Genomic DNA, 57671 nt, shown 5'->3' on the forward strand with positions numbered 1-57671 from the left:
GGGTGCGGGCGGGCGGCGCGCCCGCGCGCTCGCGCGCTCGCGCCGCCGCGCCGCCCGCCCGCACCCCGCACACGACGACGGGCCCCGCGCTGCTGTGTGCGCGGGGCCCGTCGTGACGGTGTGGCAGCGAACTACCGGACGGAGACCGGGGTCTCGTCGCGCTCCTCGTAGAGGACGTAGCCCTCTTCGCCGTGGACCGCGGTGTCGATGCCGGCGACCTCGTCCTCGGTCTTCACACGGAAGCCCATCGTCTTCTCGATGATCCAGCCGATGACGAAGGCGAGGATGAACGAGTAGAGACCGACCACGCCGGCAGCGGCGGCCTGCTTGCCGAGCTGCGTGAACGAGCCCGAGTAGATCAGGCCGGTGTCGTTGGCGAAGAAGCCGAGGTACAGCGTGCCGACGATGCCGCCGACCAGGTGGACGCCGACGACGTCGAGCGAGTCATCGAAGCCGAGGCGGTACTTCCAGTCGATCGCGAAGCAGCAGATGATGCCCGCGAGGAAGCCGAGCAGGATGCCCCAGCCCGGGGTGAGCGCGGCGCACGCCGGGGTGATGGCGACGAGGCCGGTGACGGCGCCCGACGCGGCACCGATCGAGGTGGCCTTGCCGTCCTTGAGCTTCTCGACGAGCAGCCAACCGAGGATCGCGGCGGCCGGGGCGGCGAGGGTGTTGACCCAGGCGATCGCGGCGATGCCGTCCGCGGCACCCTCGGAACCGGCGTTGAAGCCGAACCAGCCGAACCACAGGATCGCGGCACCGAGGAGCACGAAGGGCGGGTTGTGCGGCTTGTGCGCACCCTTGGCGAAGCCGACGCGCTTGCCGAGGACGATCGCCAGCGCGAGACCCGCGGCACCGGCGTTGATGTGGACCGCGGTGCCACCGGCGAAGTCGATGACGCCCCAGGTCGCTGCCCAGCCGGACGTGAGGTTGAAGACCCACGAGGCGACCGGGAAGTAGACGACCGTGACCCAGACGCCGGCGAAGACCATCCACGCGCCGAACTTGGCACGGTCGGCGATCGCACCGGAGATGAGGGCGACCGTGATGATCGCGAAGGTCGCCTGGAAGCCGACGAACGCCATCGAGGGGTACGCGGCGTTGATCGTCGAGGCCTTGGCCTCCTCGAACGCCTGCCCGAGGCCGATCTGGTTCCAGTCGATGCTGAAGAAGCCGACGACACCGGACACCGCCGTGCCGTCACCGTGGTTCGCGAAGGCGATGGCGTAGCCGTAGACGACCCAGAGGACGCTCACGAGCGCGATCGCCCCGAAGGACATCATCATCATGCTGATGACGGACTTGGCCTTCACCAGACCGCCGTAGAAGAAGGCCAGGCCGGGTGTCATGAACAACACCAGCGCCGCCATGACCAACACGAACGTCGTGTTGCCCTGATCAAGCATCTGTTCACCTCTCGATTGCACCAGCGGCTCTTGGTCCGCGTCGGGTGTCACCGAGTCTGGCGAGGCGAGGTTTCACGAGGGAGCACGAAGTGTTTCGCGGATGTAACGCGACGGCCCGGTGTGTAAACGTCGTGTTTCGTCCGTCGGGCAGTCCCCTGGACGGGGGCCACGAGTTCTCCCGGTCCGTCCGGACGGTGTCCGACAGCCGTCGCGGAACGGGGCCTGGAGGCGCGGCACGGCAGGGAAGCGGCCGCTCGCGGCCGGCAGGCGGCTCAGTCCACGGCGCGGGTCAGCGCCACGACGCGGCTCGCCGCACGCAGGTACTTCTTGCGGTACCCGCCGTCGAGCATCGACTCGGGGTACACCTGGTCGAGCGGGGTGCCCGACGCCACGATCCGCACCTGCGCGTCGTACAGCCGGTCCACCAGCGCGACCCACCGGAGTGCATCGGTCTGGTCGGTGAAGGGCTGCACGTCGGTGAGGCCGACGGCGTCGAGGTCCTCGACCATCGCGACGTACTTCGACGGGTGCACGGACGCGAGGTGCCCGACCACCGCCCGGAAGTCGTCGAGCGTGACGCGTCCGCCGGGGAGTGCCGCGGCGACGTCGGCCACCACGCCCGCCGACTCGTCGACCGCACGCCGGCGGAAGTCGAGCCCGTCGATGCGCATGGTGTCGAACCGGTCGGACATCGCCTGGATCTCGCGCAGGAAGTCCTGGGCCGCGAAGCGCCCCTCGCCGAGGGCACCCGGCGGCGTGTTCGAGGTGGCGGCGAACCGCGTGCCCGTCTCGGTGAGCTCCTTGATGAGGCGCGTCATCACCATCGTGTCACCGGGGTCGTCGAGCTCGAACTCGTCGATGCACACCAACGCCGTCCCGCGCAGCAGGTCGACGGTGCCCTGGAACCCGAGGGCCCCGACGAGCGCCGTGTACTCGATGAAGGTGCCGAACGTCTTCCGACCGGTCGCGGCGTGGTAGGCGGCGGCGAGCAGGTGGGTCTTCCCGACGCCGAACCCGCCGTCGAGGTAGACGCCGGACTTCACGGTCGACTCCGCCACGGGCTTCCGGCGACCGAACAGCCCCCGGCGAGGCTGGTCGGCGGGACCGGCGGCGACGAAGGCCTCCACCGCGTCGCGGACCGCCGCCTGCGACGGGTACTCCGCGTCGGGTCGGTAGGAGGCGAACGACGCGTCCTCGAACTGGGGCGGCGGGACCAGCGACGCAGCCATCTGCTGCGGGGTCACCTGCGGGTCGCGGTCGACGAGGTGTTCAGGCGCGGTGTTCGCTGACAATCGGGGCAGTCCTTCGGGAAGCATGTCGTGGGGTGTCACGTTGCGTCAGGAGCACGGCACGCCCGCGTACCGTTGCCCACAGGCACCGACGACCGATCCTAGTCCGGTGCCGGATGACCACCTGGAGGTAGCCCACCATGACCGCACCGGTCGACACGTCCGAGAAGTTCACCGCCTACGCCCACCCGGAGCGGCTCGTCTCCACCGAGTGGCTGCAGGAGCACCTGGACGCCGGCACCCCGGACCTGGTCGTCGTCGAGTCCGACGAGGACGTCCTGCTCTACGAGACGGGCCACGTCCCCGGTGCCGTGAAGATCGACTGGCACACCGACCTCAACGACCCGGTGCTCCGCGACTACATCGACGGCGAGGCCTTCGCCGAACTGCTCGGCAGCAAGGGCATCGGCCGCGAGACCACCGTCGTGATCTACGGCGACAAGAACAACTGGTGGGCCGCCTACGCCCTCTGGGTCTTCTCGCTGTTCGGCCACGAGGACGTCCGTCTCCTCGACGGCGGCCGGGCGAAGTGGATCGCCGAGGACCGCGCGCTCACCACCGACCAGACCGTGGTCACGCCGGTCGAGTACCCCGTCGTCGACCGGATCGACACCGAGATCCGCGCCTACAAGGACGACGTGCTCGCCCACCTCGGCAAGCCGCTGATCGACGTCCGCAGCGCCCCGGAGTACGCCGGCGACCGCACCACCGCGCCGGACTACCCGGAGGAGGGCGCCCTCCGCGCCGGCCACGTCCCCACCGCCGTGAACATCCCGTGGGCCACCGCCGCGGCACCGGACGGCACCTTCAAGACCCGCGAGGAGCTCGACGCGATCTACCGCGACGGCGCCGGCATCGGCGACGCGGACGAGGTCATCGCCTACTGCCGCATCGGCGAGCGGTCGAGCCACACCTGGTTCGTCCTGCAGCACCTGCTCGGGTACGACAACGTCCGCAACTACGACGGCTCGTGGACCGAGTGGGGCAGCGCGGTCCGCGTCCCGATCGCCGTCGGCACCGAACCGGGTACGATCACCGACCGATGACCGACGCACTCCCCCAGTCCCTCGCCGAGATCCGCGACGACTTCCTCGAACTCTCCCAGCAGGACCGCCTGCAGCTGCTCCTCGAGTTCTCGAACGAGCTCCCGGCGCTTCCCGAGCGCCTGCAGGGGCACGAGGACGAGCTCGAACGCGTCGAGGAGTGCCAGTCCCCCGTCTTCATCACGGTCACCGTGGGTGCGGACGGCGACGCGCCCGGCATCGTCCGGATGCACGCCACGGCGCCGCGCGAGGCACCGACCACGCGGGGCTTCGCGTCGATCCTCGCGCAGGGGCTGTCCGGCCTGACCGCCGAGCAGGTGCTCGCCGTGCCGGCGGACTACCCGCTGACGATCGGGCTGAGCGAGGCGGTCAGCCCGCTGCGGATCCGGGGCATGGTCGGGATGCTGGGCCGGGTGCAGCGGCAGGTGCAGGCGCAGGCCGCGGTCGCGTAGACCCGCAACGACGTCGGACGGGAGGCGCGGTGCCAGCTGGCACCGCGCCTCCCGTCCGTCTGCCGGTCGCGTCTACTGCTGGTGGGTCGCGCTGGTGGGCTGGACCACCTCGGTCAGCCACGCGAGGATGCGGGCGTCGAACCAGTCGGCGTCGTGGTTCCAGAGCTTGGTGTGCCGGGCGGTCGTCTGCACCTCGAGCCGCACGATGTCGGGCCGGGCCTCGGCGAGGGCGTGCGACGCAGAGGACGGGACGAACCCGTCGTCGTCGCTGTGCATGAGCAGGATCGGCACGTGCAGCTCGTCGGCCCGCGCGACCATGTCGAGCTGCCGCAGGTCGACCGGCTGCCGCAGGCCCGTGAGCCGGTGCAGGACCGGGGTGCGGAGAAGACGCTGCGCGACCTTCCGGACCGGCCGCGGCAGGCGGAGCAGCTGGCTCTGCGACTTGAGCACCGCGTGCCAGTCGACCACGGGCGACTCGAGCACGACACCGTCCACGAGGTCCGCGAACGCCGACCGGAGCAGGGTCTGCAGCACGACCGCGCCGCCCATCGACCAGCCCATCAGGACGACGCTCGACGCGCCCTGCCCGGCGAGCCAGCGGAGGACCGCGTCGATGTCCTCCCACTCGGTGCTGCCGAGGCCGTAGCGGCCGTCGACGCTCCGCGGGGCGACGCCGTCGTTGCGCCAGCTCGCCAGCACCACGGAGTACCCCGCCGCCCGGAAGACCGGCACCGCGCGGATCGTCTCGGCGCGGGTCACGCCACGACCGTGCACGAGGACGGCCCACGGCGCGTCCGGGTCGTCGGCGCGGACCACCCAGGCGGGTGCGGGGCCGTTCGAGGTGGGGACGTCGATGTCCTCGACCGGGACGTCCAGCTCGCCCGGGGTCAGGTAGAACCACCCGCCCCACCGACCCCGGCGGGCCGCGGTGGGGTCGCCGGCGTCGATCGCGATGATGCGGCGGGTGACGGTCGTGTCGGTGGTGCCGAGGACCTCGCCGACGCGCATGTGCCCGGTCCCGCCGCCGAACCAGAGGCTGTAGCGGCCCTGCAGTTCGGTGTCCGCGGTGCGCTCGAGCGTCACCGTCCGCCGCACGGGGTCGACGGCGTGGATCGGGACGCGTTCGGTGCGTTTGCGGTCGGGGGTGACCACCGCTCGGGCCACCGCCGCGACGAACCCGCCGATCACCGCGGTGGTGACGGCGGCCGCTGCGATGCCCGCTCCCAGGGCGACGAACCCGGCCGATCGTGCGGTCTCCTGGACGACGTCCTCGGCGGGTCGCGCGGATCGGGACATGGTCCGGAGCCTAGTCTGCATTCGTGTCCGAAACCCGAGAGCCCGACGCCTTCGCGCGGCTCCGTGCGTTCGTGGCGTCCGGCGGCGCGCGCGCCGAGACGACCGTCACCGAGATCCCCTCGCCGTCGCGCATCGCCCCGTTCTCGATCGCCCTGGCGGCGGACGTCTCGGGTGCGGCGCACGGCATCGACTCCGACCTCGGGACGGGCCGGTTCATCGCCCTGCACGACCCGGACGAACCCGAGGGCTGGGGCGGGTCGTTCCGCATCGTGACCTTCGCCCAGGCACCGCTCGAACCCGAGATCGGTGTCGACGAGTTCGTCGCCGACGTGACGTGGAGCTGGCTCGTCGACGCGCTCGCCGCGCACGGTGCGACCTACGACCACGCCTCAGGCACGGCGACCAAGATCATCTCCCGCGGCTACGGCGACCTCGCGGCGCAGGGCGACGGGGCGCAGCTCGAACTGCGCGCCTCGTGGACCCCGCGCGGGGACGACCTCACCGCACACGTCGAGGCGTGGGAGGAGATCGTGGCGATGCTCGCCGGTCTCCCGCCCGCGTCGGACGGCGTGACCCTGTTGGCCCCGAGGAGGCTCGCACGTGACTGACCCCGCATCTCCGGCCGGGGCGTCGCCCGCTGTCCCGTCGTCGGCTGCTCCGTCGGCGTCGCCGGCCGTTCCGTCGTCGGCTGCTCCGTCCGCGGCGTCGCCGGCGTTCGAGGCGTCGCACGACGCGGTCCACGTGATCGCCTCGCGCGAGGAGTACCTCGACGCCGTCGCCGCCATCGCGGCGGGCCACGGCCCGGTCGCCGTCGACGCCGAGCGCGCGAGCGGCTACCGGTACTCGCAGCGGGCGTACCTCATCCAGGTGTTCCGCCGCGGTGCCGGCGCGTTCCTCTTCGACCCGATCCCGATCGGCGACTTCTCCGAGCTCCAGGACGCGATCGTCGACGAGGAATGGCTCTTCCACGCCGCGTCGCAGGACCTCCCCTGCCTGCAGGAGGTCGGCCTCGTCCCGACCCGCATCTTCGACACCGAGCTCGGTGCCCGCATCGCCGGGTTCCCCCGGGTCGGCCTCGGTGCCGTCGTGGAGCAGCTGCTCGGGATCACGCTCGCGAAGGCCCACTCGGCCGCGGACTGGTCGACCCGGCCGCTCCCGCAGTCGTGGTTGGTGTACGCGGCACTCGACGTCGAGCTGCTCCCTGACCTCCGTGACGCGCTCGCGGCGAAGCTCGACGAGGCGGGCAAGTCCCGCATCGCCGAAGAGGAGTTCGCCGCGGTGCTGACACGGGCACCGAAGCCGCCGAAGGCCGAGCCGTGGCGCCGCCTGTCCGGCATGCACGCACTCCGTGGCTCCAGGGCACTCGCGATCGCCCGGTCGCTCTGGACGGCACGCGACGCCTACGCCCGCGAAGCCGACATCGCGCCGGGTCGCACCATCCCGGACTCGGCGATCGTCGCGGCCGCGGCGGCGAACCCGGCCTCGAAGGGCGAGCTGAGCGGGGTGAAGGCCTTCACGGGTCGTGCCAGCCGGTCCGAGCTCGACCGCTGGTGGGCCGCCGTCGACGAGGGCCGCACGACCGAGGACCTCCCCCGGCTCCGCGGCACCGGCGAGGCCACGCTGCCGCCGCCCCGGGCCTGGGCCGACCGCAACCCGGCAGCCGACCGCCGGTACAAGGCCGCGCGGGCCGCCGTGGTGCAGCGCGCCGAGGAGCTCGACCTGCCCGTCGAGAACCTGCTCACGCCGGACACCCTCCGCACGGTGTCGTGGGAGCCGCCGACGCCGATCGCCACCGAGACCGTCGGTGCCGTGCTCGCCGCGCACGACGCCCGCCCCTGGCAGGTCGAGGAGACGGCGTCGATCATCGCGCACGCCTTTGTCGCTGCTGCACAGGAGCCTGCTGCCGAGAGCAACACCGAGTCGTAGGAACGCCCCAACGGGCATGCGTCCGCACAGGCTCGGGGCATAGCGTCGCTGGTGCACGCCGGGTCGGACCCGGCCGGGCGGGGCGGGACGCGCCCAGCCTGATCAACGAGGATCTGGAGGCCCAGATTGCCAAAGGCAGCAGACGTCGTCTTCGTCGACGGAGTTCGGACACCGTTCGGACGAGCCGGGGAGAAGGGGGTGTTCTGGAAGACCCGCGCGGATGACCTCGCGGTGCACGCGATGCGCGGACTCCTCGACCGGAACGCCTCGTTGGACGGGGCCGCGGTGGACGACGTCGCCGTGGCGGCCACCACGCAGCAGGGCGACCAGGGGCTCACCCTCGGCCGGACGGTCGGCATGCTCGCCGGACTCCCGAAGACCGTCCCCGGGTACGCGATCGACCGCATGTGCGCCGGTGCGATGACGAGCGTGACCACCCTCGCCGGCGCCATCGCGTTCGGCGCGGCCGACGTCGCCATCGCCGGCGGTGTCGAGCACATGGGGCGCCACCCGATGGGCTTCAACTCCGACCCGAACCCGCGCTTCATCGCCGAGCGCATGGTCAACGGCGACGCGCTCGTGATGGGCAAGACCGCCGAGCGCCTGCACGACCGCTTCCCCGCGATCACCAAGGACCGCACGGACGCCTACGCCGTCCAGTCCCAGCAGCGCTACGCCGCCGCGTGGGCCGCCGGCAAGCTCCAGCCGGACCTGGTGCCGGTCGAGGTCAACACCGGCGAGGGCTGGGACATCGTCTCCAGTGACGAGCCGCCCCGCCCCGGCACCACGCTCGAGGCACTGGCAGCGCTGAAGACGCCGTTCCGCTCGCACGGACGCATCACCGCCGGCAACGCGGCAGGCCTGAACGACGGCGCCACCATGAGCCTGCTCGCCTCCGCCGACGCGGCGAAGCAGCACGGGCTGCCGACGAAGATGCGCATGGTCTCGTTCGCCTTCGCGGGCGTCGACCCCGAGGTGATGGGCATCGGACCGGTGCCCGCGACCGACAAGGCGCTGGCGAAGGCCGGGCTGTCGATCGACGACATCGGGCTGTTCGAGATCAACGAGGCGTTCGCCGTCCAGGTGCTCGCCTTCCTCGACAACTACGGGATCGCCCAGGACTCGACGAACGTGAACGCCTGGGGCGGCGCGATCGCCGTCGGGCACCCGCTCGCCTCGAGCGGCGTCCGCCTGATGACCCAGCTCGCTGCCCAGTTCGCCGAGCGCCCGGACGTCCGGTACGGCATCACGACGATGTGCATCGGGCTCGGCCAGGGCGGCACCGTCATCTGGGAGAACCCGAACTTCAGCAAGTCCGCGGCACGGAAGGCGGCGTGACCATGACCATCGTCGACAACGACCAGCTCCTCGCCCTCAGCGAGGACGAGGTGGTCACCCACTCGTACCTGAAGCACGTCGCGCTGCCGTCCGGTGGCACGCTCGCGCTCATCACGCTCGACAACGGCAAGGACTACAAGCGACCGTCGACCCTCGGGCCGCGCACGCTGCACGAGCTCTCCGGGGTCCTCGACACCCTGCGGACCGAAGCGTCCGCCGGGACGATCCAGGCCGTGGCGATCACCGGCAAGGAGTACTGCTTCGCCGCCGGTGCCGACCTCTCCCAGGCTGCCTCGGTGCCGTCGCGGGAAGTCGCCCACGACCTGGCCGCCCTCGGACACGCGACGCTCCGGAAGCTCTCCGACCTCGGGGTCCCCTCCTTCGCGCTCATCAACGGGATCGCGCTCGGCGGTGGCCTCGAGATCGGGCTGCACTGCACGTACCGGGCGTTCTCGTCGGCCGCGCAGGGCATCGGGCTCCCCGAGGTCTTCCTCGGCATCATCCCCGGGTGGGGCGGCGCGACGCTGCTCCCCCGCCTGATCGGCCCCGAGAAGGCGCTCCGCGTCATCGTCGAGAACCCGCTCAAGAACAACCGCCTGATGGACGGTCCGGCCGCGGTCGAGCTCGGCATCGGCGACGCGCTCATCCCCTCGGTCACCTTCCTGCCGTCCGCGGTGGCGTGGATCGACGGCGTCGTGTCCGGTCGCACCAAGGTCGTGCGGAAGAACGAGCCCGGCATGATCGAGAAGGCCGCGTGGGGCACCGTCGTCAAGGTCGCCCGCAGCCAGGTCGCGTCGAAGATCGGCACGGTCCCGAAGTCACCGTTCCGGGCGCTCGACCTCGTCGCCGCGGCGAAGTCCGGCTCGCTCGACGAACGGTTCGCCGACGAGGACGACGCCCTGGCCGACCTCATCTCGGGCGACCAGTTCGCCGCCTCGATGTACGCGTTCGACCTCGTGCAGAAGCGTGCGAAGAAGCCGGTGGGCGCCCCCGCGGACGTCTCACCGCGCCCCGTCACGAAGGTCGGCGTCCTGGGCGCCGGCCTGATGGCGTCCCAGTTCGCGCTGCTCTTCGCCCGACGCCTCGGCGTGCCGGTCGTCATCACCGACGTCGACCAGTCGCGCGTCGACGCCGGCGTGGAGCGGATCCGCGGCGAGGTGGACAAGCTCCTCGACAAGGGCCGGGTCTCCCCCGACGACGCGAACCGCATCAAGGCGCTCGTGTCCGGGTCGGTGTCCTACGACGCGTTCGCGGACGCCGACTGGGTCATCGAGGCCGTCTTCGAGGAGATGAGCGTCAAGCAGGAGGTCTTCCGGAAGATCGAGCAGGTCATCGCTCCGGACGCGATCCTCGCCACGAACACCTCGTCGCTGTCGGTGTCCGAGATGGGCTCCGTCCTCTCCGACCCGTCGCGACTCGTCGGGTTCCACTTCTTCAACCCCGTCGCCGTGATGCCGCTGCTCGAGGTCGTGCGCACCGCCTCGACCTCCGACGAGACCCTCGCCACGGCCCTCGCCGTCGCGAAGACGCTCAAGAAGACCGCGATCATCACGGCCGACCAGCCGGGCTTCGTCGTGAACCGGGTGCTCGCCCGGGTCCTCGGCGAGGCGATGCGCGGCGTCGAGGAGGGCACGTCGTTCGAGGTCGTCGCCCAGGGCGCTGCGCCGCTCGGCCTGCCGATGTCGCCGTTCGAGCTGCTCGAGCTCGTCGGCCTGCCGGTCGGTGCGCACGTGCTCGACTCGCACCACGCCGCCTGGCCGGAGCGCTTCTACCCGGGTGACGGCCTGAAGAAGATCGCCGAGTTCGGGCACATCCTGACCCGCGACAAGAAGGGCACCGCGACCGGGTACGACCCCGCTGCCGTGAAACTCGTCGCACCGTCGAAGAAGGACGCGAAGCCGGTCGACGCTGCCGAGATGCAGCGCCGCTTCGAGGACGCCCTCGCCGACGAGCTGCACCGCATGCTCGAGGACGAGGTCGTCCAGCACGTCGAGGAGATCGACCTCGGGCTCATCCTCGGCGCGGGCTACCCGTTCCAGGCCGGTGGCATCAGCCCGTACCTCGACCGTTCCGGTGCGTCCGAGCGGGTCTTCGGCGGGGCGTTCCACGAGCCGCTGATCGTCGGGCCGGCCTCGCGCTGACTGCGGCCGGTCGGCTCCGCACAACCGAAGTCACCCCGAACCACGGCGATCCGTGGTTCGGGGTGACTTTCGTTGTGCGGCGTACGGTCGAACCATGGCACAGGAGTGGTGGGCACCGAGGACGACCGGGCACCCCAGCGTCGTCGTGCCCGTGCCGCTCGACGAGGTCCCGGAGCTGCTCGACCGCGTCGTGCACGCCGTCCCGGGTGCCGCGGCGATGGAGATCCGTCCGGACGGAGCCGTCATCGGCCGCCGGGCCTCGTTCGCCCTCCGCGCCGAGAACATCGTCATGACGTTCTCGCGCGAGGGGCCGACGTGCTCGCGCGTGGAGATCATCCGCGAGGGCCGCGACGGCCTGTCGTACGGCCAGGTCCTCTGGGTGACGCCGATGGCCCGCGCGATCCTGCGCGAGCTCGTGTCCGCGGCCGCCGGGCCGCCCGCGCCGCACTGACCCCGCGCGCCCGTGCCGCGCCCGCACAACGAAAGTCACGCCGAACCACGGCGATCCGCGGTTCGGCGTGACTTGCGTTGTGCGGCGGCCGACCGAACCGCGCCGCCGGGCCGCGCCGCCGCGCCGGGCCACGACCCGCGCGCCGCGCCCGCGCCGCTCAGCGGTCGGCGGACTCCCGGGAGCGCGACGCCGCCCGCGCCGGCTTCGCCTGCGGCAGCTTCGTCCCGACGACCTGGTCGATGACGTCCCGGGCGATCGCCTGCGCGGTCAGCCCCACGTCCTCGAGGATCTGGGACCGCGACGCGTGGTCGATGAACGCATCGGGCAGCCCGAGCTCGTTCACCCCGGTGTCGACACCCGCAGCGCGCAGGTCCTGCCGGAGCCGTGTCCCGACGCCACCGACCCGCACCCCGTCCTCGAGCGTGATCACGAGCCGGTGGTCACGCGACAGGTCGATGAGCGACGCGGGGATCGGCACCACCCACCGCGGGTCGACGACCGTCACGCCGATGCCCTGGGACTCGAGTAGCGCCGCCGCGTCGAGCGCCACCGGCACCATCGAGCCCACGGCGACGAACAGGACGTCGGGCTCCTGGTCGGACGACGGCGACCGCAGCACGTCCACCCCGTCCGGGAGTCGACGCTCCGCGACGATGTCCGGCCCGACCTGTCCCTTCGACCAGCGCAGCACGGTGGGTGCGTCGTCGACGGCGACGGCCTCGCGGAACTCCTCGCGCAGGGTCGCGGCGTCACGCGGTGCGGCGATCCGGATCCCGGGCACGACCTGCAGCAATGCGAGGTCCCACATGCCGTGGTGCGACGGCCCGTCCGGCCCGGTGATGCCCGCGCGGTCGAGCACGAAGGTGACGCCGGCCCTGTGCAGCGCGACGTCCATGAGCACCTGGTCGAACGCGCGGTTCAGGAACGTCGCGTACAGCGCCACGACGGGGTGCAGGCCGCCGAACGCGAGTCCGGCCGCGGTCGTCACGGCGTGCTGCTCGGCGATCCCGACGTCGATCACGCGCGAGGGGTGCTGTTCCTGGAAGAGGTGCAGCCCGGTCGGGCGGAGCATCGCCGCGGTGATCGCCACGATCTTCTCGTCCGACGCACCGACCTCGGCCAGCGTCGAGGCGAACACCGAGGTCCACGACGGCCCCGACGACACGTCGAGCGACTCCCCGGTCTCCGGGTCGATGTGCCCGACCGCGTGGAACTGGTCGGCCTGGTCGCGCAGCGCGGGCTCGAACCCGTGCCCCTTCTCGGTGATGGCGTGCACGATCGTCGGCGCGCCGTAGGCCTTCGCCTGGCGGAGTGCGGCCTCCATCGCCCGCTGGTCGTGCCCGTTCACCGGCCCGATGTACTTGATGTCGAGGTTCGAGTAGAGCGCCTCGTTGTTCGTGAACCGCGAGAGGAACCCGTGCAGCCCGCCGCGCATCCCGCGGTAGAGCGCCCGCCCGGGTGCACCGAACCGCGCCGCCGCGGCCTGGGACTTCTCGAACAGCGCCCGGTACTCGCGGCGCGTGCGCACCGAGCTGAGGAACCGCGCCATGCCACCGATGGTCGGCGCGTAGGAGCGCCCGTTGTCGTTGACGACGATGACGAGTCGACGGTCGTTGCCGTCGGAGATGTTGTTGAGGGCCTCCCACGTCATCCCGCCGGTGAGCGCACCGTCGCCGACGACCGCGACCACGGTCCGGTCGGCCTGGCCGGTCTGCACGAAGGCGCGCGAGATGCCGTCCGCCCAGGACAGCGACGAGGACGCGTGCGAGGACTCCACGATGTCGTGCTCCGACTCGCTCCGCTGCGGGTACCCGGCGAGGCCGCCCCGCTCGCGCAGCCGCGAGAAGTCCTGCCGCCCGGTGACGAGCTTGTGCACGTACGACTGGTGCCCGGTGTCGAAGACGAACGGGTCGTGCGGCGAGTCGAACACCCGGTGCATCGCCAGCGTGAGCTCGACGACGCCGAGGTTCGGGCCGAGGTGGCCGCCGGTCTTCGCGACCTCGGCGACGAGGAAGCGTCGGATCTCGGCGGCGAGGTCCGTCATCTGCGCGTCGGAGAGACGCTTCAGGTCGCGCGGCGACGTGATGCTCGAGAGCAGACTCACGGGCGCTCCTTTCGTGGGGCTGTCGGCCCACTCTATGCGCGTGACCCGACAACGGACGGGAGGCGCGGTGCCAGCTGGCACCGCGCCTCCTGTCCGTCGGACGGGTGCGTCAGACGAGCGACCGCAGCACGTACTGCAGGATGCCGCCGTTGCGGTAGTAGTCCGCCTCACCCGGGGTGTCGATGCGGACGACCGCGTCGAACTCGATCGTCTCCTTGCCGGCCGGCGAGTGCTCGCTCGGCGCGGCCGTGACGTGCACCGTCTTGGGCGTACGGCCCTCGTTCAGCTCGGTCAGGCCGGAGATCGAGACGACCTCGGTGCCGTCGAGCCCGAGGGACTCGACCGACTCGCCGGCGGGGAACTGCAGCGGCACGACGCCCATGCCGATGAGGTTCGAGCGGTGGATGCGCTCGAAGCTCTCGGTGATGACCGCGCGGACGCCGAGCAGGTTCGTGCCCTTCGCCGCCCAGTCGCGGGACGAACCGGAGCCGTACTCCTTGCCGCCGAAGATGACGAGCGGGATGCCCTGCTCCTGGTAGTGCTGCGAGGCGTCGTAGATGAAGGACTGCGCACCGTCCGGCGTCGTGAAGTCGCGGGTGTAGCCGCCCTCCACGCCGTCGAGGAGCTGGTTGCGGAGGCGGATGTTCGCGAACGTGCCGCGGATCATGACCTCGTGGTTGCCGCGACGCGAGCCGTAGGAGTTGAAGTCCTTGCGGTCGACGCCGTGCTCGGCGAGGTACTTGCCCGCCGGGCTGTCGGCCTTGATCGACCCGGCCGGCGAGATGTGGTCGGTCGTGACCGAGTCGCCGAGCTTCGCGAGCACCCGGGCGCCGGAGATGTCCGACACCGCGTCGGGCTGCATGGTCATGCCCTCGAAGTACGGGGGCTTCCGCACGTAGGTCGACTCGGTGTCCCACTCGAACGTGTCGCCCGTCGGGGTCGGCAGGTTCTTCCAGCGGTCGTCGCCCTCGAACACGGAGCCGTACTCGTGGGTGAACATCTCGGTGTCGATCGACGCGTCGATGACCTGCTGGACCTCGACCGCGTCGGGCCAGATGTCCTGCAGGAAGACGTCCTTGCCGTCCTGGTCCTGCCCGAGGGCGTCCTTGTCGAAGTCGAAGTGCATCGACCCGGCGAGGGCGTACGCGATGACCAGCGGCGGGGACGCCAGGTAGTTCATCTTCACGTCGGGGTTGATGCGCCCCTCGAAGTTGCGGTTGCCCGAGAGCACCGCGGTGACGGCGAGGTCGTTGTCCTGCACGGCCTGCGAGATCTCCTCCGGCAGCGGGCCCGAGTTGCCGATGCAGGTGGTGCAGCCGTAGCCGACCGTGTAGAAGCCGAGCTGCTCGAGGTAGGTCGTGAGACCGGCCTTCTCGTAGTAGTCCGTGACGACCTTCGACCCCGGCGCGAGCGTCGTCTTGACCCACGGCTTCGCGGTGAGGCCCTTCTTCGCGGCGTTCCGGGCGAGGATGCCGGCGGCCATCATGACCGACGGGTTCGACGTGTTCGTGCACGACGTGATCGCGGCGATCGCGACGGCACCGTGGTCGATCGTGAACGGGTCGGCCCCGTCCATCGCGACCTTCGTCGGCTGCGAGGCCGTCGACGGGGCGCTCGAGACGTACACGTGCTCGTGCAGCGCGGTGTCCTCGTTCGTGGAACCGGCGGCGATCGGGTCGGAGGCCGGGAAGGTCTCCTCCACCGCGTCGTCGAGGTCGGTCTGCTCGCTCGGCGTCGTGTAGTTGCCGAGATCGACCTCGAACTGGGTCTTCGCCTTCGAGAGCTCGATGCGGTCCTGGGGGCGCTTCGGGCCGGAGATCGAGGGGACGACCGTCGAGAGGTCGAGCTCCATGTACTCGGAGTAGTTCGGCTCGACCGCCGCGTCGTGCCAGAGGCCCTGGGTCTTGGCGTAGGCCTCGACGAGCGCGATCTGGTCCTCGGAGCGGCCGGTGAGGCGGAGGTAGTCGAGCGTCACGTCGTCGACCGGGAACATGGCCGCCGTGGAGCCGAACTCCGGCGACATGTTGCCGATGGTGGCGCGGTTCGCGAGCGGGACCTCGCCGACGCCCTCGCCGTAGAACTCGACGAACTTGCCGACGACGCCGTGCTTGCGGAGCTCCTGCGTGATGGTGAGCACCACGTCGGTCGCGGTCACGCCGGCCGGGATCGACCCGGACAGCTTGAAGCCGACGACCTTCGGGATGAGCATCGACACCGGCTGGCCGAGCATCGCCGCCTCGGCCTCGATGCCCCCGACGCCCCAGCCGAGCACGCCGAGCCCGTTCACCATCGTGGTGTGCGAGTCGGTGCCGACGAGGGTGTCCGGGTAGGCGTAGGTCTCGCCGTCGAAGTCACGCGTGTAGGTGACCTTCGCCAGGTACTCGATGTTGACCTGGTGCACGATGCCGGTTCCGGGCGGGACGACCTTGAAGTCCTCGAACGCGGTCTGGCCCCAGCGGAGGAACTGGTAGCGCTCGCCATTCCGCTCGTACTCGAGGTCGGTGTTGCGCTGGAGTGCGTCCTCGCGACCGAAGAGGTCGGCGATGACGGAGTGGTCGATGACCATCTCGGCCGGCGACAGCGGGTTGATCTTGTTCGGGTCGCCGCCGATCTCGGCCATCGCCTCGCGCATGGTGGCGAGGTCGACGATGCACGGGACGCCGGTGAAGTCCTGCATGACCACGCGGGCCGGCGAGAACTGGATCTCGGTGTCCGGCTCGGCGTCGGGCTGCCACGACCCGAGGGCGCGGATCTGGTCCTCGGTGACGTTCTTGCCGTCCTCGGTGCGGAGGAGGTTCTCGAGCAGCACCTTCAGGCTGTACGGGAGCTTCTCGTGCCCGGGCACCGTGTCGATCCGGTGGATCGCGTAGTCGACACCCCCAACCGACAGCGTGTCCTTCGAGCCGAAGCTGTTGACTGCAGCCACTGTGCCGCCTCCCTGGTTGATCGGTGTGCCCCCATCCAAGCGGGGCGCGAGGCGTCCCACCAGCAAGGCAAACCTAAACCCGCCAGCCCGGGAAGGGCTGCGGGGAATTATCTCGATGTCGAGACAACTCTACACCCGGGTGGCGTCACCCTCGCGCTTGAACACCGTCCGGACGAGCAGCCAGGTCACCCAGAGCAGGGCGGCGTAGAGCGGGACGCCCGTGATGAGCTTGATGCCGGCGAGCAGTTCCACCTGGGCGGTCAGGTACAGCGGCACCTCGATGAGGAGCCGGATCGCGAAGAGTCCGACCCAGAGCCAGGTGGCAACGGTCAGCACACGGCGCTTCGCCGGGTCGCGACGCCAGTCCTGCGGGGTGCCGTCCTCGTTCGGCGGGAGCAGGAACCCGACGACCAGGCCGATGAGCGGCTGCCGGATGGCCAGCGTCACGAGCAGCCCGACGAGCCACACGGCGTTGATGACGATCCCGGGGATGAAGTTGCTCTCGGCCCGCCCGGTGATGAGCGCGAGGCCTGCGGAGATCGCCACGCCGAGGATCCCCGCGAGGCTCATCACGAGCGACTGGCGCTGCAGCAGGCGGAGCACCACGAACACGACACCGATCGCGACCGGGATCAGGACGCTCGGGACGACCTCCTTCGTGATCGCGTAGACCACCAGGAACGCGAGCCCGGGCAGGACGGACTCGACGAGGCCGCGCACGCCGCCGATGGCCGCGACGAGGGCATGCCCCGACGGTGCCTCGCCGGGCGCGACCTTGCCGAGCCCGGTGTTGGCGACGGCGGCACGCATCTGGTCGCTGAACGAGGTCAGCGCGTCGGGCGCGTCCGCGTCGGGACGGGTGGTGTCGTCGTGGTCCGGCACCGTGCCTCCTGGTTCGGGTCGCCGGTCAGATCGCCGACTGCGTCGACTTCGGCATGTGCAGCGGGATGAGGTCGCGCGGCGGCATCGGGGTGGTCCCGCGGACCACGACGACGCTGCGGAACAGGTCCTCGATCTCGGCCGCGTCGTCGGGCTGCTCGGCGGCCTTGCCGGCGATCACACCGCGCAGGAACCAGCGCGGGCCGTCGACGCCGATGAACCGCGCGGGGCGGGCCCCGTCGGTGACGCCCGTGCCGTCGGAGACGACCGGGACCTGGGCGCGGAGCTCGGGGCCGAACGGACCGTCGACCTCGGACACGATGCCGCCCTGGCGCTCGATCTGCTCGGCGATCTGGGCGCGGATCTCGTGCCAGAGCCCGGTGGAGCGCGGTGCGGCGAACGGCTGCACCTGCAGCGTGGACTCATCGTAGTCGAGCCCGACCGCGACGACGCGCTGCGAGCCCTCCTCCACCTCGAGCCGCAGGTGGAGCCCCTCGCGCGGGAGGACCTTCACACCGCCGAGGTCGACGTACGGACGGACCAGGTTCGCCTCGGTCTCGTCGTGCGGGCCGCTCTCGGCACGGTCCTCGGGCGCGGACTTGTCGGTCGGCGCGACGGCGTCCACCTCGTCGAGGTCGGCGTCGGCGTCGATCGCGATGTCGACCTCCGGCGTCGTCTCGGCCACCTCGACCTCGTCGGCGACGGCGTCCGCCACCTCGACCTCGTCACGCTTGCGTCGGCCGAACTTCATGCGCGCGTTCCTTCCTGAGCGTTGTCCGCGGCGCCGCTGACGGCACCGCTCCGGTCACCGTAGCCCGACGAGCCGAACCCGCCCTGGCCGCGGACGCTGTCGGGCAGCTCGTCGACGCGGGTGAACGACACGCGCGGGACCGGCATGACGATCATCTGGGCGATGCGGTCGCCGACGTGCACCTCGTGCGCGGCGGCCTGGTCGGTGTTGAGCAGCGCGACCTTGATCTCGCCGCGGTACCCGGCGTCCACGGTGCCGGGCGCGTTCACGATCGTGATGCCGTGCTTCGCGGCGAGACCGCTGCGCGGGACCACGAACGCAGCGTACCCGTCGGGCAGCGCGATCTTCAGGCCCGTGCCCACGAGCCGACGCTCGCCGGGCTGCAGGACGAACGCCTCGGTCGAGACGAGGTCCGCACCGGCGTCACCGGGGTGGGCGTATCCGGGAGCGTTCTCCCCGGTCCAGAGCACGTCGACTGGTTCGGTCACGTGTCGAGGGTAGTGCAGACCGTGACCGTTCCGTGACCTGCCCGGAGTCGTGGTCGAATGGTGTCGTGACCCTGTACCGCGAACGACTGTGGGCTCCGCCCGTCCTCTACCTGGCGACGGCGCTCGTCATCCCCGCCAGCCTCCTCGTGTTCCTGCCGATCAGCGTGCTCGCCGGCGTCCTCGTGGCGGTCGGCATGTACCTCGGCGTGCTCGTGCTGCTCTGGGCGCTGGCTCCGACCATCGAGGTCACGGAGACCGAGTTCCGCGCCGGTCGGGCGCACCTCCCGCGGACGCTCGTGGGCGAGGTCGAGGGCTACGAGGGCGCCGAGGCCACCACGCAGCGCGGGCCGAAGCTCGACGCCCGCGCCTGGACGCTCTTCCGCGGCTACGTGCGCGGGGTCGTCAAGGTCGAGGTGCAGGACCCCGCGGACCCGACGCCCTACTGGCTGGTCAGCGTCCGCAACCCGTCGGCCGTCGTCGCCGCCCTGCGGTCCTGAGTCCCCACCTGCGAGCCAGGAGGCGCGGTGCGGGCCCGACCCGCGCCTCCTGTCCGGCACGGTATACGTTCGGACGCCCAGCGCACGCAGAACGGCCCGTCACCTCGCGGTGACGGGCCGTTCTGGTTTCGTGCGTTCCCTAGAGCGCCGCGCACTCCGCGCAGACCGGGCCGAGCTTCGACTCGTGGTCGAGCTGCGAGCGGTGCTTCACGAGGAAGCACTCGACGCAGGTGAACTCGTCGACCTGGGGCGGGAGCACGACGACGTCGAGGTCGACGTCGCTGAGGTCCTGTCCGGCGAGCTCGAAGCTGCCGGGGTTGTCGGAATCATCGTCGACGACCCCCGACATCTTGTCGGGAACGCGCTCCTTGAGGGCCTCGATCGACTCCGAGTCGGAGTTGTCGTCGGTCTTCCGGGGGGCGTCGTAATCGGTGGCCATGCCCATCCATTTCTCGTATCGAGAGGTCGTCGCCGGTGATCGGCGGCGACAGTTTGCACCACGTCTCGCCAGAGCGCAAACCGAAGTCTCCGGCGGGTCGTTCTGGCGCTGCAACCCGTGTGCCCGCCCGTCCATTCCCGCTGTCCGGAAACGCTCGCACGGGAGTCCACGGCACGCCCGTGCGCCTCCGCGGGATCGGGTCCGGACGGCTGCATACTCACGGGGTACGAGGCACGACCGTACGCGACGCTCGGAAGGCGGAACCATGCAAGACGTGAGAGTCATCGGGGTGGAGTCCGGGGCACTCCTGCTCGCGACCGACGGCGGGACCGAGTTCCGACTGCCCGTCACCTCGTCGCTGCCCGGTCAGGTCCGGCAGGCGAACCCCGAGTCCGGTCCGCACAAGCGCGTGTCCCCGAAGGACGTGCAGGCGCGGATCCGCGGCGGTGCCGACGCCGCCGAGGTCGCCCTGGCGCTCGACGTCGACGTCGAGTACGTGCGGCGCTTCGAGGGCCCCGTCCTCGCCGAGCGTGCCTTCATCCTCGACGCCGCGCACCGCGTGCCGGTCACCCCGGTCGACGACGAGTCGCCCGACACCTTCGGCGAGGCGATCACCGCCAAGCTCGAGGCGGGCGAGGCCAGCGGGATCGCCTGGGCGTCGTGGAAGCACGTCGAGAGCGGCTGGCAGGTCCGCGTGCACTACACCGCCGCCGAGGTCGAGCACGACGCCCAGTGGCGCTTCGACCCGAAGACGTCGACGCTGACGCCGGACAACGGCGACGCGCACCGGCTCTCGCACACCGAGGACGAGGGCATCGCGCCGCGCCTCCGTGCGGTCGAGAACGACCACCAGGACACCGACGGGACGCGGTTCGACTCCGGCGCGTTCCGGGTCGACGAACCCGACGAGGACGTCACGAACCCCGAGGTGCAGGAGCGTCCGCTCCGCGCGCCGCTCCCCCGCATCGGAGCCGCCGTCGAGGAACGCGCCCCCGGCAACGAGACGGCCGACCTGCTCGAGGCGCTCCGCCGCCGTCGTGGCGAGCGCGAGGCCGCGGCCTTCGGCGAACAGCCGCAGGACGACGGACGACGGGCCTCGATCAGCGTCGTCGACATCCCGCTGCAGGGGTTCGAGGACTCGTCGGACACCGCGCCGCAGCCGGACGCCCGACCCACCTCCGCCCCCGAGGCCGAGGCCGGGCGGCAGGACCGCAAGAAGCGGAACCGACGGTCGATGCCGAGCTGGGACGAGATCGTCTTCGGGACCCGGCCGGACGACGACCCGGCCTGATCCCCGGGCGCCGTCGGGCTCGTGCTACTGCGCGAACGCCCCGGCGAGGCGCAGCGGCACCATGGTCTCCTCGTCGGTCATCGCACCGTGCTGGCCGATCATCCGCTTCGGTGACTCGCCGTCGCGCAGGGCCCGGTCGTCGTTGAACGCCCAGGAGCCCCGTGCCACGAGCACGACGTCCCCGATGCGCGGGACGACCTCGTCCGACACGGCGCCGAACCAGCCGGCGGCGATCGCCTCGTCACGGCTCGCGACGTACGCCTTCTTGCCGTAGCGCGCCCGGAACTGCCCGACGAGGGAGCGGACGTCGGTGCCCGGTGCGACCGTGAACTGCCGGCAGCGCGGGTCGCCGGCGACCCCGACGACGTCGGTCAGCAGGAGCGGGTCGAGCGCGATGTTCGCGTGGTCGGGGACGTCGAGCACGCCGTGGTCGGCCGTCACGACGATCCCGACGTCGGCGGCCGCACGGCCCTCGAGCCGAGCGAGTTCGCCGTCGAGGAGTTCGAGCGCCGCGGTCCACCGGTCGGACTGCCAGCCGTGCTTGTGCCCGATCGAGTCGAGCTCCGGGACGTAGAGGTACACGAGCGAGCGACCCGTCGCGGTCTCGGCGAGGGCCGCATCGACGCGCTGCGGGATCGAGTCGGCCGGGACGTAGCGCGCCCCGCCGAGGACGTTGGCGGTCATCCCCGAGGAGCGGTACCGGGCGGGTCCGACCACCACGGGGTCGACGCCGAGCGCCGGCGCCTCGGTGAACAGCGTGCGGGCGAGGAACCAGTCGGCCGGGACCTCGTCGTCCCAGCCGCTCAGCAGGTTCATCACCCGGCCGGTGTCGGGGTTCCAGCCGCTGTACCCGACCACGCCGTGGGTGCCGGGCGACCGACCGGTCGTCAGCGTGCTCAGTGCGGCCGCCGTCGTCGTCGGGAAGCCGCTGCGCAGTCGCTTCTTGCCCGCGGCGAGCCAGCGGGCGTGTCCGGCGCGCGCTGCCAGCGCGCCGGCACCGAGGCCGTCGACCAGCACGACGATCGCGGAACGGGCGGGGCGGAGGGTGATCCGCGCCTCCAGTCCGGTGGAACGCAACCATGCGTCGTCCGCAGCGCCGAGCGCGACGAGGCAACTCGGGAAGACGTCGGCGAGGTTCGCGGTGGCGTCGGGGGCCGTCGGTACGCTTGTTCCCATCTCCCCCAGTCTCGCAGAAGGGTGCCATGGCACGCACGGAAGCAGTCGGCCTGCCCGACGGTGAACGCATCGAGGACGTCGACGTCTCCGAGGAGATGCAGGGCTCCTTCCTCGAGTACGCGTACTCCGTCATCTACTCACGGGCACTCCCCGACGCACGCGACGGCCTGAAGCCCGTGCAGCGGCGCATCCTCTACCAGATGGCCGAGATGGGGCTCCGGCCCGACCGCGGCCACGTGAAGAGCGCCCGCGTCACCGGCGAGGTGATGGGCAAGCTGCACCCGCACGGCGACGGCGCGATCTACGACGCCCTCGTGCGCATGGCGCAGCCGTTCACGATGCGCGTGCCGCTCGTCGACGGACACGGCAACTTCGGCTCGCTCGACGACGGACCCGCGGCCGCCCGCTACACCGAGGCCCGCCTCGCCGAACCGTCGATGGCCATGACCGAGGGCCTGGGCGAGGACGTCGTCGACTTCGTCCCGAACTACGACAACCAGATCATGCAGCCGGGCGTGCTGCCCGCGGCGTTCCCGAACCTGCTCGTCAACGGCGCGTCGGGCATCGCGGTCGGCATGGCGACGAACATGGCGCCGCACAACCTCGGCGAGGTGGTCGAGGCGGCGAAGCACCTGCTCATGAACCCGCAGGCGACGCTCGACGAGCTGATGGAGTTCGTGCCGGGCCCCGACCTGCCCTCCGGCGGCACCATCGTCGGGCTCTCCGGCGTGCGCGACGCCTACGCCAGCGGCCGCGGCTCGTTCCGGACGCGCGCGAAGGTGAGCGTCGAGAACCTCACCCCGCGCAAGGTCGGCCTCGTGGTCACCGAGCTGCCGTACCTGGTCGGCCCGGAGCGCGTGATCGAGAAGATCAAGGACGGCGTCCAGTCGAAGAAGCTCGTCGGCATCTCCGACGTGAACGACCTGACCGACCGCAACCACGGGCTCCGACTCGTCATCGGCATCAAGAGCGGCTTCAACCCGACCGCCGTGCTCGAGCAGCTCTACAAGCACACCCCGCTCGAGGACGGCTTCGGCATCAACAACGTCGCGCTGGTCGGCGGATCACCCAAGACCCTCGGGCTGCGCGAGCTGCTCGACGTCTACGTGCAGCACCGGCTCTCGGTCGTCACACGTCGGTCGCAGTACCGCCTCGCGCGCAAGAAGGAGCGACTGCACCTGGTCGAGGGGCTGCTCATCGCGATCCTCGACATCGACGAGGTCATCGAGGTCATCCGCTCCTCGGACGACTCCGAGGCCGCGCGCTCCCGCCTGCAGACGGTGTTCGACCTGTCCGAGGTGCAGGCCGAGTACATCCTCGAACTGCGGCTGCGCCGTCTGACGAAGTTCTCACGCCTCGAGCTCGAGGGCGAGCGCGACCAGCTGCTCGCCGACATCGCCGCGCTCGAGGAACTGCTCGCGTCCGACGAGCGGCTCCGTGCCCAGGTCGCGCTCGAGCTCACCGAGGTGTCCGACCGGTTCGCGACGCCGCGCCGGACCCTGCTCACCGAGGCCGACGCCCCGGTCAAGGGTGGTCGCAAGGCCGCGGTCGACCCGGAGTCCCTGCAGATCGCCGACTCGCCGTGCCGCGTGCTGCTCTCGACCACCGGGCGGCTCATCCGCGTCGACATCCCGACGTCCGAGCTCGGCATCGTCCGGGTGCCGAAGCGGTCCAAGCACGACGCCGTCCGCTCGTCGATCGTCAGTTCGGTCCGCGGGCAGGTCGGGGCGCTCACCTCGACCGGGCGCGTGATCCGGCTCTCCCCCGTCGACGTCCCCGCCGTGCCGCCAGCCGCGGTCCGGCTCGACGCCGGCGTCCGCGTGACGGACTTCCTCGGCATCGCCCGCGGCGAGACCGTGGTCGCCCTCGTCGACCTCTCCGGCGCCTCGTCGGACTCGCTCGCCATCGGCACCGTGCAGGGCGTCGTGAAGCGCGTCGTGCCCGGAGCCTGGCCGGACAAGCCCGAGTTCCCCGCCATCGGGCTGAAGCCCGGCGACGCGGTCGTCGGTGCCGCCCAGGCGCCCGAGTCGGACGACCTCGTGTTCATCACCTCGAACGCGCAGCTGCTGCGGTTCCCCGCGTCCGGCGTCCGTGCGCAGGGCCTTCCCGCCGGTGGGGTCGCCGGCGTGGCCCTCGCCGCGGGTGCCTCGGCGATCTGGTTCGGATCCGTCGCCCGCTCCGACGACGCCGTGGTCGCGACCGTCTCGGCGTCGTCCTCGGCCCTGCCCGGCACCGACACCGGCCGCGCCAAGGTCTCGGCCCTGTCGGAGTTCCCGGCGAAGGGCCGTGCGACCCAGGGTGTGCGGGCGCACGCGTTCCTCAAGGGCGAGGACGGCCTGACGGTGGCGTGGGCGGGCATCGCTCCCCCGCACGCGGTCGGGTCGGACGGCGCTGCCCGGACGCTGCCGGACTGGCTGTCGAAGCGCGACGGGTCGGGGGCGCCGCTCGACGCCGTGATCGACTCGATCGGTGGGAGTGCGGCGGCGCTCGACGGCACCGCCGGCGAGGCGTAGGCGCGCGGCGCGCGGCGACTTTTCGCGCTGGGCGACAGTTCACGGGGCCCTCGCCCCGTGAACTGTCGCCCAGCGCGTGAGCACGCGGCCGCGCCGCGGCGGACGTCGAGACTCGACCCCGCGGACAGTCCTCGCGCCGCCGCGGCGCGAAACCGTCCGCCCAGCCGAGACTCGCCCTCGCGCGGCCCGGTCTCCCGGCTTTTCGCGTCAGGCGACAGTTCACGGGGCCCTCGCCGCGTGAACTGTCGCCCACCGCGTGAGCACGCGGACGGGAGGCGCGGGACGGCCCCGCACCGCGCCTCCCGTCCGCACGCGGGGACGACCACCGCCCCGACCACCGGACCGCGCTGCGACCTCACGCGGCTGGCGACACGTCACGGCGCCAGCGCCGCGTGACGTGTCGCCAGCGCGTGAGGTCGCGCCGCACGGCGGCGCCGAGACTCGGCCTCGCGGACAGAACTCGCGCAGCCGCGGCGCGAAACTGTCCGCTGAGGCGAGACTCGGCGGCGCCGCGCGCCGCGCGCAGCGCGCCGCGCCGGCTACGCGTCGATACGGTCGCGGTCGAGGCCCTCGCCGGCGAGGATGAACTCCTTGCGCGGCGCCACGTCGTTGCCCATGAGCAGCTCGAAGACCTTCGCAGCACCCTCGGCATCGGTGATGTTCACCCGGCGCAGCGTCCGGTGCGTGCGGTCCATCGTGGTCTCCGCCAGCTGGTCGGCGTCCATCTCGCCGAGACCCTTGTACCGCTGGATCGGCTCCTGGTACTTCTTGCCCTGCTTCTCGAGCTTCTTCAGCACGGCCTGCAGCTCGGCCTCGGAGTAGGTGTACAGCGTGTCGTTCGGCTTGCCACGGTTCACCACGACGACCCGGTGCAGCGGCGGAACAGCAGCGAACACCCGACCCTGCTCGATCATCGGCCGCATGTACCGGAAGAACAGCGTGAGCAGGAGCGTCCGGATGTGGGCGCCGTCGACGTCGGCGTCGGACATGATGATGACCTTGCCGTAGCGGGCCTGGTCGATCTCGAACGTCCGGCCGGAGCCGGCGCCGATGACCTGGATGATCGAGGCGCACTCGGCGTTCGAGAGCATGTCCGAGACGGACGCCTTCTGCACGTTGAGGATCTTGCCGCGGATCGGCAGCAGCGCCTGGTACTCGCTGTTCCGCGCGAGCTTGGCGGTGCCGAGCGCGGAGTCGCCCTCGACGATGAAGAGCTCGGTGCCCTCGGCGTCCTGCTTGCGGCAGTCGGCGAGCTTCGTCGGCAGCGAGGAGTTCTCGAGCGCGTTCTTCCGGCGCTGGGTCTCCTTGTGCGCCCGGGCCGAGATGCGCGTCTTCATCTCGGCGACGACCTTCTCGAGCAGGGTCGCTGCCTGGGCCTTCTCGGTGCGCTGCGTCGACGTGAGGATCTCGGTGAGGCGCTTCGACACGACCTGGTCGACGATCTTACGGACCGCCGGGGTGCCGAGGACCTCCTTCGTCTGGCCTTCGAACTGCGGCTCCGGCAGGCGGACGGTGAGCACCGCGGTCATACCGGCGAGCACGTCGTCCTTCTCGAGCTTGTCCTGCCCGACCTTGAGCTTGCGGGCGTTCGCCTCGACCTGGGCGCGCACGGCCTTGACCACGCCGGACTCGAAGCCGGCCTGGTGCGTGCCGCCCTTCGGAGTCGCGATGATGTTGACGAAGCTGCGGAACACCGTCTCGTAGCCGCTGCCCCATCGCAGCGCGAGGTCGACCTCGCATTCACGCGACACCGAGGTCGACACCATGTGGCCCTTGTCGTCGAGCATCGGCACGGTCTCGGTGAAGGTGCCGGTCCCCTGGATGCGCCAGACGTCGGTGACGGCGGAGTCGAGGGCGAGGTGCTCGACGAACTCACCGATCCCGCCCTCGTACCGGAAGCGCTCGACGACGGGACCGGGCTCGACAGGAGTACCCGTGGCCTCCGCCCGCGCGGCCGCTGCCTCGATCGAGGCGGGCCGCGCATCCGTGATGGTGATGCCGAGCCCTGGCACGAGGAAGGCCGTCTGGCGCGCTCGGCTGACGAGGTCGCTGGTGCTGAACTTCGCGTCGGAGGTGAAGATCTGCCGGTCCGCCCAGTACCGCACGCGGGACCCGGTCACGCCCTTCTTCACCTTGCCGGCGACGCGCAACTCGCTGCCGGAGGTGAAGGGGGTGAACGGCGCGTCCGGCCCGTCGCCGGCGAACGTGCCCGGCTCGCCGCGGTGGAACGACATCGCGTAGGTCTTGCCGCCGCGGTCGACCTCGACGTCGAGGCGCTCCGACAGCGCGTTCACGACCGAGGCACCGACACCGTGCAGCCCGCCGGACGCGGCGTACGACCCGGAGCCGAACTTGCCACCGGCGTGGAGCTTCGTGAACACCACCTCGACCCCGGTCAGACCGGTCTTCGGCTCGACGTCGACGGGGATGCCACGAGCGGTGTCGCGGACCTCGACCGAACCGTCGGGGTGCAGCAGCACGCCGATCTCGTCACCGTGCCCGGCGAGGGCTTCGTCGACGGAGTTGTCGATGATCTCCCACAGGCAGTGCATGAGCCCGCGGGAGTCCGTCGACCCGATGTACATGCCCGGACGCTTGCGGACCGCCTCGAGCCCTTCGAGGACGGAGAGATGGCGTGCAGAGTAGTCGGAGCTCACCTTCCGATGCTAGCGATCCGCACCGACACCACCGCGCGGACACTCGGACTTGGGACAGCCGATCCGCGCTGAGCGAAACGGGCGATCACAATGCGCCACTCTCAGGCATCACGTGTTGAAATAGGTGGACCAAGCCGCACCACCTGCGATCCGTGAGGAGCACAGCAATGACCCAGACCGTGCAGGACCTCTCCATCGACGAAGTCAGCAGCCACCAGCTCACCGCTGCCGACCGTTGCGACAGCTGCGGCGCGCAGGCGTACATCCGGGCCACCATGGCCAGCGGTGAGCTGTACTTCTGTGCGCACCACGGCGCCGAGTTCAAGGACAAGCTCGCGGCGACCGCCATCGAGTGGCACGACGAGAGCAGCCGACTCTACGAGTCGAAGTAGCGCGCACAGACGCGAGCGCTGAACAGACAGGAGGCGCGGTGCCAGCTGGCACCGCGCCTCTTGTTTGTCTGCGGTCGCGTCAAGCGATCCGCTTGAACGCCTTGTCGACGTAGCGGTCGACGGTTGCCCGCGCTTCGCGCGCGTAGCGGTCGATCGACGCGGTGCGCTCCGGGTCCGGTGCGTACTCGCGGCCGAGCCGAGCGGTGGCCGCGGCGAGGACGCCGTCGGTCAGCTGCGGGTTGAGCGGCAGGATCGGCCCCTGCGTGTGCGTGCCGAAGGAGTTGCCGACGATCGCGCCCTCGACCGGGGCGCCCGCCTGGTTGCCGCCGCCGGAGACGACGTCGGCGAACGGCCGGACACCGGCACCGAGCTCGATGCGCGTCGCGTGGTCCTCGAAGCCGGCGAGGCGCATCGGGGCTCCGGGGAGCAGCGGGTACGCGGTCTCGAGCACGAAGTAGTTCACCCGACGCTCGGCGCCGCGGACGGCACGCGCGTCGAAGACCCCGAAGCCGGTCACGGGAGCACCGTCCGTCGGGACGACCTCGGTCGTGGCGAGGTCGAACCCGCCGCCGACGGCCACGACGGGCACCCCGGCAGCGGCGAACTCGCGGAGCGGCGCACCGATGCGTGCGATGTCGTCGCCGAGCGACCGCATCGCGCTGAGCGGTCCGTTGCCGATCACGACGACGTCGGCCGCGGTGGGGAGCTCGTCACCCGGCGCGTACTCGAGCACCTCGGTGGCGATGTCCGCGGCTGCGGCACGACGGACCAGGGCCGCCACGTTGCCGCGGTCGCCCGAGACGCCCATCTGGCGGGGGTAGACGTGCAGGATGGTCAGCCGGTCGGCCGTCATGCGGTCTTCTCCATGTCCGGGTGGCCGAGGGCCTTGCGGGCGATCATCATGATCTCGTAGTTGACGATGAAGTTCTTCGTCCCGGAGGTCGTCGAACCGAGCTGCTCCATCTGCTTGATCGCAGCCTCGACGTCGGGCTCGACCCGGCCGATGCGGACACCGGCGTGCTCGAGGGCGATCGCGATCTGCCAGGCCTTGTCGCCGGAGACGACGTCGACGTGGTCGAGCTTCGAGAAGTCGATGTCGTAGATCCACGAGATGTCCGGCGTGCCCTCGTCGATCGCCATGAGCACCTGTTCCGGGTGGTCCGGCAGGGCGTCGAGGTTGAGCTGGAGGCTCGCGGCGTTCTTGAACATCGTGAACTCGGCGGACTCGCCCGCGATGGGGAGTCGCTCACCACGTCCGTACGCCGGCTTCATCGTGCCGAAGGCCGTCGTCACGGCGTCGGCGCGGAACTGCGCACCGAGTGCGGCACTCGCCGTCGCGGTGGCCGCTGCCGCGTCGACGGCGTAGTGCAGCCCACGAGCCGGCAGGCGGACCGGGATCTCGGCACCGTCGAAGCGGATGGTCGCACCGTCGCCGGTGTTCACCACGACCTCGGCGTCGGCCACGTTCGGCACGGCGTCCTGCCGGTCGAAGTCGTCGGCGTTCTGCAGGCCGTTCGGTGCGGCGGCCACGACCTCGGCGCTGGCACCGAAGCGCAGCACGCGCTGGCCGTCGGTGCCGACGTACGCGTCGAGGAACTGGTCGTCACGGTTGGTGATGACGTTCGCGGTCGAGAGGGCCGCGGTGTCGAGCATCATCGTCGCGACGCGTTCGGTCTCGAAGAACCGGTAGAGCTGGTCGACCTGGACGTTGAGCATCGTCACGGTGGACGGCGACAGGATCCCGGCGAGCTCGACCGCGAAGGCCTCGTCCACCTCGAGGATGCCGATGTCCGCCTTGAGCTTGCCGGTCAGCGACACCTCGGACAGCAGCGCCGAGGCGATGCCCTGCGGCAGGTTCGCCCCGGACGGGTTCGTGAAGACCCGCAGCCCGTGCGCCCGCACGATGTCGGAGATCATGTGGGTCGTCGTCGACTTGCCGTTCGAACCGAGCACGAAGACGACGCCGTTCGGGAACTGCGCGGTGACGTGCTGGAGGAAGTTCGGCACCAGCTTGAGCACGATGTACCCGGGGTAGGCGGACCCCCCGCCCCGCGCACGTGCGAGGGCGCGGAGGATCCGCCCGACGAGGATCGGAATGACGAAGCGCATCGGCCTACTCGAGGTAGTCGCGCAGCGACTGCGACCGCGACGGGTGGCGGAGCTTCGCCATCGTCTTGGACTCGATCTGACGGATGCGCTCACGCGTCACGCCGAAGGTGTCACCGATCTGGTCGAGCGTCTTCGGCTGGCCGTCCCCGAGACCGAAGCGCATGCGGATGACGCCCGCCTCACGCTCGGAGAGGGAGTCGAGCAGGCTCTCGAGCTGCTTCTGCAGCATCGTGAACCCGACGGCGTCGGCCGGGACGACCGCCTCGGTGTCCTCGATCAGGTCGCCGAACTCCGAGTCGCCGTCCTCACCCAGCGGGGTGTGGAGCGAGATGGGCTCGCGGCCGTACTTCTGCACCTCGACGACCTTCTCCGGGGTCATGTCGAGCTCGCGGGCGAGCTCTTCCGGAGTGGGTTCGCGACCGAGGTCCTGCAGCATCTGGCGCTGGACGCGGGCCAGCTTGTTGATGACCTCGACCATGTGGACCGGGATGCGGATCGTGCGGGCCTGGTCGGCCATGGCACGGGTGATCGCCTGACGGATCCACCAGGTGGCGTAGGTCGAGAACTTGAAGCCCTTGGTGTAGTCGAACTTCTCGACCGCACGGATCAGGCCCAGGTTGCCTTCCTGGATGAGGTCGAGGAACTGCATGCCGCGGCCGGTGTAGCGCTTGGCGAGCGACACGACCAGGCGGAGGTTCGCGCCGAGCAGGTGCGACTTCGCGCGCTGACCGTCACGGGCGACCCAGCGCAGCTCGCGCTCTTCCGGCTTCGAGAGCCCGGTCGAGTGCTGCAGCTTGTCCTCGGCGAACAGGCCGGCCTCGATGCGCATCGCGAGCTCGACCTCCTGCTCGGCGTTGAGGAGGGCGACCTTGCCGATCTGCTTGAGGTAGTCCTTCACCGGGTCGGCGGTGGCACCGGTGATCGTCGTGGAGTAGACCGGCGCCTCGTCGTCGTCGGACTGCGAGATGACGAGCGCACCCGCGGCGACCGCTGCTGCGGCGTCCGGCTTGGTGTCCTTCTCGTCGGTCTCGGTGTCGGCGTCGTCGGTCGCGTCGGCCTCGGCGACCGGGGTCTCCTCGTCGATGTCCTCGTCGTCGTCGGCCTTCTTCTTCGCCTTCGGGGCGGCCTTCTTCGGGGCGGCCTTCTTGGCGGTGGTCTTGGTGGCGCGCTTCTTCGGCGCGGCCGTCCCCTCGGCTTCCGCAGCGCTCTCTGCTGCGGTGCCCTCGGGCTCGGTGTCCTTCGTGGGATCGATCGTCGTGCTCCGGGCAGCCATGCGATCACCTCTCTCGTCGTGCCACGTTCGTGGGGTCGTGGCCTCCCTCGCCGCCCAGGGCCTGCGCCGCGGTCTCCCGCGTCATCAGGTCCTACCGTTCCGGGCAGCACTAGGACCCATGTCAAGTCCCCCGGTTTCTGCGGCGCACTGGAGTGCTCCGAGACACAGGAGGCCCGAACGGGTCCGCGTTCATTATTGCACGCTCCGCTTCCGCAGGCGCGCAACGAGTGCAACCCAGAGCGGCCCCACCCGTATTCCGTCCTGGGCGTGCAGCACCCGGCGCGTGCGACGACGGGCGTGCAACAGCATCACGACGCCGATCCCGACCACGACGTACTGCACGGTGAGGGCCAGCCGGAAGTTCGTCCACGCGAACACGGTCTGCCCCGACGCCGACGACGCGAGGTCGAGGATCGTGCCGATCAGGAACATCATCACGAACGCGGCGAGGAACCCGCCGACGTTGACCACGCCGTTCGCCGACCCGAGGGAGCCGACGGGGTTGAAGGACCGCGCGAAGTCGAACCCGATGAGCGAGCCCGGACCGCCGATCCCCATCACGACGACGAGCACGACGAGCAACCACGTGGGCGGCTGCCCGGGCCACACGAGCACGGCGGTCCACACCACCGCGAGGGCGACGACGATCCCGAGCACCAGGTTCGACCGCCGCAGCGGGAACCGGGCGCAGAGCACGCCGAGCACCGGCCCGACGACGAACCCGGTGACGACGATCACGGTGAGGAAGCCGGCCGCCTCGGACGGGGAGTACCCCAGCCCGCGCAGCATCGGGACGCCCCAGAGCAGCGAGAAGACCGTTCCGGAGGACTGCGTGACGTAGTGGGACCAGAAGCCGAGCTGGGTACCGGGACGCCGCAGCGCGTGCCCGAAGGTGTGGAACGCGCCCCGCCAGGTGTGCGGCAGTGGGATCGTGTCGGTGCGCACCGGCACGGGGCCGTTCCGGACGAAGACGAACGCCAGCACGAGCCCGACGGCACTCGCGGCCGCGGCGACGCCGAACGCCGGCGACCACCCCGCGGTGTGCAGCAGCACGGCGAACGGGAACGCCGACAGGATCTGCCCGACCTGGCCGAGGTTGCCGGTCCACTGCGAGATCTGCGGCAGGATCGGCCCGCTGAACCACATCGGCACGAGGCGGATCACGGAGATGAAGGTCATCGCGTCCCCGGCGCCGACGAGGACACGCCCCGCGATCGCCGGCCCGATGGTGGGCGACACCGCAACCACGGCCTGGCCGGCGACGAGCAGCGCGGCCCCCAGCAGCACGAGTCGGCGCGGCCCGACGCGGTCGAGGGCGATCCCCACCGGGATCTGGAGTCCGGCGTAGACGGCGATCTGCACCACCGCGAGCGTCGACAGCACCGCCGCCGACACCGCGAAGCGGTCCTGCGCGTCGACGCCGGAGACCCCGAGCGAGGACCGCTGCACGACCGCGAGGACGTACGCCAGCACCGCGACGCCCCACACGAGGAAGGCGCGGCGGGAGTTCACGTGACCAGGCTAGCGGGGGCGGCACCGCCGCCGGGACGGGCTGTGGAGAACGTGACGAGCGGGGCGGACGGGTGTCGCGCCTCCCGTCCGACGGTCCAGGAGGCGCGACCCGCCTCCGCCACGTCGGTGCGGCCGCTCGCCGCTTGCGTCGCCGTCGGTGCGGCCGATGGGTGCGGCTAGTCGCCGCTCGCGTCGCCGTCGGTGCGGCGGTCCGCCAGGAAGCGTTCCAGCTCCGCGGCGATCGCGTCTGCAGTGGGGACCTGCCCGTCGACGCCGGTGAGCGGCGACGCGATCGGGTTGCCCTCCATGTAGGTGTCGTGCCGTTCCTCGAGCACCCCGACCAGACGCTGCAGCTCCTCGTTGCCGGCGACCTGCTCGTCGACGCGGGTGCGGAACTCGCGTCCTTCTTCGCGCAGCTCGTCGGAGGGGAAGATGAGGCCGGTGGCGGCGGAGATGCCGGAGAGCGCCGCGACGGCGGCGTCCGGGAACTCGGTGTCGGACAGGTAGTGCGGGACGAGCAGGACGAGTCCGGTGACCTGTTCGCCGAGCTCGGACAGCCGGTGCTCGACGAGGTGCAGGACGTTCGCGGGCGCCTGGGTCTCGGGCTTCCAGACGCTCATCTGCTCGACGAGGTCGGCGCGCGTGCCGGAGACGGTGAGGCTGATCGGGCGCGTGTGCGGGACGGGCATCGGGATCGACTGGACCCAGGTGGTGTCGGCGACCCGGAGCTGGGCGGCGAGGTCGGTGACCGCGCGGACGAACCGGTTCCACTGGAAGTCGGGCTCGTACCCGGAGAGGAAGAGGAACGGCTGGCCGATCTCGTCGCGCACGAGGTGCAGCCGGAGCCGCGGGGGCTCGACGGCGGCGATGTGGTCGTGCTCGAAGGTGATCACCGGGCGGCGTGCACGCCAGTCGAGCAGGACGTCCGGGTCGAACTCGGCGACGAGCTCCGTCTCGAGGTCGTCCAGGACGGCGGTCGTCACCTGCGCCACGGCCGAGCCGGCGTCGGCGAACCCGGTGAGTCCGGCGACCAGGTGCAGCCCCTCGGGGACGGACGGCGCGTCCTCGGCGAAGGTGTAGAGCTCCTCGGGGTGGTTCACCGTCCCCATGCTAGGCGGGGAGCCGGTGTCCCCCGGTGCCGGGCGACCACGCCGACAGCGAACACCTGCTGGATAGGGTTGGGGCATGGTCCGACCGACGCTCTCCACTGACTCCTCCGCTCCCGCCTCGATCTCCGCCGACGTCCTCGTGCTCGGCGTCCGGCCCGGGTCCGACGGCGCTCCCGCGACCATCGCGACGCCCGCCACGACGCCGTTCTCCGCGCTCGACGGCATCGACCTCGCCGCCATCGGTGCGACCGGTGCGAAGGACCAGCTCGTGCGCATCCCCGCCGTCGGTGTCGACGCGCAGGGCATCGCGCTCATCGGGCTCGGCTCCGGCACCGACGCAGCGGCACTCCGCTCGGCCGCCGGCAGCGCGGTCCGCCAGCTCCCCTTCGTGTCGTCGATCGTCCTCGCGCTGCCGACCGACACCACCGAGCTCGTCGATGCCGCGCTCGAGGGCGCCGCGCTCGGTGCCTACTCGTTCACCCGGCACAAGGGCGCCGGCACGACCGGTCCCGCCCGCGGGGACCAGCAGGTGACCGTGCTGGCACCCTCCGCCGCGGCCGACGCCACCGTCCGCCCGGCGATCGTCGGCGACGCCGCCACGCTCGTGCGCGACCTCGTCAACACCGCTGCCGGTGACCTCGGCCCGGCGGACGTCGCCGACGTCGCCCGTGCGCAGGCCGAGGGGCTCCCCCTCACCGTCGAGGTCCTCGACGAGACCGCGCTCGAGGAGCAGGGCTTCGGCGGCATCCTCGGTGTCGGTCGCGGCTCGGAGCGCCCGCCGCGGCTCGTCGTCGTCCGGTACGCGCCGGAGTCCGCGACGAAGCACCTCGCACTCGTCGGCAAGGGCATCACGTTCGACTCGGGTGGCCTCTCGCTCAAGCCGGCCGCCTCCATGCTCGGCATGAAGACCGACATGACGGGTGCCGCCACCGTCCTCGCCGCGACCGTCGCCGCCGCGCGTCTCGGACTCGACGTCCGCGTCACGGCGTGGCTGTGCCTGGCGGAGAACATGCCCTCCGGCTCGGCGACGCGCCCCGGCGACGTCCTCACGCTGAAGAACGGCAAGACCGTCGAGGTCACGAACACCGACGCCGAGGGCCGACTCGTGCTGGGTGACGGCATGGCCGCCGCGTCGCTCGAGCAGCCCGACGCCATCGTCGACGTCGCGACGCTGACCGGGGCGCAGGTCGTCGCGCTCGGCGACCGCACCACCGGGCTCATGGGCAGCGACGACCTCGTCGCGCAGGTCCGCGCGGTCGCCGGGGCCGTGGCGGAGCCGATCTGGCCGATGCCGCTCCCCGAGGAGCTCGACGCCCGACTCGCGAGCGAGGTCGCCGACATGGTCAACGCCACCGTCGGCAACCCGGCGGGCGGCATGCTGCTCGCGGGCAAGTTCCTCGAGCGCTTCGTCGGCGAGGGCATCCCGTGGGCGCACCTCGACATCGCCGGTCCGTCGGAGAACAAGGGCGGCGGCTACGGGTGGCTCGGCAAGGGCGCGACCGGCGCCATGGTCCGGACGCTCATCTCGCTCGCAGAAGAGCTCCAGGCCAAGTAGTAGGTTTGACTCCGGCGGGACGGCGCGCTCGACGCGCCCCCGCCGGAAACCAACGGGACGGGACCGGAACCATGCGGTCCGACCGTAGGACGCCGCCGCCGCGGTGTCCAGTGGGGCCCGATCGGTCCCGACACGCACGAGGGAGTTGCACCAGGTGACGGAACAGACTTACGACGTCGTGGTCCTCGGTGGCGGCAGTGGTGGCTACGCCGCTGCGCTCCGGGCCGCCGAGCTCGGCATGAGCGTCGCGCTCATCGAGGGAGACAAGCTCGGGGGGACGTGTCTGCACCGCGGCTGCATCCCGACGAAGGCGCTGCTGCACGCGGCCGAGGTCGCCGACGCGACGCGCGACGCCGAGAAGTACGGCGTCATCGCCGAGTTCGCCGGTGTCGAGGTCCCGAAGGTCATCGAGTACCAGCAGGGCGTCATCTCGTCGAAGTACAAGGGCCTCCAGGGGCTCATCAAGGCACGCGGGATCACCGTCGTCGAGGGCTGGGGCCGCCTCACCTCGCAGAACACCGTGCAGGTCGGCGACCAGACCGTGACCGGCAAGAACATCGTGCTCGCGACCGGCTCCTACTCGAAGTCGCTCCCCGGCCTCGAGATCGGTGGTCGCGTGATCACCTCCGAGACCGCCCTGCGCATGGACTACGTGCCGAACAAGGTCGTCATCCTCGGTGGTGGCGTCATCGGCGTCGAGTTCGCCAGCGTCTGGAAGTCCTTCGGTGCCGAGGTGACGATCGTCGAGGCGCTCCCCCACCTCGTCCCGGCCGAGGACGAGTCGATGTCGAAGCAGCTCGAGCGCGCGTTCCGCAAGCGCGGCATCGAGTTCTCGCTCGGTGTCCGGTTCCAGGGCGTCGAGCAGCACGAGAACGGCGTGGTCGTCACGCTCGAGGACGGCAAGACCTTCGACGGCGACATCCTGCTCGTCGCGGTCGGCCGTGGCCCCGTGACGCAGAACGTCGGCTACGACGAGGTCGGCGTCGCGATGGACCGCGGGTTCGTCACCACGAACGAGCGCCTCGCCACGAACATCCCGAACGTGTACGCCGTCGGCGACATCGTTCCGGGCCTGCAGCTCGCGCACCGCGGCTTCCAGCAGGGCATCTTCGTCGCCGAGGAGATCGCCGGGCTCAACCCGGTCATCATCGAGGACAAGAACATCCCGAAGATCACGTACTCCGACCCCGAGGTCGCATCGGTCGGTCTCTCGCAGGCCAAGGCCGAAGAGCAGTACGGCGCCGACAAGGTGGACTCGTACGAGTACAACCTCGCCGGCAACGGCAAGAGCCACATCATCGGCACGTCCGGTTCGGTCAAGGTCGTCCGCGTGGTCGACGGCCCCGTCGTCGGCGTCAGCATGATCGGCGCCCGGGTCGGCGAGCTCATCGGCGAGGCACAGCTCGCCGTGAACTGGGAGGCCTACCCCGAGGACGTCGCGCCGCTCGTCCACGCGCACCCGACGCAGAACGAGGCACTCGGCGAGGCGTTCCTGCACCTCGCGGGCAAGCCGCTGCACGCACTGTGAACACCATGACCACCACCACGAACCACCCCTGCGAAGAGGAGTCCACCCGATGAGCGAATCCGTCAACCTCCCGGCGCTCGGCGAGAGCGTCACCGAGGGCACGGTGACCCGATGGCTGAAGAACGTCGGTGACCGGGTCGAGGTCGACGAGCCGCTGCTCGAGGTCTCGACCGACAAGGTCGACACCGAGATCCCGTCGCCGATCGCCGGCGTCGTGGAGGAGATCCTCGTGCAGGAGGACGAGACCGTCGAGGTCGGCACCGCGCTGGTGAAGATCGGCGACGGGTCGTCCGACGGTGGTTCCTCCGACGGTGGCTCCACCGAGTCGGACGAGTCCTCGAACGAGGCCGCTGCCGACGCAGAGGAGCCCGAGGCAGCGCCGAGCACCGAGCAGGAGTCCGAGACCCCTGCCCCGGAGTCGACCGAGCCCGAGCCGGCCCCCGCCGGTCAGACGCAGCCCGCTGCGCCGCAGGCCCCGGCAGCACCGCCCGCCGCCGCCCCGGTGCCGCAGGCCGCTCCGGTCCCGCCGCCCGCCGCTGCCCCGCCGGCAGCGGTCCCGGCTCCGGCTGCCGCTCCGGCTCCGGCTGCCGCCTCGGGTGGCTCGGCCGCCAGCGCCTCGGTGCCGAACCCGACGCAGGACGCCTCGGCCTCCGGCTACGTCACCCCGCTCGTGCGCAAGCTCGCGAACGAGCAGGGTGTCGACCTCTCGACCGTCACCGGCTCCGGCGTCGGCGGACGAATCCGCAAGGAAGACGTCCTCGCCGCTGCCGAAGCCGCTGCGAAGGCCCCGGCTGCCGGTGGTTCCGCCGCTGCGGCCCCGGCCGGTCCGTTCGTCGCCGAGGTCTCGCCGCTGCGTGGCACCCGCGAGAAGATGACCCGCCTCCGCAAGGTCGTCGCAGAGCGCGCTGTGCAGTCGATGACCTCGACCGCGCAGCTCACCAGCGTCGTCGAGGTGGACGTGACGAAGGTCGCGCAGTTCCGTGACGCGCACAAGGCAGAGTTCCTCGAGAAGACCGGTTCGAAGCTCTCCTTCATGCCGTTCTTCGCCCTCGCGGCGTCCGAGGCGCTCAAGGCGCACCCGAAGATCAACTCGACCGTCGAGGGCGAGGAGATCGTCTACCCGGAGACCGAGAACGTCTCGATCGCGGTGGACACCGAGCGCGGCCTGCTCACCCCGGTGATCAAGGACGCGGCGTCGCTGAACCTGGCGCAGTTCTCGCAGTCGATCGCGGACCTCGCCGAGCGCACCCGCAACAACCAGCTCAAGCCGGACGAGCTCGCGGGTGGCACGTTCACGCTGACGAACACCGGTTCGCGTGGCGCGCTGTTCGACACCCCCGTGGTGTTCCTGCCGCAGTCGGCGATCCTCGGCACGGGCATCGTGACGAAGCGTCCGGCGGTCGTGAAGGTCGACGGGCAAGAGGCCATCGCGATCCGTTCGTTCGTCTACCTCGCGCTGTCGTACGACCACCGGATCATCGACGGCGCCGACGCGTCGCGCTACCTCGTCGCGGTGAAGAACCGCCTCGAGGAGGGCAACTTCGGCCCGAACCTCGGGTACTGAGCCCAGCGCTCGTCGTACTCCGGACGGCCCCGATCCCACCGTGGATCGGGGCCGTTCCCCGTTGCTGGCGTGTTCAGCCGATCGTGAAGACCGCCGCCGCGGTCAGCCCCGCGGCGACCACGACCCCCATGAGCGCGCGTCGGAGCGGCAGCCGTCTCCCACCGCCGATCGGGAGGCCGTGCTCGACGACCCCGCGCAGCGCCGTCTCGAGGGAACCAGCCGACCCCGGTGGCATCGACGTGCGCTCGGGCAACCCGACGAGCAGGTCGTCCGACGGCCGTTCCCAGCGGATCGGGCGCGGCGCCGCGGCGGCCCGGACCACCGCCAACGCCGCACGCACCGCCGTCGTGTCGCCGTCGATGGCCTCGGCGAGGGCACCATCGACGGCCGGACGGTCCGGCGCGCGTGCGTCGGTCCGCTCCCACACCAGCCGGGCCGCGAGGACCAGGACCCTCGCGCCGCTCTGGTCGGACCGACGGACGCCGTCCGACCCGGGTGGCCGGTCGCACAGCACGACCGCACCGGCATCGTCCACCAGGACGTCGTCGAGCCCCGCGGAGCCGATCTGCACCGCGCCGGACCGTTCGGTCACCGCGAGCTCGAGCATCGGCACGGTGAGCGTCACGGCGACACCGGTGGTCGGCGTGCCGAGGGTGTCGAGTGCCGCGGACAGCACCGTCCCCGCGGGACGGAGGACATCGACGGCGAGCCGTCCGTCCGCCAGTCGGCCGATGTCGACGACCGGGACGAGGTGCCGTGCCGAGGGCTCCGGGGCGACGGCGGCGCGGTCGGCGACCCAGGCGAGCAACGGCTGCTCGTCGTCCACCGCGTGCCACCGGACGTGATCGGGGAGCGTCTGCATCCGGACAGCCTGGCCGGGCCCGCCCAGCCTCCGGCGGACGGGACGCCGTCCTGTGGAGAACGCTGTTCGCCCACAGCCAGAGCATCGACGGTCCTCGGAAGTCGGGACAGGCCGTATCCTGGTCGCATGGCACGCAGCAGTTCTCAAGGTACGACGGCGAAGGAGCCGGGTCGTCTCAAGCAGATGTACCAGGTCTTCACGATGACCCGTCGGGCGGACCCGAGCTCCGTCTGGTGGTTCGCCCTGGCGTTCGTCGTCCCGGTGGTGCTGGGCGTCCTGCTCGCCCTGCTGCTGCCCGGGCAGAACTGGCTCGCGATCATCCTCTGGATCGTGGCCGGCGTGCTGCTGGGTGTGCTGCTCTTCCTGATCGTCCTCGGTCGCCTGGCCGAACGTGCCGCCTACTCGCAGATCGAGGGGCAGCCCGGTGCCGTGGGTGCCGTGCTGTCGAACTCGCTCCGCCGTCAGTGGCGCTCGAGCGAGATGCCGGTCGCGGTGCACGGTCGTTCGCAGGCCGCTGTCTACCGGGCCGTCGGCACCCCGGGCGTCGTGCTCATCACCGAGGGCCAGCGTGGCAACCTCAACCGCCAGGTCGACGAGGAGCGCCGCAAGGTCCAGCGCATCGTCCCGAACGTCCCGGTGCACGTCGTGCACGTGGCCAGCGGCAAGGACGGCGACGGTGACGACTCCGTGACGCTGCACAAGCTCCCCCGTGCCATGAACAAGTTCAAGAAGGCGCTCAACCGCAACGAGGTCCTCGCGGTCGCGAACCGGCTCGACTCCCTCACGCAGAGCCCGGCCGCGGCGATCCCGAAGGGGATGGACCCGATGCGGGCCCGCGCGGGACGTCCGCGCTGACGGACTCCCCCACAGACGACGAACGCCCCCGACCGTGCCAGGTCGGGGGCGTTCTGCGTCCGCGCGGCGGGGGCGCAGGTGCGGGGTGCACGTCGCACCGTGCGAGGTCCGCGCTGCAGCGTGCGAGGTTCCGCGCACCGTGGGACGGCCGGTGGCTGCCACCGAGAACGGAACCTCGCACCGATCAACACCGAGCGACACCGAGCGACACCGAGCGGCACCGCGCAGCCGGGAGCGGCCTCGCGAAGCCGCGGCCCCGGCCCCGCGCCCGGCCCCGGCCGCAGCCCCCTCAGCGCCGCACCAACACCGTCCCCGCGATCCGGTCGTGCGCCCCACGGCTGTCGCGGTCGATGATCAGCGCCGGCACGACCAGGCACAGCAGCACCGTCCGCACCACCGGCCGCCAGACCCCGACGTACCCGCCGCGCATCGGCACCACTCGGAGTCCGACGCACACGTGCCCGAACGACCCCGACAGCAGGCAGATGAACAGGATCTGCAACACGGCGAAGATCGCGATCTGGATCCACGAGTGCGCGATGTCCCCCGAGCCGTTCACGGGCGACCACACACCGGTGACGTACGCCACGAGGTCGGCCAGCGCACCGTCGATCAGCAGGGCCACGATCCGGCGGCCGATCCGCCCGACGCTGCGGGGCCCCTCTTCCGGCAGACCGAGGTCCTTGCCCGGCCAGCCGTCGGGATGCCCCGATCCCCCGGAGGACGACGCGGACGACGAACTGGTGCTGCGGGCCATGGTCCCAGCGTAGGCGAACGGGTCGACGTAACACGCACGAAACAATCCAGTCATGTCCGGGAAACTCGGTGTCAATAGCCTCGTCGGAGGGTGCCGAGATGGACCCTCCGACATCACCCAACCCATTGGAGATCGGCCCACATGTTCAGCGATTCCTCCGAGGTCCTGGCCTTCATCAAGGACACCGACGTCAAGTTCCTCGACATCCGGTTCACGGACCTGCCGGGTGTGCAGCAGCACTTCAACATCCCGGCCTCCACCGTCGACGAGGACTTCTTCTCGGTCGGCCAGCTCTTCGACGGCTCCTCGATCCGCGGCTTCGCGTCGATCCACGAGTCCGACATGCAGCTCATCCCCGACGTGACGACGGCGTACATCGACCAGTTCCGCGCCGAGCGCACGCTGATCATGATCTTCGACATCTACAACCCGCGGAACGGCGAGATCTACGGCCGTGACCCGCGTCAGGTCGCCAAGAAGGCGGAGAAGTACCTCGCGTCGACGGGCATCGCGGACACCGCGTTCTTCGCCCCCGAGGCCGAGTTCTACATCTTCGACGACGTCCGCTACTCGGTCACCCAGAACAAGTCGTTCTACTCGGTCGACTCCGAAGAGGGCGCCTGGAACACCGGTCGTGAGGAAGAGGGCGGCAACCTCGCCAACAAGACCCCCTACAAGGGCGGCTACTTCCCCGTGTCGCCGGTCGACAAGACGGCCGACCTCCGCGACGACATCACCCTCAAGCTGATCGAGGCGGGCTTCGAGCTCGAGCGCTCGCACCACGAGGTGGGCACCGGCGGTCAGCAGGAGATCAACTACAAGTTCGACACGATGGTCCACGCTGCGGACGACATCCTGAAGTTCAAGTACATCGTCAAGAACACCGCCGACCAGTGGGGCAAGGTCGCCACGTTCATGCCGAAGCCGCTCTTCGGTGACAACGGTTCGGGCATGCACACCCACCAGTCCCTCTGGAGCGACGGCAAGCCGCTGTTCTACGACGAGAACGGCTACGGCGGCCTGTCCGACCTCGCCCGCTGGTACATCGGCGGCATCCTCAAGCACGCACCGGCGCTGCTCGCCTTCACGAACCCGTCGATCAACTCGTACCACCGTCTGGTGAAGGGCTTCGAGGCCCCGGTCAACCTGGTCTACTCGGCCGGTAACCGCTCCGCCGCGATCCGCATCCCGATCACGGGCACGAACCCCAAGGCCAAGCGCATCGAGTTCCGCGCGCCGGACGCCTCGGGCAACCCGTACCTCGCGTTCGCCGCGCAGCTGATGGCGGGCCTCGACGGCATCCAGAACCGCATCGAGCCGCACGAGCCGGTCGACAAGGACCTCTACGAGCTCCCGCCGGAAGAGGCGAAGGGCATCCCCCAGGTCCCCGGCTCCCTCGACGAGGCGCTCGACGCGCTCGAGGCGGACCACGAGTTCCTCACGAAGGGCAACGTCTTCACCGAGGACCTCATCCAGACCTGGATCGACTACAAGCGCGAGAACGAGATCCTCCCGCTCGCGCAGCGCCCGCACCCGTTCGAGTACGAGCTCTACTTCGGCGTCTGACGCACACCGCACCACGAACGCCCCCGCACCGGTCTCCGGTGCGGGGGCGTTCCGCTGTGCCGACACTCGCCTGCGGGCCCGGCCACCGGGTGGGAACGTGCCTGCCTGGAGGCGCGGCGCACGCCCGGCGGGCCGGCACCGCGCCTCCAGGCGGTCGCCTCGCACGTTCCTTCCCACGACACGCGCGCTGCCATGACGAATCGGGCGTACCTGGTCGGAAGTTCCGACCAGGTACGCCCGTTTCGACCAGGTGCGCCCGAACGCGCCGGGCACACGAGAACGGGGCCCGTGCCGCCCCGGCACAGACCCCGCTTCGCGTCCGGGTGACTACCGCGCGGTGGCCACCGCGTCGTTCGTCCCCGCAGCGACGCTCACGGGTGCACCCGTGACCGGAGTGGGCCGTCCCAGGGAACGGACGGTCCAACCCGCCTTGACCCAGTCGGCGACCGGGAGGCAGTTGCGGGCGTCGATCACCGTGCGACGCCCCACGATCGAGGCGAGCGCCGCGGGGTCGGCAGCGATGACCTCGTCCCACTCGGTGAGGACGAGCACGACATCGGCGTCCTCGATCGCACCCTCCATCGACGACGAGTAGGTGAGCGTCGGGAAGGAGCGGCGGGCGGTCTCCATCGCCTCCGGGTCCCACAGGGTGACCTGGGCGCCGCGGAGGTGCAGCGCAGCGGCGACGTTGAGCGCCGGCGAGTCGCGGACGTCGTCGGTGAGGGGCTTGAACGCCGCCCCGACCACGGCCACGCGACGGTTCAGCACGGAGCCGCCGAGCGCGTCGATCGTCATGTCGATGACGCGCTCGCGCTGCCCCATGTTGATCTCGTCGACCTGCTGCATGAGGCCGACGACACGACCGGCACCGAGCTCGTTCGCGCGGTGCATGAGCGCCCGGATGTCCTTCGGCAGGCAGCCACCGCCGAAGCCGAGGCCGGCGTTCAGGAACTTCCGGCCGATGCGGGCGTCGTGCCCGAGGGCGTCCGCCAGGGTCGACACGTCCGCACCGGTGATCGCGCACATCTCGGAGATCGCGTTGATGAACGAGATCTTCGTGGCGAGGAACGCGTTCGCGCTGACCTTGACGAGCTCCGCCGTGGCGAGGTCGGTCGTGATGACCGGGGTGCCCTCGGCGATGGGTGCGGCGTAGACCTCGCGGATCACGGCGTCGGCCGATGCGGAGGCACCGCCCCAGACGAGCCGGTCCGGGTGCAGCGTGTCGTCGACGGCCTTGCCCTCGCGCAGGAACTCGGGGTTCCAGATGAGCTCGGCGTCGATGCCCGACGGGGTGAACTCGCGGACGATGCCGCGGAGCCGCTCGGCCGTGCCCACCGGGACCGTCGACTTGCCGACGATGAGGCCGGGGTGCGTCAGGTTCTCGGCGACACCGCGGGTGGCGTTCTCGACGTAGGTGAGGTTCGCGGCGTGCGACCCGGCGCGCTGCGGCGTCCCGACGCAGACGAAGTGGACGTCGGCCGCGGCCACGGCCTCGGGTAGCGACGCCGTGAAGCGGAGCTTGCCGCTGGCGACGTGCTTCGTGATGAGCTCCGGCAGTCCGGGCTCGTAGAACGGGACCTCACCGGCAGACAGGGCTGCGAGCTTGGCGGGATCGACGTCCACGCCGATGGTCTCGAAGCCCATCTCGGCCATGGCGGCCGCGTGGGTGGCACCGAGGTAGCCGGTGCCGATGACGCTGATGACGGGTGCCGGACGGGAGTCTGCGGTCTTCTTCTGAGCGGTCACTGCTTGACCTCCTGCAGGTCGTAGTCGGTGTCGGTGCGCGAGATGCCGGCCACGAAGGCCTGGAGGCTGTCGGCGCGGGAGTTGAGTCGCCAGTCGTTCGTGGTGCGGACGCCGTCCACGACCGTGGTCGCGGTCTCGCTGAAGTACGAGAAGCCGATGACGTCGTCGTTGGCCGGTTCCGCGAGGCCGTCGAAGAGCGAGGTGATCCACTTCGCCTTCTGCCCGTTGGTCACGCTCGTCCCGGTCTCGGTCGCACCGATCTCACTGAGGAGGATCTTCTTGTCCGGTGCGATCTGGCGGAGCTGGGCGAGGGTCTTGCCGAACGTGTTGTCGAAGGTCGGCGACTCGGAGGCGGTGCGGTAGTACCCGCTCATCCCGACCCAGTCGACGTACTTCGACTCCGGGTAGTACTCACGCAGGTAGTCGAGCTGCATGTACTTGTCGTTGCCGAGCTTGTCGATGCGGCTCGGTGCCCAGTTCCAGATGACGTACTTGTTCGCGCCGCTGGCCTGGAAGACGTCGTGCACGTGCTGCCACGTCGCCACGTAGGACCCAGCCGCGTTCTGCTGTGCCGTCCCCTCGGACCAGTTGTACCAAGAGCCGTTCATCTCGTGGTCGAGCCGGATGACCATCGGCTGCCCGTTCGCCGCGAGGGCCTTCGCGTACTTCGTGAGGTACGCGTCGAACTTGCCCGAGACGATGTCCTCGTTCGTGTACCCGGGGACGTACTTCGCGTCGTTGCCCGTCTTGGCGGGTGCGGACTCCCAGGTCATGAGCGGCAAGCGGCCATTCGCCCACGCGCGCTGGACGGCGGTGGCGTTGAAGTCCTGGTCGAAGCCCTGGAAGAAGCCGACCATGTTCGTGGCCTTGCCGACCTGCTGCGAGACCTCGTCGTACTCCGCCCAGTTGAAGGGCGACTGCGCGGTGTAGAGGCCGTACCAACGAGCCGGCTGTGCCATGATCTGCGCCTTGGTCGGGACGGAGATCGGGGTCGTGCCGGGGTCCTTCGAGGGGCCGCCGTTCGGGTTCGTGACGCCGTGGTTGCCGGAGCCGGAACCGTTGCCGGAGCCGCCGGAGCCACTGCCCGAACCGGAGCCACCGGAGCCACTGCCGGAACCGGAGCCACCGGAGCCACTGGAACCGCTGCCGGAACCGTCGCCCGACCCTCCCGAACCCGACGCGCCGTCACCAGACCGTGCCCCGGCGGCCTTGGCGGCCCCGAGGTCCGACTGCAGCGACGCGATCTGCGCCTTGAGCTCGGTGATCTGGTCGGCACGCGAGCCGGACTGCGCGGTCGAGGAGTCAAGCTTGCCCTCCAGCGCCCAGATCTTCTCCTGGGCGGCCGTGAGCTTCGTCTGGAGCTCGGCCGCCGAGATCTTCTTCTTCGGCGGCGTCACACCGAGCGCCTGGTGGACCGCGGTGGACACCGAGCCCGCCGGGGACACCCAGACGTTCCAGGTGATGAGTCCGAGGACGAGGACGATGGCGGTGGTCCCGACCGCGGTGAGTCGTGCGTGCTTGCTGGACTGGGCCCACCAGGCACCTGAGGAGCGGATGAGGTCAGACAATGAGGAAGGCCTCCAGGGCGAAGATCGCGAAGCCGATGCAGTACGGGATCGCGGCGTACGGGTTGTACCGACGGACGCGTGCCGGGGCGGGGGCCGCCGCGGTCGCCGACTGCGACTGCGCTGCAGTGGCTGCCGAGCGGCGGGTCGCGAGCACCGTCGCGGTGGAGTTGGTGGTGGCGTCCGGGCCGAACAGGTCGTCGAACGCCCGGTCCACGGCGCGCTGGTCGTCGCCGTAGCCGGCTCCACCGGCCGGGGCCGGGGCCGCCGCGTCGATCGGGCTCACCGGGGTCTGGGTGGCGACGGCCGAGGGCTGCACCGCGTCCGCGGGGTCCTCCTCCATCGGTCCACCGGCGTACGCACCGGCACGGGTCCCCCAGCCGGACGCGTGCGCCAGGCGGAAGAAGCCGATGAGCCGGATCGGCATGAGGAAGAACGTCGACACGATGATGAACATCGGCAGGCGGAAGAAGTCGCTCGGCTTCTCGGCGAGGTGCCGCATCTGCCGGATCGCCATGCTGAGCACCGACGAGACGACCATGAGGGCGGCGACGTAGACGAAGCCGGTCGAGAAGCCGTACTGCTGCAGGATCCCCTGGTAGAGGTTCTCGCCCTGCCCGGTGAAGGCGCGGTAGATCCAGCCGGCGATCACGCCGAAGAGCATGAACGGCAGGATGATGTCGGTGAGGAAGAACACCGCGAGGATCGGCGCGTGGCCGAGCATCCACGGGAGCATCCGGAGCGTGTTGTACTGCGAACCACGGGCCCAGCGGAGCTGCTGCTTGAACAGCTTCTTCACCTGCAGCGGAGCGTCCGTGTAGACCAGCGACGTGTACTGGTAGACGGTCCGGTACCCCTCCTTGAGCGTGAGGTTCGTCAGCGTCCGGTCGTCGGACACCTCGAGGAACACGCCCATGAACTTCTCGTGCATGAAGCGGTCCATGACGCGCACGAGGATGTCGCGGCGGAAGGCGATCGTGCGCCCGGGCAGGCAGCCGATCTGGCCGAGGACGCTCTGCGCAGGCATCGAGTACAGCGCGCGGGAGTTCTCCAGCCAGTCCGCCCAGCGGGTGATCCAGCTGCGGGTCGGCTCGAGGATGCGCTGGCGCGTCGTCACGCCACCGACCGAGGCGTCCGCGAACGGCTTGAGCAGCTCGTCGAGGGTGCCGGGCGTCCACACCGTGTCCGAGTCGACGAGCACGGTGATGTCGCCGTTGGACATCTCGGTGCCGACCTTGACGGCGTTGCGCTTGCCCGGGATGGGCGTGTGCGTCCAGCGGACGAGTGGGGCGAACTCGTCACAGACCGCTTCGAGGGCCTCGTTGCGGGCGCCGTTGATGACGACGATGATCTCGCCGGGACGCTGCTCGACCATGCGGCCGATCACGTCGCGGAAGAGGTCGAGCGGTTCGTCCACGACGGGGACGACGACGCTCGTGGTGCCGGTGTAGGTGCCGGTGTAGGGGCGGTAGCGGGCGGACAGGATGACCTTGAGCAGCCAGAGCAACCAGATCACCGCGGAGTACACGGCGAACAGGTAGAACTCGGGGTGCCCTTCGACCATCTGCCTGATCTGCAGAATGAAGGTGAACATCGATCCCTGCTTCAACGTTCGAGGTGGAGATTCCGCGTCGTTGGGGAATCAGGGCCGGTTCGGGTGACCCCATTGATGCAGAACCGTGACCCGGTGCGCAACGCGACCCCCGACCGGGGGCGTTACGGGCACGTTACGGGGTACACCACGGTCCCCCTCCGCGTGTGGTCATCGTGTCCGCACTGGTGCTGACAGCACTCCGGTGGACCGCGTTCACCCTGCCACTCACCCTGTACGGGTGGTGGACGGCCCAGGAGGCGCGGCTCGACCCCCAGCGAAAGCCCTGTTCAGGTGATGGTCGCCGGGCGCGCCGCGAGCAGCTCCGGCCGTCGCCTCGCGTCGACGTGGCCAGCAGGATCACGTCCCGGTAACGGACGCCGGAGTTCGACCGGCCGGGGTACAGGCAGATGTCGAACGGGGGACGCTGCACGTTACGGAGAATTCACTTCCGAGGACGTGTCAACTCGCTGCGAAACACGTCGGTCCGGGCGTGTCGCGACGGGCGTCAGGCGCCGTAGAACTCGCGCTCGAAGACCTGACGTGCCCGGCGGGTGACCCCGAGGTAGTCCTCCTCGAGTTCCGAGGCGGACCCCGGCGGGTACTCCATCAGGCGTGCGATGCCCTCGAGCTGCACGCGGTCGACGGGCAGCACGTCGGTGGTCTTGCCCGACCAGAGCACGAGCGCGCTCCGGGTCCGCGAGGCGAAGCGCCAGGCGGCACCGAGACGCTCGGCGTCGTCGGGGGCGACGAGTCCGGCGTCGCGGGCGGCGTCGAGCGCCTCGAGCGTGGACGTCGTCCGGAGGCCGGGGATCGTCAGCGCGTGCTGCAGCTGGAGGAGCTGGACGAACCACTCCACGTCGCTCAGGGAACCGCGGCCGAGCTTGAGGTGCCGGGCGGGGTCCGCACCGCGCGGGAGGCGTTCGGACTCGACGCGGGCCTTGATGCGTCGGACCTCGCGCACCTGCTGGTCGTCGATGTGCTCCGGGTAGCGCGTGCGGTCGGCGAGGTGCTCGAAGTCACGCAGGAGCTGCGCGTCCCCGACCGCCCCACGGGCCCGGAGCAGCGCCTGGGCCTCCCACGTGAGCGACCAGCGGGCGTAGTACGCGCCGTAGGAGTCGAGCGTGCGCACCACGGGGCCGTTCTTGCCCTCGGGGCGGAGGTCGATGTCGAGGTCGAACGGGTGGATCGCGTCGTCGGTCAACCGGGCGAGCTCCCGCACGATGGTCTGCGCCGCTCGCGAAGCCTGTTCGGACGGGACGTCCTCGGTCGCCCGGTACACGTAGAGGACGTCGGCGTCCGAGCCGAAGCCGAGCTCACGGCCGCCGTACCGCCCCATCGCGATGACGCCGAACTCCAGGCCTGCCGGGGCGTCCCGTCGCGCGAGCGTGAGGGCACCGGCCAGGGTCGACTCGGTGACGTCGCTCAACGCCGGGCCGAGGGCATCGACGTCGAGGTGTCCGAGGACGGCGGCCATGCCGAGCCGGAGCGTCTCACGCCGGCGGGCGGACCGGACCAGAGCGGCCGCGCCGTCCACGTCGTCCCCGTGCCGTGCCGTCGTCGCCGTGACCTCGGCGAGCAGCGACTCGATCGGCCGGGGGCGCAGCAGCGCCTCCGGTTCGTCGAGCCATGCCACCGCCTCGGGGAAGCGTTCGAGCAGCCCGGACAGGAACGCCGACTCCGAGAGCACGGTGGTGAGCGAGTGCGCCGCGCCGGAGGAGTCCCGGAGCATGCGGAGGAACCAGCTCGACTCCCCCAGGGTGTCGCTCAGCCGGCGGAAGGCCAGGAGCGCTCGGTCCGGTGCCGGTCCCTCGGCCATCCATCGCAGGAGTACCGGCAGGAGGTTCCGCTGGATCGCCGCCCGGCGGCTCGTGCCCTGCGTCAGTGCCCGGATGTGACCGAGTGCCCCGGCGGGGTCCGCGAAGCCGATCGCGCCGAGCCGGTCGACCGCCTGGTCGCTGGTGAGCACGATGTCGCCGTCGCTCGCGGCCACCGCGGACAGGAGCGGTCGGTAGAACAGGCGCTCGTGCAGGCCGCGGACCTCGAGCTTCACGGCACGCCACCGTGTCTCGAGCGCCGCAGCGGACCGCGCGAGACCGCTCGACCGCGCGAGCACCCGGAGCTCGTCCTCGTCGGAGGGCATCAGGTGGGTGCGCTGCAGGCGTCGGAGCTGGATGCGGTGTTCGAGCAAGCGGAGCAGGGCGTAGTCCGGCCCGAAGCGGGCGGCCTCGGCACGGCCGACGTAGCCGGCGTCGGTGAGCGCGTCCATCGCCTCGAGCGTGGACCGGACCCGCACGGTCTCGTCGTCGCGGCCGTGCACGAGCTGCAGGAGCTGCACGGTGAACTCGACGTCGCGCAGACCGCCCGGCCCGAGCTTGAGCTGCCGGTCGACCTCGTCGTCGGGGATGTTGTCGGTGACCCGCTGCCGCATGCGCTGCACGGACTCGACGAACCCCGGTCGCTGCGCGGACGTCCACACGAAGCCGGCGACCGCGGTGGCGTAGCGCTCCCCCAGGTCGACCGAACCCGCGATCGGCCGCGCCTTGAGCAGGGCCTGGAACTCCCACTCCTTCGCCCAGCGCTCGTAGTACGCCACGTGCGAGTCGAGCGTCCGGACGAGTGCGCCGTCCTTGCCCTCCGGCCGGAGGTTCGCGTCGACCTCCCACAGCGCCGGTTCGGCCGCGAGGTCGGTGATGGCGTGCGTGGCCGCGATCGCCAGCCGCGTGGCGATGAGCACGGCACGGTCGGTCCCCACGCCCGTACCGGCCTCGTCGACGCGGGTCGGCTCGGTCACGAAGATGACGTCGACGTCGCTGACGTAGTTGAGTTCGCGGGCCCCGGCCTTGCCCATCGCGATGACGGCGAGCGGTGTCGCCTCGACGTCGGCCGCGGGGAACGGGACCTCGCGCCGGGCGACGTCCACCGCGGCCTCGAGCGCGGCCCCGGCGAGGTCGGCCAGCCCGGCCGCGACGGCTGGGAAGGCCTCGGTCGGCGCGGCGTTCAGGACGTCGAACAGCGCGATCTGGGCGAGGTGCCGACGGTAGCGCACCCGGAGCCGGAGTCGGGCGTCCTCGCCCGTGGCACCGTCGATCGCGGCGACCAACGAGTCGGTGTACTCCTGCTGCGACCACGGCGCCGTCACGGGCGCCAGGAGCAGGTCGATCTCCGCCGGACGGCGGTGCAGGAACTCACCGAGCCCGACCGACGCCCCGAGGAGTCGCACGAGCCGTTCGGTGGCGGCGTCGTCCGCGAGGACCGGACGCAGTTCGTCCGGCGCGCGCTCGAGCAGCCGCTCGAGCGCGCGGAGTGCGCCGTCCGGATCGGCCGTGGACTCCCACAGTGCCGGGGACCCGCTCACCGGCACCTGCAGGTCGGGGCCGAACCGCGCCTCCAGGTCGGCGATGCGTTCCAGGCTCTCCGACAGCTCCGCGAAGCCCAGGCGGGCCAACTCGGAACGCGACGTCGTCGTCCGACCGGTCATGTGGTGCGTGCCCCCGGTGCCGTCAGAGCGCGCCGAGGTTCGTGTCGAGCTCGAACGGCGTGACCTGGTCGCGGTAGGCCTTCCACTCCTGGCGCTTGTTCAGCAGCACGAAGTTGAAGACCTGCTCGCCGAGCGTCTCCGCCACGAGTTCCGAGTCCTCCATGAGGCTCAGCGCGTGGTCGAGGCTCGCCGGCAGCTGGCTGTAGCCGAGGGCACGGCGCTCGGAGTCGGACAGGCTCCAGACGTTGTCCTCGGCCTCTGGTGGGAGCTCGTAGCCTTCGTCGATGCCCTTGAGCCCCGCGGCCAGCAGCAGCGAGTACGCGAGGTACGGGTTCGCCGCCGAGTCGATGCCGCGGTACTCGATGCGGGCGGACTGGCCCTTGTTCGGCTTGTACAGCGGGACGCGCACGAGGGCCGAGCGGTTGTTGTGGCCCCAGGTCACGAACGACGGGGCCTCGTCACCGCCCCAGAGGCGCTTGTACGAGTTCACGAACTGGTTCGTGACGGCGGTGATCTCCGGCGCGTGCTTGAGGACGCCGGCGATGAAGTGCTTCGCGGTGTCGGACAGCTGGTACTGACCGCCCGCCTCGTAGAAGGCGTTCTGGTCGCCCTCGAACAGCGACACGTGCGTGTGCATGCCCGAGCCCGGCTGGCCGGAGATCGGCTTCGGCATGAACGTCGCGTAGACGCCCTGCTCGATCGCGACCTCCTTCACGACGGTGCGGAACGTCATGATGTTGTCCGCCATCGTCAGTGCGTCGGCGTAGCGGAGGTCGATCTCGTTCTGGCCGGGGCCGGCCTCGTGGTGGGAGAACTCCACCGAGATGCCGAGGTCCTCGAGCATCCGGACGGACCGGCGACGGAAGTCGTGCGCGCTGCCGCCGGGGACGTTGTCGAAGTAGCCGGCACGGTCGACGGGCTGCGGACCGCCGTCCTTCCAGTCGCGGCTCTTCAGCAGGTAGAACTCGATCTCGGGGTGTGTGTAGAACGTGAAGCCGCGCTCGCTCGCCTTCGCCAGCGTGCGCTTGAGCACGTTGCGCGGGTCGGCGACGGCGGGCTGACCGTCCGGCGTCGTGATGTCGCAGAACATCCGCGCGGTCGGGTCGATCTCGCCGCGCCACGGGAGGATCTGGAACGTCGACGGGTCCGGGTGGGCCAGGACGTCCGCCTCGTACGAGCGAGTGAGGCCCTCGATCGCGGAGCCGTCGAACCCGATGCCCTCGGCGAACGCGCCCTCGACCTCGGCCGGGGCGATCGCCACGGACTTCAGGGTCCCGATGACGTCCGTGAACCAGAGTCGGATGAACTTGATGCCCCGCTCCTCGATGGTGCGGAGCACGAAGTCCGTCTGCTTGTCCATTGACGCCCTTTCCGTGGTGCAGCTGGTCCAGCTGGGAGTCTCAGCCTATTGGTCTTCGTCGTCCCAACGCTCGTTGTTCGCCTTGATCCGGTCCAGGGCGTGTTGCGCTTCCTCACGCGAGGCGAACGGGCCGATCCGGTCGCGCTGCGGCGACTGCGGGCCCTGCTCGACGGCGTGCGTCTTCTCGTTGAACCACCACTGGGACTCGATGCGTTCGTCACTCATGCCGCCACCGTACCCAGGTGGGGCGGCGGCGGTGCGGGCGGGCCGCGCCCCGCGCGCTGGGTGACCGCCTGGAGGCGCGGCTGGCGTCCGTCGGGCCGGCACCGCGCCTCCAGGCGGTCGCGTCCGCGCGACACGCGGCCCCGGCTAGAGTGGTCCGCATGCCCCGGGACGAACACGGACACCTGACCGCCGGCCGCATCTCCCCGCAGCGGTCCGTCCCGAAGGAGATCGAGCGTCCGGAGTACGTCGGCAAGGCCGAGCCGCACGAGCACGGACTCGGCGACACGTACACCCCGGACGAGGTCGAGCGGATCCGGACCGCCGGGCGCATCGCCTCCCAGGCCATCGACGCCGTCGGCGCAGCGATCCGCCCCGGTGTCACGACGGACGAGCTCGACCGGATCGGCCACGAGTTCGTCGTCGCGCACGGCGCCTACCCCTCGACGCTCGGCTACCGCGGCTACCCGAAGTCCCTCTGCTCGAGCCTCAACGAGGTCATCTGCCACGGCATCCCCGACGACACCGTCCTACAGGAGGGCGACCTCGTCAACATCGACATCACCGCCTACAAGGACGGGATGCACGGCGACACGAACCGCACCTTCGTCGTCGGGCAGGCGTCGCAGGAGGTCGAGGACCTCGTGACCCGCACGCGACTCGCCCTCGAGCGCGGGATCAAGGCCGTCGCCCCGGGCCGGCAGGTGAACGTCATCGGCCGCGCCATCGAGGCGTACGCGAAGCGCTTCGGCTACGGCGTCGTCCGCGACTACACCGGCCACGGCGTCGGACGGGCGTTCCACTCCGGGCTGATCATCCCCCACTACGACGCACCGCGCTTCGACGACGTCATGGAGCCCGGCATGGTCTTCACGATCGAGCCGATGCTCACGCTCGGCGGCATCGACGCCGACATCTGGGCCGACGACTGGACCGTCTCCACCCGGGACAAGTCGTGGACCGCACAGTTCGAACACACCCTCGTCGTCACCGAGCGCGGCGCGGAACTCCTCACGGTCTCCTGACCTCCACATCGAAAGGCTCCTCATGACCTCCCTCGCAGTCGGCGTCGACATCGGCGGTACGGGCATCAAGGGCGCGATCGTCGACGTCTCCACCGGCGAACTCACCACCGACCGGATCAAGAAGGCCACGCCGGAGGGCGGGAAGCCGCACGACATCGTCGCCGTGGCCGCGTCCATCCTCGACGAGCTCGCTCCGGCGTCGGACGTGCCCGTCGGGGTCTGCTTCCCGGCGATCGTCCGCGACGGCAAGACCATGTCCGCGGCGAACGTCTCGAAGAAGTGGATCGGTTTCGAGGCCGAGGCGCTCTTCGAGAAGGAGCTCGGCCGCTCCATCCACTTCGTCAACGACGCCGACGCCGCCGGGTTCGCCGAGCAGCAGTTCGGTGCGGCGAAGGGCAAGGACGGCCTGGTCGTCGTCACGACGCTCGGCACCGGCATCGGCACGGCGCTCATCAACGACGGCGTGCTCATCGTGAACTCGGAGCTCGGGCACCTCGAGATCGACGGGCACGACGCCGAGTCCCGCGCCTCGTTCGCCGCGAAGGAGCGCGACGACCTGTCGTGGAAGCACTGGGCGAAGCGGCTGCAGAAGTACTACTCCACGCTCGAGGCCCTGCTCTCCCCGGAGCTCTTCGTCGTCGGCGGCGGGGTCTCGAAGCAGTACGAGGAGTTCCTGCCGCTGCTCGACCTGCAGGCGGACATCATCCCGGCGACGCTCCGGAACAACGCGGGCATCATCGGCGCCGCGACCCTGGCCGCGCGGAGCGCCTGACGCGCCGGAGCGCCGGACGCGGCTCGCCCGGACGCCGAGGTCGCACGACACGCCGCGCGCGTCCTGCCGAGGTCGCACAAGGTGCCGCCCGCGTCTCGTCCGGACGGCACTTCGCGCGACCTCGGCGTCCGTGCCCGGTAGACTCGTGCTCGCGAATGGGTCGGTGAGACGGTCGCGTCACTCCCCCGGGAGTGCCGAGGAACGTCCGGGCTCCACAGAGCAGGGCGGTGGGTAACACCCACCCGGAGCAATCCGCGAGACAGTGCCACAGAAAGCAGACCGCCGGCGGCGACGTCGGTAAGGGTGAAACGGTGGTGTAAGAGACCACCAGGGGTCCGGGTGACCGGATCCGCTCGGTAAACCTCGCCCGGAGCAAGGTCAGACAGAGGACGCTGAGGCTGCTCGCCGAGTCCTCGGGTAGACCGCTGGAGGCCGACGGCAACGTCGGTCCGAGAGAGATGGCCGTCACCGCCGCGCGAGCGGCGAGACAGAACCCGGCGTACGGCCGGCCCATTCGCACCCCACGCTCGGCGTGCAAGCGCGGGTCGCGCGCCGACCGCGGCACTGTGCGAGGTTCCGTGCTGCGTGCGACGCCAGCGCCCTCGCACGCAGCGCGAGACCTCGCACACTGCGCCCACGTGCGACGTGACGCGACCAGCGCACGCACGCGACGGACGGGAGGCGCGGTGCCAGCCGGCACCGCGCCTCCCGTCCGTCGTCAGGTCGCGACTAGAGCCCGGACTCCGCCGTCCGCACCAGGATCGCGTCGCTGTCGGGGCAGAGCACGACGTCGTCGGGCGCAGCCCGCCGGATCGTCTGCAGGTCGGAGTTCGTGAGCGTCACGCCGGACGCCGTGGACACCCCGCCCTGCAGCAGCGAGGCACCGAACCCGTACCGCGCCCGCTGCCGGTCGTACAGCGCGAGGAGGTCCGCCGGCACCTTCGCGGCGACGGCGGCACGGCTCTGCGTGGCCGATTCGCGGTCGGACTCGAGCCGGGCGATCTCGGCGTCGCGTTCGGCCACGAGTCCGGCACGTGCGGCCTCGACGTCGGCGAGCTGCGCTTCGATGTCACCGACGCGGGCACGGAAGCCGTCGAGGTTCTCCATGACCTCGAGTTCGGCCGTCTCGAGGTCCCCGATGCGGCGCTGCAGCGACTCGAGCTCGCTCTGGAGACCAGCGGCGTCCTTCGCGCTGGAGACGTTCTGGAGCATCGTGGTGTCACGCTCCACACGGGCCTGCGCCGTGGCGGTGTCGGACTCGAGGCGGGCGAGTTCGCGCTCGGCGTCCTCGACCTCGCCGGTGGCCGCCGCGAGCTGGGCGCGCAGCCCCGCCGCCGTGGTGCTGAGCTCGGTGAGCCGGTCGCCCTTCTGCAGCGACGTGATGCGGTGCGCGATCCGGGTGACGTCGTTGTCGAGACGCTGGACGTCGAGGAGGATGACCTGGTCCTCGGGTGCTGCCTTCATGGTCAGACTCCTTGTGTGTCGGTGGTGGGTTCGGCGGCCGGCAGGACGGCGAAGTCCCACGGGTCGGTGCGGAGGTCGCTCACGGTGACGCGGACGCCCGCGGCGCGGCGGAGTTGCTCGGCGGCGACGTCGAGCCAGAGCCACTCGGTGGCCCAGTGGGAGGTGTCGATGAGGGCGGGCCCGCCGACGAGCATCGCCTGCTCGCGGAACTCGGACGCCGGGTGGTGCCGGAGGTCGCTCGTGACGTAGACGTCGGCACCGAGCACGTCGGGGTGCCCGAGGTACGCGTCACCGGCGCCGGCGCAGAGCGCGACGGAACGGACGGGCCGGTCGAACTCCCCCGAGACCCGGACGCCGGTCGCGGTGCCGGGCAGGAGGTCCACCAGCGCCCGGGCGAGCGCGCCGAGCGTGGTCGGTTCGGCGAGCACCCCGACGCGGCCGATGCCCGTCGACGGGTCCGCACCGGGCTCGAGCGGGCGCTGGTCGGTCAGGCCGAGCCGGTCGGCGAGCACGGCCGAGGTGCCCGTCGTCACGACGTCGGCGTTGGTGTGCGCGGCGACGAGGGCTGCCCCGCCGCGCACGAGGGTGGCGAGCACGCTGCCCTTGTAGGTCGACTCGGCGATCGTGGTGACGCCGCGGAGCAGCAACGGGTGGTGGGTGAGCAGCAGGTCAGCGCCGAGCTCGACCGTCTCGCGGGCGGTGGCCGGGACGGCGTCGACCGCGAGGTGCACGTGCTCGACCGTCTGGTCGGGGTCCCCCGCCACGAGCCCGACGGAGTCCCAGGACTCGGCGCCGGCGGCGGGCCACAGGTCTTCGATCACGGCCTGGAGTTCGCGGAGCGTCGGCATCCCGTCAGTCTACCGAGCCGCCCGGGTCGGTCCGGGCGCCCTGTGGACGACCACGGGACCGAGCAGCACTGTGGACGACGGGCGACGCGCGGCTGCCCGGTGGATCAGCGGCGACCGAACGCGCGCATGATGACGGCGACGAAGCGCGTCCACCACCCGGCGGAGGCACGGTCCTCGGACGCGACGTCGGCTGCGTGGGCGGGGTGCCCAGTGGGCGTGTGCGCGGCGGGCGCGTGGGCGGCGGTCTCGGCGGTCGTCGGGACGACGGCCTCCGGGAGCACGACGGGCGTGCTCGCCGTCGCGCCGGAGTGCGCCGTCAGCGCGGCGGCGAACGCGGCACGGTCGATCACGGTCGGCCCGGTCGCGGGCTGGACGAGCGGCGTGGGTCGCGTGTTCGCGGACACCGGTGAGACGACCGGGAGGGACAGCACCGGTCGAGCGGGCTCGTCGCGTCCCGGCGTGGTCGCTTCGGGGGCGTCGATCGCGTCCACGACCTCGGTCGCGTCCACGAGTGCGGGAGCGGGTGCGGAGCCCGTCGGGGTGACGACGGCGGTGACGACGGCGGGTGCCGGGACGGCGGCCGACGCGGGCACGCCGGCGACCGGCACGCTGCCCGTCGCCGCACGCCGCGCCGCGGCACGGTCACGACGATCGGCCTCGAGCGCGGCATCGGCCAGCAGGTCCGCGAAGACGGAGTGGGCGAACGCCCGAGCGGCCTCGACCTCGGGGTCGCGCTGTCCGGCGACGGTTGCCTCCCACGCGGCGAGGCGAGCGAGGTCCTCGTCACGACGACGGACCTCGTCCTCGAGGATCACGATGCGCTCGATCGTGGTGCGCCCGCTGGCCGAGGACACCTCGACGGCGAGGTCCTCGATGCGGAGGGCGAGGCGCTCCGGCGGTTCGGGGAAGGACGGCGCGCAGACCGCGGCGTGCCGAGCGCGGTCGCGGGGGCGACGGAAGGCGGAGTCGTCGGCCGGCACACCGGCGTCGACGACGGCCGCGGCGCCGCTGGTCGTGGCGGGCTCGACGGGGGCGTCCGACGCTGCGTCCGGACGCTGCACGGGCCCGGTGACCGGCGGGACCACGAGGTCCGACAGGTACGGGGCGCGCGTCGCCGGGGCGTCACGGAGCCACTCCTCGAGCTCGCGACCGAACGGGTCGACGAGGGGGGTGCGTGCACCGGACTGCGTTTCCATGATCGAAGGATAAATATCGCAACGCTCATCTCGGCGGACATCCCCGGTGTGTCGCCGGAGTCCCTGCCATATCGCCTCGAAGGTGAACGGCGTGTCGCGGACGGTGTCAGAGCGTGCGCTCGAGGTCGTCCACGAGTGCACGGCCGGCCGGCCAGGCACCGACACCACTGGCGACGTTCACGTGGCCGAGCGCGCCGACCCGGACGACTCCGGCACCGAGGACGTCCGCGAACCCCAGGGCCCGGTCGAGCGTGCA

The 57671-nt window shown here is 71.0% G+C and carries 46 protein-coding genes and 1 other RNA gene (1 of these 47 running past the window's edge); 19 read left to right on the top strand and 28 right to left on the bottom strand.

The window, feature by feature from the left end; all coding sequences use genetic code 11:
• Positions 1–131 precede the first annotated feature (131 nt).
• Positions 132–1406 (bottom strand): ammonium transporter, encoded by a 1275-nt coding sequence (locus JSX79_RS12820; protein ID WP_070418818.1) that lies wholly within the window; start codon positions 1404–1406, stop codon positions 132–134.
• Positions 1407–1678: 272 nt separating this feature from the next.
• Positions 1679–2722: a cell division protein ZapE gene (gene zapE / locus JSX79_RS12825; protein WP_374475428.1), complete on the bottom strand. Its 1044-nt coding sequence runs from the start codon at positions 2720–2722 to the stop codon at positions 1679–1681.
• Between the two features lie 113 nt (positions 2723–2835).
• Here zapE and JSX79_RS12830 point away from each other — a divergent pair, with 113 nt between their 5' ends.
• Positions 2836–3741, top strand: coding sequence for a sulfurtransferase (locus JSX79_RS12830; RefSeq protein ID WP_092387410.1), 906 nt, complete (start codon positions 2836–2838; stop codon positions 3739–3741).
• On the top strand, positions 3738–4190 hold the full coding sequence (locus JSX79_RS12835; protein ID WP_071295259.1) for a SufE family protein: 453 nt from the start codon (positions 3738–3740) through the stop codon (positions 4188–4190). Before JSX79_RS12830 ends, JSX79_RS12835 begins: the two co-directional genes overlap by 4 nt.
• Before the next feature lie 72 nt (positions 4191–4262).
• On the opposite strand, the gene JSX79_RS12840 is transcribed toward JSX79_RS12835, so the two are convergent.
• On the bottom strand, positions 4263–5486 hold the full coding sequence (locus JSX79_RS12840) for an alpha/beta fold hydrolase (RefSeq protein ID WP_229086588.1): 1224 nt from the start codon (positions 5484–5486) through the stop codon (positions 4263–4265).
• Between the two features lie 23 nt (positions 5487–5509).
• On the opposite strand from JSX79_RS12840, the gene JSX79_RS12845 reads away from it, so the two are divergent.
• The 5 genes from JSX79_RS12845 to JSX79_RS12865 all read left to right on the top strand — a co-directional run bounded on the left by JSX79_RS12845 (position 5510) and on the right by JSX79_RS12865 (position 11342).
• Positions 5510–6094: a DUF3000 domain-containing protein gene (locus JSX79_RS12845; protein ID WP_070418813.1), complete on the top strand. Its 585-nt coding sequence runs from the start codon at positions 5510–5512 to the stop codon at positions 6092–6094.
• Positions 6087–7412, top strand: coding sequence for an HRDC domain-containing protein (locus tag JSX79_RS12850; protein WP_374475432.1), 1326 nt, complete (start codon positions 6087–6089; stop codon positions 7410–7412). The genes JSX79_RS12845 and JSX79_RS12850 overlap by 8 nt, the downstream gene beginning before the upstream one ends.
• Before the next feature lie 126 nt (positions 7413–7538).
• Positions 7539–8750 carry a thiolase family protein gene (locus tag JSX79_RS12855; protein WP_070418811.1) on the top strand — a complete coding sequence of 404 codons (1212 nt, stop codon included), beginning with the start codon at positions 7539–7541 and terminating at the stop codon, positions 8748–8750.
• A 2-nt stretch (positions 8751–8752) separates the two neighbouring features.
• Positions 8753–10891, top strand: a complete 2139-nt coding sequence (locus tag JSX79_RS12860; protein ID WP_229086613.1) for a 3-hydroxyacyl-CoA dehydrogenase NAD-binding domain-containing protein — start codon at positions 8753–8755, stop codon at positions 10889–10891.
• A 94-nt stretch (positions 10892–10985) separates the two neighbouring features.
• Positions 10986–11342 carry a hypothetical protein gene (locus JSX79_RS12865; protein WP_229086589.1) on the top strand — a complete coding sequence of 119 codons (357 nt, stop codon included), beginning with the start codon at positions 10986–10988 and terminating at the stop codon, positions 11340–11342.
• 157 nt (positions 11343–11499) lie between these two features.
• Here JSX79_RS12865 and dxs read toward each other — a convergent pair whose 3' ends face one another.
• The 5 genes from dxs to dut all read right to left on the bottom strand — a co-directional run bounded on the left by dxs (position 11500) and on the right by dut (position 18490).
• Positions 11500–13446: a 1-deoxy-D-xylulose-5-phosphate synthase gene (gene dxs, locus JSX79_RS12870; RefSeq protein ID WP_229086590.1), complete on the bottom strand. Its 1947-nt coding sequence runs from the start codon at positions 13444–13446 to the stop codon at positions 11500–11502.
• A gap of 109 nt (positions 13447–13555) precedes the next feature.
• Entirely contained in the window at positions 13556–16372 is a 2817-nt protein-coding gene (acnA, locus tag JSX79_RS12875; RefSeq protein ID WP_071302914.1) for an aconitate hydratase AcnA, read from the bottom strand.
• Between the two features lie 129 nt (positions 16373–16501).
• Positions 16502–17254: a DUF3159 domain-containing protein gene (locus JSX79_RS12880; RefSeq protein ID WP_229086591.1), complete on the bottom strand. Its 753-nt coding sequence runs from the start codon at positions 17252–17254 to the stop codon at positions 16502–16504.
• A gap of 25 nt (positions 17255–17279) precedes the next feature.
• Positions 17280–18002 carry a DUF3710 domain-containing protein gene (locus JSX79_RS12885; RefSeq protein ID WP_229086592.1) on the bottom strand — a complete coding sequence of 241 codons (723 nt, stop codon included), beginning with the start codon at positions 18000–18002 and terminating at the stop codon, positions 17280–17282.
• Entirely contained in the window at positions 17999–18490 is a 492-nt protein-coding gene (gene dut / locus JSX79_RS12890; protein ID WP_070418805.1) for a dUTP diphosphatase, read from the bottom strand. The genes JSX79_RS12885 and dut overlap by 4 nt, the downstream gene beginning before the upstream one ends.
• A 65-nt stretch (positions 18491–18555) precedes the next feature.
• Here dut and JSX79_RS12895 point away from each other — a divergent pair, with 65 nt between their 5' ends.
• Positions 18556–18987 (top strand): DUF3093 domain-containing protein, encoded by a 432-nt coding sequence (locus JSX79_RS12895; RefSeq protein ID WP_070418804.1) that lies wholly within the window; start codon positions 18556–18558, stop codon positions 18985–18987.
• Between the two features lie 139 nt (positions 18988–19126).
• Here JSX79_RS12895 and JSX79_RS12900 read toward each other — a convergent pair whose 3' ends face one another.
• Entirely contained in the window at positions 19127–19426 is a 300-nt protein-coding gene (locus JSX79_RS12900; protein ID WP_031263038.1) for a DUF4193 domain-containing protein, read from the bottom strand.
• Between the two features lie 265 nt (positions 19427–19691).
• Here JSX79_RS12900 and sepH point away from each other — a divergent pair, with 265 nt between their 5' ends.
• The gene (gene sepH, locus JSX79_RS12905; protein ID WP_229086593.1) at positions 19692–20717 is read left to right on the top strand and encodes a septation protein SepH; all 1026 of its coding nucleotides are present in this window, start codon (positions 19692–19694) and stop codon (positions 20715–20717) included.
• Between the two features lie 24 nt (positions 20718–20741).
• On the opposite strand, the gene JSX79_RS12910 is transcribed toward sepH, so the two are convergent.
• Positions 20742–21893, bottom strand: a complete 1152-nt coding sequence (locus JSX79_RS12910) for an alkaline phosphatase family protein (RefSeq protein WP_229086594.1) — start codon at positions 21891–21893, stop codon at positions 20742–20744.
• Positions 21894–21919: 26 nt separating this feature from the next.
• Here JSX79_RS12910 and JSX79_RS12915 point away from each other — a divergent pair, with 26 nt between their 5' ends.
• A complete protein-coding gene (locus JSX79_RS12915; protein WP_071302911.1) occupies positions 21920–24406 on the top strand; it encodes a DNA topoisomerase (ATP-hydrolyzing) subunit A in 2487 nt (828 codons plus the stop codon).
• A gap of 539 nt (positions 24407–24945) precedes the next feature.
• Here the strand turns inward: JSX79_RS12915 and JSX79_RS12920 are convergent.
• Entirely contained in the window at positions 24946–27063 is a 2118-nt protein-coding gene (locus JSX79_RS12920; RefSeq protein WP_229086595.1) for a type IIA DNA topoisomerase subunit B, read from the bottom strand.
• A gap of 167 nt (positions 27064–27230) precedes the next feature.
• On the opposite strand from JSX79_RS12920, the gene JSX79_RS12925 reads away from it, so the two are divergent.
• Positions 27231–27455: a hypothetical protein gene (locus JSX79_RS12925; protein ID WP_070418799.1), complete on the top strand. Its 225-nt coding sequence runs from the start codon at positions 27231–27233 to the stop codon at positions 27453–27455.
• 79 nt (positions 27456–27534) lie between these two features.
• On the opposite strand, the gene JSX79_RS12930 is transcribed toward JSX79_RS12925, so the two are convergent.
• The 5 genes from JSX79_RS12930 to JSX79_RS12950 form a co-directional block, all read right to left on the bottom strand.
• On the bottom strand, positions 27535–28308 hold the full coding sequence (locus tag JSX79_RS12930; protein WP_229086596.1) for a type 1 glutamine amidotransferase: 774 nt from the start codon (positions 28306–28308) through the stop codon (positions 27535–27537).
• Positions 28305–29564, bottom strand: coding sequence for a MurT ligase domain-containing protein (locus JSX79_RS12935; RefSeq protein ID WP_070418797.1), 1260 nt, complete (start codon positions 29562–29564; stop codon positions 28305–28307). The genes JSX79_RS12930 and JSX79_RS12935 overlap by 4 nt, the downstream gene beginning before the upstream one ends.
• Before the next feature lie 4 nt (positions 29565–29568).
• A complete protein-coding gene (locus JSX79_RS12940) occupies positions 29569–30837 on the bottom strand; it encodes an RNA polymerase sigma factor (RefSeq protein WP_070418796.1) in 1269 nt (422 codons plus the stop codon).
• Between the two features lie 192 nt (positions 30838–31029).
• Positions 31030–32349: a nitrate/nitrite transporter gene (locus JSX79_RS12945; protein WP_070418795.1), complete on the bottom strand. Its 1320-nt coding sequence runs from the start codon at positions 32347–32349 to the stop codon at positions 31030–31032.
• Positions 32350–32525: 176 nt separating this feature from the next.
• Positions 32526–33458, bottom strand: coding sequence for a proteasome assembly chaperone family protein (locus JSX79_RS12950; protein WP_070418794.1), 933 nt, complete (start codon positions 33456–33458; stop codon positions 32526–32528).
• 76 nt (positions 33459–33534) lie between these two features.
• On the opposite strand from JSX79_RS12950, the gene JSX79_RS12955 reads away from it, so the two are divergent.
• The 3 genes from JSX79_RS12955 to sucB all read left to right on the top strand — a co-directional run bounded on the left by JSX79_RS12955 (position 33535) and on the right by sucB (position 38105).
• A complete protein-coding gene (locus tag JSX79_RS12955) occupies positions 33535–35013 on the top strand; it encodes a leucyl aminopeptidase (RefSeq protein ID WP_229086597.1) in 1479 nt (492 codons plus the stop codon).
• Positions 35014–35167: 154 nt separating this feature from the next.
• Positions 35168–36541 carry a dihydrolipoyl dehydrogenase gene (gene lpdA / locus JSX79_RS12960; protein WP_070418792.1) on the top strand — a complete coding sequence of 458 codons (1374 nt, stop codon included), beginning with the start codon at positions 35168–35170 and terminating at the stop codon, positions 36539–36541.
• A 49-nt stretch (positions 36542–36590) separates the two neighbouring features.
• Complete coding sequence (gene sucB / locus JSX79_RS12965) at positions 36591–38105, top strand: 2-oxoglutarate dehydrogenase, E2 component, dihydrolipoamide succinyltransferase (protein WP_229086598.1); 1515 nt, start codon at positions 36591–36593, stop codon at positions 38103–38105.
• A 73-nt stretch (positions 38106–38178) separates the two neighbouring features.
• On the opposite strand, the gene JSX79_RS12970 is transcribed toward sucB, so the two are convergent.
• The gene (locus JSX79_RS12970) at positions 38179–38967 is read right to left on the bottom strand and encodes a hypothetical protein (protein ID WP_229086599.1); all 789 of its coding nucleotides are present in this window, start codon (positions 38965–38967) and stop codon (positions 38179–38181) included.
• 126 nt (positions 38968–39093) lie between these two features.
• On the opposite strand from JSX79_RS12970, the gene JSX79_RS12975 reads away from it, so the two are divergent.
• On the top strand, positions 39094–39822 hold the full coding sequence (locus JSX79_RS12975) for a DUF4191 family protein (RefSeq protein ID WP_071295244.1): 729 nt from the start codon (positions 39094–39096) through the stop codon (positions 39820–39822).
• Positions 39823–40111: 289 nt separating this feature from the next.
• On the opposite strand, the gene JSX79_RS12980 is transcribed toward JSX79_RS12975, so the two are convergent.
• Positions 40112–40579 (bottom strand): RDD family protein, encoded by a 468-nt coding sequence (locus JSX79_RS12980; RefSeq protein ID WP_070418788.1) that lies wholly within the window; start codon positions 40577–40579, stop codon positions 40112–40114.
• Between the two features lie 141 nt (positions 40580–40720).
• Here JSX79_RS12980 and glnA (JSX79_RS12985) point away from each other — a divergent pair, with 141 nt between their 5' ends.
• Positions 40721–42145, top strand: coding sequence for a type I glutamate--ammonia ligase (glnA, locus tag JSX79_RS12985; protein WP_092387442.1), 1425 nt, complete (start codon positions 40721–40723; stop codon positions 42143–42145).
• 327 nt (positions 42146–42472) lie between these two features.
• Here glnA (JSX79_RS12985) and JSX79_RS12990 read toward each other — a convergent pair whose 3' ends face one another.
• From JSX79_RS12990 to JSX79_RS13015, 6 genes are all read right to left on the bottom strand, one after another.
• Entirely contained in the window at positions 42473–43891 is a 1419-nt protein-coding gene (locus JSX79_RS12990) for a UDP-glucose/GDP-mannose dehydrogenase family protein (protein WP_070418786.1), read from the bottom strand.
• Positions 43888–45459 carry a glycoside hydrolase family 26 protein gene (locus JSX79_RS12995; RefSeq protein ID WP_229086600.1) on the bottom strand — a complete coding sequence of 524 codons (1572 nt, stop codon included), beginning with the start codon at positions 45457–45459 and terminating at the stop codon, positions 43888–43890. The genes JSX79_RS12990 and JSX79_RS12995 overlap by 4 nt, the downstream gene beginning before the upstream one ends.
• The gene (locus JSX79_RS13000; protein WP_070418784.1) at positions 45452–47050 is read right to left on the bottom strand and encodes a glycosyltransferase family 2 protein; all 1599 of its coding nucleotides are present in this window, start codon (positions 47048–47050) and stop codon (positions 45452–45454) included. Before JSX79_RS13000 ends, JSX79_RS12995 begins: the two co-directional genes overlap by 8 nt.
• A gap of 505 nt (positions 47051–47555) precedes the next feature.
• Entirely contained in the window at positions 47556–50528 is a 2973-nt protein-coding gene (locus JSX79_RS13005; protein ID WP_229086601.1) for a bifunctional [glutamine synthetase] adenylyltransferase/[glutamine synthetase]-adenylyl-L-tyrosine phosphorylase, read from the bottom strand.
• Positions 50529–50550: 22 nt separating this feature from the next.
• The gene (gene glnA, locus JSX79_RS13010; RefSeq protein WP_070418782.1) at positions 50551–51888 is read right to left on the bottom strand and encodes a type I glutamate--ammonia ligase; all 1338 of its coding nucleotides are present in this window, start codon (positions 51886–51888) and stop codon (positions 50551–50553) included.
• 45 nt (positions 51889–51933) lie between these two features.
• Positions 51934–52113: an SPOR domain-containing protein gene (locus JSX79_RS13015; RefSeq protein ID WP_070418781.1), complete on the bottom strand. Its 180-nt coding sequence runs from the start codon at positions 52111–52113 to the stop codon at positions 51934–51936.
• A 158-nt stretch (positions 52114–52271) separates the two neighbouring features.
• On the opposite strand from JSX79_RS13015, the gene map reads away from it, so the two are divergent.
• The 3 genes from map (at position 52272) to rnpB (ending at position 54424) form a co-directional block, all read left to right on the top strand.
• A complete protein-coding gene (map, locus tag JSX79_RS13020; protein WP_229086602.1) occupies positions 52272–53135 on the top strand; it encodes a type I methionyl aminopeptidase in 864 nt (287 codons plus the stop codon).
• Between the two features lie 22 nt (positions 53136–53157).
• The gene (gene ppgK, locus JSX79_RS13025; protein ID WP_070418779.1) at positions 53158–53907 is read left to right on the top strand and encodes a polyphosphate--glucose phosphotransferase; all 750 of its coding nucleotides are present in this window, start codon (positions 53158–53160) and stop codon (positions 53905–53907) included.
• A gap of 156 nt (positions 53908–54063) precedes the next feature.
• An RNA gene (rnpB, locus tag JSX79_RS13030) (RNase P RNA component class A) lies at positions 54064–54424 on the top strand.
• A gap of 212 nt (positions 54425–54636) precedes the next feature.
• On the opposite strand, the gene JSX79_RS13035 is transcribed toward rnpB, so the two are convergent.
• The 4 genes from JSX79_RS13035 to JSX79_RS13050 form a co-directional block, all read right to left on the bottom strand.
• Positions 54637–55371 carry a zinc ribbon domain-containing protein gene (locus JSX79_RS13035; RefSeq protein WP_229086603.1) on the bottom strand — a complete coding sequence of 245 codons (735 nt, stop codon included), beginning with the start codon at positions 55369–55371 and terminating at the stop codon, positions 54637–54639.
• A gap of 2 nt (positions 55372–55373) precedes the next feature.
• Positions 55374–56219: a Nif3-like dinuclear metal center hexameric protein gene (locus JSX79_RS13040; RefSeq protein WP_229086604.1), complete on the bottom strand. Its 846-nt coding sequence runs from the start codon at positions 56217–56219 to the stop codon at positions 55374–55376.
• Positions 56220–56323: 104 nt separating this feature from the next.
• Positions 56324–57415 carry a hypothetical protein gene (locus JSX79_RS13045; RefSeq protein WP_229086605.1) on the bottom strand — a complete coding sequence of 364 codons (1092 nt, stop codon included), beginning with the start codon at positions 57413–57415 and terminating at the stop codon, positions 56324–56326.
• A 106-nt stretch (positions 57416–57521) separates the two neighbouring features.
• Positions 57522–57671, bottom strand: partial view of an alpha/beta hydrolase gene (locus JSX79_RS13050; RefSeq protein ID WP_229086606.1) — the 3' end only. Its footprint extends 414 nt past the window's final position; 150 of the gene's 564 nt are visible here — the last part of the coding sequence; its start codon lies beyond the right edge, outside the window; its stop codon occupies positions 57522–57524.

This window comes from Curtobacterium sp. GD1 (assembly GCF_020882855.1).
GTDB lineage: Bacteria > Actinomycetota > Actinomycetes > Actinomycetales > Microbacteriaceae > Curtobacterium.

What these genes read in the sequence shown, in the direction of transcription:
- JSX79_RS12820 (WP_070418818.1), bottom strand. Translation starts at nt 1,406, where the DNA reads ATGCTTGATCAGGGCAACACGACGTTCGTGTTGGTCATGGCGGCGCTG.
- zapE (WP_374475428.1), bottom strand. Translation starts at nt 2,722, where the DNA reads ATGCTTCCCGAAGGACTGCCCCGATTGTCAGCGAACACCGCGCCTGAA.
- JSX79_RS12830 (WP_092387410.1), top strand. Translation starts at nt 2,836, where the DNA reads ATGACCGCACCGGTCGACACGTCCGAGAAGTTCACCGCCTACGCCCAC.
- JSX79_RS12835 (WP_071295259.1), top strand. Translation starts at nt 3,738, where the DNA reads ATGACCGACGCACTCCCCCAGTCCCTCGCCGAGATCCGCGACGACTTC.
- JSX79_RS12840 (WP_229086588.1), bottom strand. Translation starts at nt 5,486, where the DNA reads ATGTCCCGATCCGCGCGACCCGCCGAGGACGTCGTCCAGGAGACCGCA.
- JSX79_RS12860 (WP_229086613.1), top strand. Translation starts at nt 8,753, where the DNA reads ATGACCATCGTCGACAACGACCAGCTCCTCGCCCTCAGCGAGGACGAG.
- JSX79_RS12865 (WP_229086589.1), top strand. Translation starts at nt 10,986, where the DNA reads ATGGCACAGGAGTGGTGGGCACCGAGGACGACCGGGCACCCCAGCGTC.
- JSX79_RS12885 (WP_229086592.1), bottom strand. Translation starts at nt 18,002, where the DNA reads ATGAAGTTCGGCCGACGCAAGCGTGACGAGGTCGAGGTGGCGGACGCC.
- JSX79_RS12900 (WP_031263038.1), bottom strand. Translation starts at nt 19,426, where the DNA reads ATGGCCACCGATTACGACGCCCCCCGGAAGACCGACGACAACTCCGAC.
- sepH (WP_229086593.1), top strand. Translation starts at nt 19,692, where the DNA reads ATGCAAGACGTGAGAGTCATCGGGGTGGAGTCCGGGGCACTCCTGCTC.
- JSX79_RS12910 (WP_229086594.1), bottom strand. Translation starts at nt 21,893, where the DNA reads ATGGGAACAAGCGTACCGACGGCCCCCGACGCCACCGCGAACCTCGCC.
- JSX79_RS12915 (WP_071302911.1), top strand. Translation starts at nt 21,920, where the DNA reads ATGGCACGCACGGAAGCAGTCGGCCTGCCCGACGGTGAACGCATCGAG.
- JSX79_RS12925 (WP_070418799.1), top strand. Translation starts at nt 27,231, where the DNA reads ATGACCCAGACCGTGCAGGACCTCTCCATCGACGAAGTCAGCAGCCAC.
- JSX79_RS12930 (WP_229086596.1), bottom strand. Translation starts at nt 28,308, where the DNA reads ATGACGGCCGACCGGCTGACCATCCTGCACGTCTACCCCCGCCAGATG.
- JSX79_RS12935 (WP_070418797.1), bottom strand. Translation starts at nt 29,564, where the DNA reads ATGCGCTTCGTCATTCCGATCCTCGTCGGGCGGATCCTCCGCGCCCTC.
- JSX79_RS12940 (WP_070418796.1), bottom strand. Translation starts at nt 30,837, where the DNA reads ATGGCTGCCCGGAGCACGACGATCGATCCCACGAAGGACACCGAGCCC.
- JSX79_RS12950 (WP_070418794.1), bottom strand. Translation starts at nt 33,458, where the DNA reads ATGGGGACGGTGAACCACCCCGAGGAGCTCTACACCTTCGCCGAGGAC.
- JSX79_RS12955 (WP_229086597.1), top strand. Translation starts at nt 33,535, where the DNA reads ATGGTCCGACCGACGCTCTCCACTGACTCCTCCGCTCCCGCCTCGATC.
- sucB (WP_229086598.1), top strand. Translation starts at nt 36,591, where the DNA reads ATGAGCGAATCCGTCAACCTCCCGGCGCTCGGCGAGAGCGTCACCGAG.
- JSX79_RS12970 (WP_229086599.1), bottom strand. Translation starts at nt 38,967, where the DNA reads ATGCAGACGCTCCCCGATCACGTCCGGTGGCACGCGGTGGACGACGAG.
- JSX79_RS12975 (WP_071295244.1), top strand. Translation starts at nt 39,094, where the DNA reads ATGGCACGCAGCAGTTCTCAAGGTACGACGGCGAAGGAGCCGGGTCGT.
- JSX79_RS12980 (WP_070418788.1), bottom strand. Translation starts at nt 40,579, where the DNA reads ATGGCCCGCAGCACCAGTTCGTCGTCCGCGTCGTCCTCCGGGGGATCG.
- glnA (WP_092387442.1), top strand. Translation starts at nt 40,721, where the DNA reads ATGTTCAGCGATTCCTCCGAGGTCCTGGCCTTCATCAAGGACACCGAC.
- JSX79_RS13000 (WP_070418784.1), bottom strand. Translation starts at nt 47,050, where the DNA reads ATGTTCACCTTCATTCTGCAGATCAGGCAGATGGTCGAAGGGCACCCC.
- JSX79_RS13005 (WP_229086601.1), bottom strand. Translation starts at nt 50,528, where the DNA reads ATGACCGGTCGGACGACGACGTCGCGTTCCGAGTTGGCCCGCCTGGGC.
- glnA (WP_070418782.1), bottom strand. Translation starts at nt 51,888, where the DNA reads ATGGACAAGCAGACGGACTTCGTGCTCCGCACCATCGAGGAGCGGGGC.
- JSX79_RS13015 (WP_070418781.1), bottom strand. Translation starts at nt 52,113, where the DNA reads ATGAGTGACGAACGCATCGAGTCCCAGTGGTGGTTCAACGAGAAGACG.
- map (WP_229086602.1), top strand. Translation starts at nt 52,272, where the DNA reads ATGCCCCGGGACGAACACGGACACCTGACCGCCGGCCGCATCTCCCCG.
- ppgK (WP_070418779.1), top strand. Translation starts at nt 53,158, where the DNA reads ATGACCTCCCTCGCAGTCGGCGTCGACATCGGCGGTACGGGCATCAAG.
- JSX79_RS13035 (WP_229086603.1), bottom strand. Translation starts at nt 55,371, where the DNA reads ATGAAGGCAGCACCCGAGGACCAGGTCATCCTCCTCGACGTCCAGCGT.
- JSX79_RS13040 (WP_229086604.1), bottom strand. Translation starts at nt 56,219, where the DNA reads ATGCCGACGCTCCGCGAACTCCAGGCCGTGATCGAAGACCTGTGGCCC.
- JSX79_RS13045 (WP_229086605.1), bottom strand. Translation starts at nt 57,415, where the DNA reads ATGGAAACGCAGTCCGGTGCACGCACCCCCCTCGTCGACCCGTTCGGT.